Genomic DNA, 57,671 nt, shown 5'->3' on the forward strand with positions numbered 1-57,671 from the left:
GGGGGGGGGTGGGTCGCGCGGGGGGGGGGGGGGGGGCGGCGGGGGGGGGCCCTCCCCGGGGGCCCCCCCCCCGGGCACCCCCGGGCCTGTGCCCACCCACCACCCGTCTCGGTCGGGTGAGGGGTGGGCGTTTGGCGTCTTTGGGCCTGCATGGTCTTCACCTGATCCTTGCAACGGCATGACCCAAGGTAATGCGAACACGTGTTCCTGTAGTCGCTGGTCGGGGTGGTGGTTGCGGGATGGGCGGGTGTGTGTGCGGGTGTCGTACGTATGGTCCTTCGCAGGGTTCGGGACGGCACGGTGTCCTGGTCGCGTTCGTGAAGGGGGCGAGATGTCGCAGGTGGGTGCGAATGAACGGGCCGGGCATGCCCGGTACACCTTCCGGTTGCGGGTGTCGTCCACGGCCCGCGCGTCCCTGGCGGCGGAGTGGGGCCGGTGTCGCTGGCTCTGGAACGAGTGCGTCGCCAGGTCGAGGGCGGTGCATCTGCACAATAGGGCGACCGGTGAGAAGGCCGCGTGCGGCCCGGCTCAGCTGGACAGGATGCTGACCGGGGCCCGCGCCCGTACGCCGTGGCTGCGGGAGGGTTCGTGCGTTCCTCAGCAGCAGATCATCCGCGACTTCGGCCGCTCCCGCGCCAAGGCGCAGCAGGACATCGCAGCGGGCCTGCCGGTGGTGCGCCGGGCCGGGATGCCGACATGGAAGACCAGGCGTGAGGCACTGCTGACGCTCAACTACACCCGGCGTGGGTTTCGGCTGAAGGAGGGTCGGCTGCACCTGGCGGGCGGGATCGTCGTGTCGGTGGTGTGGTCGCGGGAGTTGCCGGCCGAGCCGTCCTCGGTACGCGTGTACCAGGACAGCCTCGGGCACTGGTACTGCTCCTTTGTCGTCCCCGCCCAGGTCCAGCCCCTGCCCAGGACGGGCCGGGTCCTTGGTGTCGACTGGGGTGTGAGGCAGACGGCGACCACGACGTCCGACGCGCACGACCTGCCGCATGCCGGGCACGGCGGGAGGGCGCGGGTGAGGCTGGGCCGGTACGACCGGATGATGGCCCGCCGCAGGCCGAAGAAGGGGACGTCCGGGTCGAGGGGCTATCGCGCGGCGAAGAGGCTGCGGGCGAAGGCGCACAAGAAGGTCGCCAGGCAGCGGCGGGACACCGGTCGCAAGTGGGCCAAGAAGGCCGTTCGCGACCATGATGCTGTCGCCGTCGAGGATTTCCGTCCGAAGTTCCTGGCCAAGTCCACGATGGCCCGCAAGGCCGCGGACGCCGCCATCGGCGCCACCAAGGCCGCTCTGATCGAGATGGGCCGCAAACACGGGCGGGACATCCGCCTGGTCCACCCCGCGTACACCACGATGGACTGCGCGCAGTGCGGAGCGAGAGCCAAGCACGCACTGCCGCTGGGTGAGCGCACCTACACCTGCACCGCCTGCGGAACCGCGTCCCCACGGGACAAGAACTCCGCACGCGTCATGCTCGTCCGGGCTGGTCTCAACCCGGCTGGTGTCGATGGCACAAGACCTCCTGGAGCGCCGCTCCAGGAGGCAGCCTGAGCCAGGAATCCCCTGCTTCCAGGGAGGGGAGGATTCAAGTTGTCGCCGAAGGTCCAGTGGTCCAGTGGTTCTTCGAGCTGTCCAAGTTGAGGGACCACGTCATCAGGCCCTTGAGGGCGCCGTTGTAGTGGTTCCAGGTCTGGGCCATCAGGGAGGGTGCCATATTGGCCGCCGCTCGTGCCGGGGCGTGCGGGCAGGCTCGGGACCTGCTTGGTAGTACTGCATGTTCAGCCACTATGGGCGGCCGGGGGATCATGCGGGCCTCCCGGTGGGTGCGGTGAGGTGGGTTGCGCAGGCGTGACGCCGTCGGGGTGACGCCCGAGGTGCGGGAACGCGGAGTTGTGCGGAAGGTGATGTTCCCAGGGTTTCCCACCGCACGGACAGGGCGAGGACGAACAGTCATGGCTGAGCAGAAGTCGGCGCAGACACTCCCGCGGCCGTTGCACGCGGCCGCTTCCACGGTACGGAAGGTGCCGGGCGCCACGACGGTCGGTAAAGCCGCCGAGGGCGCGCTGGAACGGATCGGCGCGGTGTCGCCGCGCGGGCGGCGCGTGATCGTGTACACGGGTGCGGGGGTGCTGGGCGTCGCCGGACTGGTGGAGTGGCCGGTGGCGCTCACCGGAGCGGCGGTGGCCTGGCTGACGCAGTCACGGCGGCGGCGGAACGGGAACGGGGCCGCCGCGCGGGGCACCGGTGGTACCGAGGCCGCCAAGAAGAGCGCCGCCGCCAGGAAGAGCACCGCCAAGACCGCGGCGGCGAAGTCGACCGCCTCGAAGTCGGCCGCCTCGAAGTCGGCCGCGGCGAAGAAGGCCGCGGCGAAGAAGACCACCGCCACGAAGTCCACCGCCAAGTCGCCCGCCACGAAGGCCGCCGCCACGAAGTCCGCCGCGGCGAAGAAGGCGACCGCGAAGAAGGCGACGGCGAAGAAGGCGACGGCGAAGCAGGCGACCGCCAAGAAGGCGACCGCCAAGAAGGCGACCGCCAAGAAGGCGACGGCGAAGAAGACCGCCGCCAAGAAGACCGCCGCCAGGAAAGCCCCCGCGAAGAAGACCGCGTCACCCGCACGGAGCAGGAGCCGCTCGGGAAAGAAGGCGGCGTCCAGCCGTCCCTCCGCCTCGGGCTCGGCGGGCAGCCGTAAGACGGCCGCCGCCTCGCGCACGCGCAAGACGGGCTGAGCCACGGCCATGGTCGGCGCGCTGCTGACGCGGTCCCAGGACGCCGTCACCGGACTCGTACTGGCCGGCCCCAGGCTGCTCGCGCGCGGCACCGCACCCGCCGTGGGCGCCGCGGCCGGGGCGGTCGCGGGCACCGCGCGGGCCGGTGTGCGGGGCGCCGACTTCGCCGCACGCGCGGCACGGGTCGCCCGGTCCGCGCTGCCCGGCTCCACCCGGGAGTGGCGGGCCGGGCCCCGGGCCCACCTCGCGCTCCGCCCGGCGGCGGCCGACGAGGTGCGCCTGGCGGGCGGCACGGAACGCGTCGCGCGACGGGTGGCCGCGGCGGTGGCCGAACACCCGGACGTGCTGGTCGCCTACTGGGACACCGGCCTCGCCAGGCTGGTGGTGACCGCGACCGAGGAGGAGCTGACCGACTCCGTCGTGGACCACGCCACCGAACTCGCCGAGCGGCACGGACTCACCCGGACGGACCGACGGGACCGGCAGGACGTCGGCGACCAGGTGGACGAACTGGCCCACCCCGGCGACCCGGCCTCGGTCCGCGTCGCCGCGACCGCCCTCGGCGCCGACGTCCTCGGCATCGCCGCCGCCGTGACCGGCGCGCGCCTGCGGCTGCCGCCCTCGCCCCGCCTGATCACCGCCGTGGCGACACTGCTGCGCGAGAACCCGGCCTTCCGCGCCTGGCTGCGCGACCGGATGGGCGACCACCGCATGGACGTGGCGCTGGCCGCCGCCAACGCCGCCGTGCACGGCGCCGGGCAGAGCCCCACCTCGCTGGTGCTCGACGGGGCGCTGCGCGCCTGCCAGTTGACGGAGGCGGTGGCACGGACGGCGGCCTTCGAGGTGGTGCACGACCAGCTCTGCGCCCCCGGCCGCGGCAGCCTGCCCGCCGACCTCACGCTGCGCCCGGCGCCGCGCAGCTCCCCGGCCCAGGACTACGCCGCCCACGCCTCGGCCGGCAGCGTGGCGGGCGCCGCGGCGACGCTGCTGGTCAAGCACGACGTGGCCGAGGCGGCCGAGGCCGTGCTGGCCGGCTCGCCCAAGGCCGCGCGGTACGGTCCCGCCGCCTTCCACGCCGTACTGAGCGCCGCCCTGTCCCGTACCGGTGTGCTGGTGCGCGACCCCGGACGGCTGCGGCAGCTGGAGATGGCCCGCACGGTCGTGCTGCACCCGAGCGCGCTGCGGCTGCCGGACGACGGCGCCGACCCGTGGACCGAGGACGTGCTGGACGCGGCCCGGCGCGCCGGCCTGCGCGTGGTGATGGTCCAGGACCCGGCGCTGGCCGACTTCACCGGCCTCGCGGACCAGGTCGTCGACGCGCGGCGCCCGCTCGCGGACGTCGTGGCCGAACTGCGCCCCGAGGGCGGCGTCGTCACGGTCGTACGGCCCCGGCCCGACGACGACGAATCGGTGCTGGCCGGGCTGCTCGGCGGGGACGTGGCCGTCGCCCTGGCCGACGCGGACTCCCCGGTGGCGTGGGGCGCGGACGTGATCGCTCCGCAGGGGCTCGCCGACGTGTGGCGGCTGCTGCGGGCGGTGCCCGCGGCCCGTGCCATCGGGCGGCGCTCGCAGACACTGGCCCGGTCGGGTGCCGCGCTGTCCGGGCTGCTGGTGGCGGTCGGCGAGGCGCGCGGCCGGCGCGGCGGCAGGCGGAGTTTCATCGCGCTGTCCGGGCTGCGGCACGCGCCGGTCGACGCGAGCGCGGCGGTGGCCCTGCTGTCCGGGACGCGCGCCGCGCTCGGCGTGGCGATGGCCCGCGCCCCGCATCCCCGGGCGCGGGTGGCGTGGCACGCGCTGGCCCCGGACGCCGTACGGGACCGCCTGGAGCGGGAGATCGAGCCCGAGCCGACCGTCGTCGAGCAGGCCGCGGCCCGGCTGCGCGCGGTCGCCGACCGGGCGGGCCGGGTACCGGTGCTGGCCCCGGCGTTCTGGTCGTGGGAGCTGGCCCGGGCGGTCCGCGGGGAGCTGGACGATCCGCTCACCCCGGTGCTCGCGGTCGGCTCGGCGGCCTCCGCGATCCTCGGGTCGGTCGTGGACGCCCTGCTGGTGGTCGGGGCGCTCGACCTGAACGCGCTGGTCGGCGGCTTCCAGCGGCTGCGCGCCGAACGGGCGCTGTCCGGGCTGCTGGCCGAGCAGACGCAGAAGGCCCGGGTCACCGAGGAGCCCGAACGGGAGGGCGAGCCGCGCATCATGGACGCGGCCCGGCTGCACCCGGGGTACGTGATCGAACTGAAGACGGACGACGTCGTCCCGGCCGACGCCCGGCTGCTGTGGGAGGACGGTCTGGAGGTGGACGAGTCCGCGCTGACCGGTGAGTCGCTGCCGGTGGACAAGAGCGTGGACCCGGCGCCCAAGGCCCCGGTGGCCGAGCGGTACTGCATGGTCTTCGAGGGCACGACCGTGGTGGCCGGCCGCGCCCGGGCCGTCGTCGTCGACATCGGCGACCACACCGAGGCGGCGCGGGCGGTGGCGCTCGCCGCCCGGACGCCCGCGGCGGCCGGGGTGCAGGCCAGGCTCCAGGAACTGACCCGCAAGGCGCTGCCGCTCACCCTGGCGGGCGGGGCCGCGGTCACCGGTCTGTCGCTGCTGCGCGGGGCGCCGGTCCGGCGGGCCGTCGCCGGCGGGGTGTCGGTCGCGGTGGCCGCCGTGCCCGAGGGGCTGCCCCTGGTGGCGACGGTGGCACAGCTCGCGGCGGCCCGGCGGCTGAGCCGTCGCGGGGTCCTCGTGCGCACCCCGCGCACGCTGGAGGCGCTGGGCCGGATGGACACCATCTGCTTCGACAAGACCGGCACGCTCACCGAGAACAGACTGCGGCTGACACGCGTCGCGGGCGCCGACGGCACGGTCCGCAAGGTGGGCGACCCGGAAGCGGCCGACGCCGTACGGACCGCCGCGCGCGCCGTCCCCCGGCTGAACGGCGACGGGGCCCGGCCCACCCACGCCACCGACGAGGCGGTCCTGGACGCGGCCGGCGACGACCCGGGGTGGACGCAGGTGGAGGGCCTGCCCTTCGAGACCTCGCGCGGTTACGCCGCCGCCGTCGGACGGGACCGCGCCGGCGGGCCCGCGACGCTGGTGGTCAAGGGCGCCCCGGAGACGGTGCTGCCTGCCTGCGCCGACCTGCCGTCGCGCACCCTGGAGGTGGCGCAGGCCCTGGCCGGCGACGGACTGCGCATCATCGCGGTGGCCGCCCGCCCCCTGCGCCGGGGTGAGAAGGCCGCCGACGTCCTCGAACAGCAGCCGGCGAAGCTGGAGTTCACGGGGCTGCTGGCGCTGGCCGACGTACCCCGCGAGACGTCCCCGGCGCTGGTGCGCGGGCTGCGCGAGGCGGGCGTACGGCCCGTGGTGCTGACCGGCGACCACCCGCAGACCGCCCACGCCATCGCCGTCGACCTGGGCTGGCCCGAGGACGCGGTCGTGGTCACCGGCGACGAACTCGCCGCCGCCGACCGTACGGCGCGCTCCCGGATGCTGCGCGACGCGGACGTCGTGGCCCGGGTGGCGCCGGAGCAGAAGCTCCAGGTCGTCGAGTCGCTGCGGGACGCCGGGCGGGTCGTCGGCATGGTCGGCGACGGTGCCAACGACGCCGCCGCCATCCGCGCCGCCGACATCGGCGTCGGCATCAGCGCCCGCGGCTCGGCCGCCGCCCGCAACGCCGCCGACCTGGTGGTGACGGGGGACGACCTGCTGGTGCTGGTGGAGGCGGTCCGGGAGGGCCGGGCGCTGTGGCACAGCGTCGCCGACGCCATCGCCATCCTGATCGGCGGCAACGCGGGCGAGGTCGGCTTCGGCATCCTCGGCACGGTGCTGAGCGGTTCCGCGCCGCTGTCGACCCGTCAGATGCTGCTGGTGAACCTCTTCACCGACCTGTTCCCGGCGATGGCGGTCGCGGTGACGCGCACGGGGGATCCCGAGCAGGAGGCCGCCGACGCGGGCGCGCCGCTGGGCACCGCGGTGCTGGGCGAGCCCTTGTTGCGGCAGATCCGGCACCGGGCCCTGACCACGGTGCTCGGGGCGACCGCGGCCTGGCTGTTCGGCCGCTTCACGCCGGGCACGGACCGTCGTTCGACGACGATGGCCCTGTGCGCCGTGGTCGGCACCCAGCTCGCCCAGACCCTCGCCGACCGCCGCGACAGCCGTCTGGTCCAGGTCACGTCCCTGGGCTCGGCCGCCGCCCTGGTCGCCCTCGTCCAGACCCCGGGCGTGAGCCGCCTCTTCGGCTGCACCCCGCTGGGCCCGGTCGCGTGGACGGGCGTGGCCGCGGCGATCGTCCTGGCCCTGGCGGGCCAGCGAGCGCTGCCGGAGGTGGAGGAGGCGGTCCTGAAGTACTGGCCGATGGTGGCGGAACGGCTGCCGAATCCGCTGCGCTGAGGCGGGACGCGCAGCTCGCCCCTCTCCGCTTTCAGCCGTCCGCCGGTTCGGCGGCCCGGAGCCGGAAGGTCAGGTAGGTGGCGTCGTCGTCGGCCTCCGCCCCGTCGGCGTCGGTGACCGACACCGGGACCAGCCCGGCCGCCGCGGCGAGCTTCTCGAAGTCGGACCTGCGGTACCAGTGCAGCGGCCAGGTGCGCTCCACGGCCGTGCTCTCCCCGTCCCGGTGGCGCTCGTAACGTAGTACGGCGGTCTGGGTGCGGACGGCCTCTTCCCGTTGCTCGGAGACCATCGAGAAGCGCAGCTCGGCGCCGTCGGCGGCGGTGGCGGTGCGGACCACGCCGATCTGCTCCGCGCGCGTGGGGGAGGGGACGTGGAGGGGGATCAGGGCCGTGCCGCCCTCGGCGAGGTGCTCCCGGACGCGGCGCAGGGCGGCCTCTGCGGTGGCGTCGTCCGGCAGCAGGTTGAAGGTCGGCCCGGCCAGGAAGACCGCCCGGAACCGGCGTTCCAGGTCGAGTTCCTCCATCCGCTGGTGGTGCACGGTGACGGTGACGCCCTCCCGGGCGGCCCGCGCGCGGCAGCGCTCCAGCATGTCCGCGGAGGAGTCAACGCCCTCGACGTCCAGGCCCTGCCGGCGCAGCGCGAGCAGCGGGTCGCCGTCTCCGCAGCCCAGCTCCAGCGCCGGTCCGCCGGCCTCACGCACGAAGGCCGCGTACGGCTCGGGCTCCGGGGAGAAGGACTTCAGCGGGGCGTAGGACTCCGCCACGATGCCGGTGTAGAAGTCGGCCGCGTCCATGTACCCCGCCCCTTTCGGCCGGAGTCCCGGCCGGTCGCCCTGTCTCTGACACCACGGTGTCGCAGGGTAGTTGCGGGGTTATGCGGTGGCCAGGCAATTACGGGGCGCGGGCGTGCGACGCGCTGCCTCCGGACGGAACGTCACGCCCCCGCCCGCGCCGCCTCCCGTACCTCCGTCGACTCCAGGTGCTCGGCGGTTCGTTCCGCCGTGCGACGGGCCCAGCGGCCGGTGGTGGCGGCGCCCAGGACGAGGACCGCGAGGCCGCAGGTGGCCAGGATCCACCAGCCGGGGCGGGACGCCGAGACGAAGGTGTCCCGGTACGACGAGGCGCCCACGCCCGCCGCCAGCACCGCGCCGACCACGGCCACGCCGAGCGTCTGGCCCAGCTGGCGGCTGGTGGAGGCGACGGCCGCGGCCACCCCGGCCTGGGCGCGGGGCATGCCGGAGACGGCCGTGTTGGTGATGGGCGCGTTGACGAAGCCGAAGCCGACGCCGAACAGGACGTAGCCGATGAACAGGGTGACGTCGGAGGTCTCGGCCTCGAAGGCGGCGAACAGCGCCCCGCTCACGGTCAGCGCGCCGCCCGCGATCAGCAGCGGCAGCCGCGGACCCCGGCTGCCGACCAGCCGCCCGGACAGCGGGGCGCACAGGAAGGTCGGGACGGCCATCGGCAGCATCCACAACCCGGCCTCCAGGGCGCTCAGTCCGCGCACGTTCTGGAGGTACAGCGTGGACAGGAACAGGAAACCGCCCAGCGCCGCGAACGCGCTGATCGCTATGACGGTGGCCCCGCTGAACGGCGCCGACCGGAAGAAACGCAGGTCGATGAGGGGTTCGGCGCGCCGGGGCTCGTGCAGGAGCAGGCCGGCCAGCGCGGCCAGCGCGAGCGCGGCGAAGGGCAGCACCGCCGCGAGCCCGGCGTTCGGCGCCTCGATGATCGCGTATGTCAGGGAGCCGAACAGCACGATCACCATCAGCTGGCCCAGCGGGTCGGGCCGGCGGGCCTTCGGCGCCCGGGACTCGGGGACGTAGCGCAGGGTGAGCAGCAGGGCGGCGAGGCCCACCGGCAGGTTGACCCAGAAGATCGAGCGCCAGCCGACCGACTCCACCAGTACGCCGCCCACCAGTGGCCCCGCCGCCATAGAGATGCCGACCACCGCGCCCCACACCCCGATCGCGCGGGCCCGCTCGCGCGGGTCGGTGAAGGTGTTGGTGATGATCGACATGGCGACCGGGTTGAGCATCGAACCGCCCACCGCCTGAATCATCCGGAAGACGACCAGCGAGGACAGGTCGGGCGCCAGCGAGCACAGCAGCGAGCCCAGTGTGAAGACCACCAGGCCGGTCATGAAGACTCGCTTGCGGCCGATCCGGTCGGCCGTGGAGCCGGCCAGCATCAGCAGCGCGGCCAGCACCAGCGTGTACGCGTCGACCGCCCACTGGAGCCCCGACGTGCTCGCGCCGAAATCGCGCTGCATGGAGGGCAGGGCCACGTTGAGGATCGTGTTGTCGATGCTCACGATCAGCAGACTCATGCAGCAGATGGCCAGGACGAGCATGCGTCGGCGGTGGGTGAGCTGCGGCATGGGCGCCATCGTACGCCCATTTCGATAGTGCGGCTAACTAATGACCAATACATGATCTTCGGCCCCGCGGCCCGGCGAGCACTGCCCCGCGTACGTGACAATGGAGGAATGTCCACGCTCACCACGCCCGCCCCCGGCACCACCGCCGCACCCCTGCGGATCGGCCCGCACACCGTCGCGCCCCCCGTCGTGCTGGCCCCGATGGCCGGGATCACCAACGCGCCGTTCCGCACCCTGTGCAGGGAGTTCAGCGGGGGCAAGGGCCTGTTCGTGAGCGAGATGATCACGACCCGGGCGCTGGTCGAGCGCAACGAGAAGACCATGCAGCTGATCCACTTCGACGCGACCGAGACACCGCGCTCGATCCAGCTGTACGGCGTCGACCCGGTGACCGTCGGCAAGGCCGTCCGCATGATCGCGGAGGAGGGCCTCGCCGACCACATCGACCTGAACTTCGGCTGCCCCGTGCCCAAGGTGACCCGCAAGGGCGGCGGCTCGGCCCTCCCGTACAAGCGGAACCTGCTGCGCGCCATCGTCCGCGAGGCCGTCACCGGCGCCGGTGACCTGCCCGTCACCATGAAGATGCGCAAGGGCATCGACGACGACCACCTCACCTTCCTCGACGCCGGCCGGATCGCCGTCGAGGAGGGCGTGACCGCCATCGCCCTGCACGGCCGCACCACCGCCCAGCACTACGGCGGCACCGCCGACTGGGACGCCATCGCCCGCCTCAAGGAGCACGTCCCGGAGATCCCGGTGCTCGGCAACGGCGACATCTGGTCCGCCGAGGACGCGCTGCGCATGGTCCGCGAGACCGGCTGCGACGGCGTGGTCGTCGGGCGCGGCTGCCTGGGGCGGCCGTGGCTCTTCGCCGACCTGGTCGCCGCCTTCGAGGGCCGCACCGACGCCTTCGCCCGGCCCACCCTGCGCGAGGTCGCCGACGTGATGGTCCGGCACGCCACGCTGCTGGGGGAGTGGATCGAAAATGGAGGGACGGCCCGGAGGGCCACCGTTGAGGGTGGTGGTGGGCGACGGGCGGGAGAGGCGCGCGGCGTCATCGACTTCCGCAAGCACGTCGCCTGGTACCTCAAGGGCTTCGCGGTCGGCTCCGAGATGCGCAAGCGTCTCGCGATCACCTCATCCCTGGAGGCGCTGCGCGCGGGCCTCGACGAACTCGACCTGGACCAGCCCTGGCCCACCGGCGCCGACGGCCCGCGCGGCCGCACCTCCGGCAACAACCGGGTGGTCCTGCCGGACGGCTGGCTGAAGGACCCGTACGACTGCGCGGGCGTCGGCGCGGACGCGGAGCTGGACACCTCCGGCGGCTGATCAGCCCGTGGTGGGGTGCGGGGTGGAGCCGTACGCGGTCAGGAAGCGGTCGCGGAAGGAACTCATCCGCCACACCGGCGCGTCCTCGGCGGGCTTCAGCCCCTCCGTCCAGTTCCAGTCGTCGATCGCGTCGAGCACCTTCGGGTCCTTGGCCACGACCGACACCGGGACGTCCCGGCTCGCCTTGTCCCCGCTGACCCGGGTGAGCGGCTGGTGGTCGCCGAGGAAGACGAGGACCGTGTCGTCGGTGCCGTAGCGCTCCAGCCACTGGGTGAGGCTGGTCACCGAGTACTCGATCGACTTGCCGTACTCCTCCTTGGAGCGGGTGGAGTCGGCGATGATGTCCGACGCCTCCACCCCCGACGCCTCGATGCCGTCGTACACCGACCCGTCGCCGACCTCGTCCCAGCCGACCATCCTCGGCAGCGGCGCCCAGGGCTGGTGGCTGGAGGTCAGGATGATCTCCGCCATCAGCGGCTTGTCCCGCTCCCTGCCGTGCTCCAGGCGCTGGAACGCCTCCAGCGCGTACTGGTCCGGCATGGTGGACCAGCTGAACTTCGGCCCCCGGTAGCCCACGTCGAACGCGTCGTAGACCTTGTCGAGGCCGTACCACTCCGACTCCGGCCACGCCTTCTGCACCCCCGGCATCACGCCGACCGTGTCCCAGTCGCCGGTCTTCTGGAACGCCTTGGTGAGGGTGAGGTGGTCGCCGGCGGTGACGGTGCGGTACCGCTGCTGGTTGTCCACCCACAGCCCCGACAGGAACGTGGAGTGGCCGAGCCAGCTGCTGCCGCCGAACGTCGCCGACGTCAGCCAGCCGCTCTTCGCCCGGAAGCCCTTCTCGGCGAGCGCCTTCGTGCCCGCGTCCAGGGTCCGGCCGACGCCGGGCGCCGTCACCGGGTCCTCGATGGCGCTGCGGCCGTAGCTCTCGATGAACGTGAAGATCATGTCCTTGCCGCGCAGGTCGGGCACCAGCTGCGCGCCGGGCGTGGCGCCGAACCGGTCCGCCTTCGCCTCCTTCGCGAACGCCGCCTCGTCGCGCAGCGTGTCCACCACCCGGTGGGCCTGCGCCTCCAGCACCCCGGAGGCGCTCCGGGTGGCGACCGGCACGCCGAAGGTCTGCACGCCCAGCGCCACGCAGGTCATCCACACGGTGGCCGCCATCAGCGCGCCCCTGGCCGCCCGCTCCCGGTGCGCGGCGAGCAGTTCCCCGAGCCGGACCGCCGCCAGGGCCATCACCACCAGCACCAGCACCACGAGCAGCACCGCGCCCACGGCCGCCCAGGCCGCCGCCGCCCCGCCCATCGAGTCCGCCACGTACGACTGGGCGTCGTCCAGCAGACCCCAGTCGAGGACGACGTTGAAGCCCCGCCCCAGGTACTCGGTGAAGCCCATGTCGAGCAGGTTCAGCACGGTCAGCACGCCCAGGCCGACACCGAAGAGCGCCGCCGCCACCCGGCGCGCGGCACGCGGCAGGCAGAGCAGCAGCACCGCCGCGATGACCGCCTCCGCCGGAATCCGCGCGAACCGGTTGGGCTCCAGCGCGACGAAGGTGTTCGGCAGCAGCAGCGCCCCGAGCACCAGCACGGCGGCGAGGACGGTCGTCGTCCGGCGCAGGACGAGGGCGGCACGGGGGTGCCGGGTGCGCCAGGCCCGCCAGTGGGCGCGGCGGGACGCGGCGGGCTGGGGCTCGGCGGCGGGGTCGGGCTCCGTCTCGGTTTCGGTTTCGGTTTCGGTTTCGGCGGCAGGGTCGCGCTCGATGGCCTCCCCGGGGTCGTCGGGCTCGACCACATCGGGCTCGTGCGGTTCGTCGGGTTCGTCCGGCGTGCTCGGCTCGTCCGGTGCGCCCGCCTCGTCGGTCTCGCCGGACCCACCGGGTTCGTGCGGCTCCCCGGCCGGGGTCGGTGGCTGGCGAAAGCGCGTGAAGACAGGCACCCGGAGGTCCTTCCGTACGAATCCCGGTGGACGGCGGGCCCGGCGAGGGGGCCGGACCCGCCGCAGTGACGTACGTCCCTGGCGGGTGGTCCGTTCACCCGTCCGCATGGTGAAAACCCGCGGCCTGTGGCAGCGTGATTCTCGCCACCTCTGATAGCAGAGGCGCTCAGATGAGCGGATCTTGAGCGACTCCACTTCTCCAAGGTGTGGCACTCAGTGCCACACCTTGATCGTTCATCGATCGAACTCAAACGTAGCGAATGCCGCTCACATGAGCGCTCAACGGGATGTCTGGGAGTTCATTCGTTCAAGAAGTGAAAACATACTCGGTCGGTCGCTTGCCAAGCCTTGACTTTCGATCCGCTGGCGGACGGGTGGTTACAGGCGCATGACGCACAAGTGGACGTACCCAGGGGCCTTTGATCTGGGTAGATTCCTCGCCGTCAGGGCAGCCACCGCGTCTTCGAGGAGTCGAGACCCGTGTCGGAAAACAAAGATCCCCAGGTAACGAACGCGGCGAAGTTCGTTTACGACTTCACCGAGGGCAACAAGGACCTCAAGGACCTCCTCGGTGGCAAGGGCGCGAACCTCGCCGAGATGACCAACCTGGGCCTTCCGGTCCCTCCCGGCTTCACGATCACCACCGAGGCGTGCAAGACCTACCTCGACAGCGGCGAGGAACCGGCGGCACTGCGTGACGAGGTGAGTGCGCACCTCGACGCCCTCGAAGCGAAGATGGGCAAGAAGCTCGGCCAGGCCGACGACCCGCTCCTCGTGTCGGTCCGCTCCGGAGCCAAGTTCTCCATGCCCGGCATGATGGACACGGTCCTCAACATCGGCCTCTCCGACAAGTCGGTGCAGGGCCTGGCCCAGCAGGCCGGCGACGACCGGTTCGCCTGGGACTCCTACCGCCGCCTGATCCAGATGTTCGGCAAGACCGTCCTCGGCGTCGACGGCGACCTCTTCGAGGAGGCGCTGGAGGCGGCGAAGGCGGCCAAGAAGGTCGCGGTCGACACCGAGCTGGAGGCCGCCGACCTCAAGAAGCTCGTCACCAAGTTCAAGAAGATCGTCAAGGCCGAGGCGGGCCGGGACTTCCCGCAGGACCCGCGCGAGCAGATGGACCTCGCCATCAAGGCCGTCTTCGACTCCTGGAACGGCGAGCGCGCCAAGCTCTACCGCCGCCAGGAGCGCATCCCGCACGACCTGGGCACCGCCGTCAACGTCTGCTCCATGGTCTTCGGCAACCTCGGCCCCACTGCGACATCCAGAGGCGGCGGCACCGGCGTCGCCTTCACCCGCGACCCCGCCTCCGGCCACCAGGGCGTCTACGGCGACTACCTGGAGAACGCCCAGGGCGAGGACGTCGTCGCGGGCATCCGCAACACCGTCGCCCTCGCCGAGCTGGAGTCGATCGACAAGAAGTCGTACGACCAGCTGATGCGGATCATGGAGACGCTGGAGAACCACTACCTGGACCTCTGCGACATCGAGTTCACCATCGAGCGCGGCCAGCTGTGGATGCTCCAGACCCGCGTAGGCAAGCGCACCGCGGGCGCGGCCTTCCGCATCGCCACCCAGCTCGTGGACCAGGGCCTCATCGACGAGGCGGAGGCCCTTCAGCGCGTCAACGGCGCCCAGCTGGCCCAGCTGATGTTCCCCCGCTTCGACGACGAGGCGAAGGTCGAGAAGGTCGGCCGGGGCATCGCGGCCTCGCCGGGCGCGGCGGTCGGCAAGGCGGTCTTCGACTCGTACACCGCCGTCAAGTGGTCCCGGTCCGGCGAGAAGGTCATCCTGGTGCGCCGCGAGACCAACCCCGACGACCTGGACGGCATGATCGCCGCCGAGGGCATCCTGACCTCGCGCGGCGGCAAGACCTCCCACGCGGCCGTGGTCGCGCGCGGCATGGGCAAGACCTGTGTCTGCGGCGCCGAGGAGCTGGAGGTCGACACCAAGCGCCGCCGGATGACCGTGCCCGGCGGGCACGTCGTCGAGGAGGGCGACGTCATCTCCATCGACGGCTCCTCCGGCAAGGTCTACCTGGGCGAGGTCCCGGTCGTGCCGTCCCCGGTCGTGGAGTACTTCGAGGGCCGCATGCACGCGGGCGCCGAGGACGCCGACGAGCTGGTCGAGGCCGTGCACCGGATCATGGCCTTCGCCGACCGCAAGCGCCGGCTGCGGGTGCGCGCCAACGCCGACAACGCCGAGGACGCACTGCGCGCCCGCCGCTTCGGCGCCCAGGGCATCGGCCTGTGCCGCACCGAGCACATGTTCCTCGGCGACCGGCGCGAGCTGGTGGAGCGGCTGATCCTGGCCGACACCGAGGCTGTACGCGAGGAGTCCCTGAAGGAGCTGCTGCCGCTCCAGAAGCAGGACTTCGTCCAGCTCTTCGAGTCGATGGACGGACTCCCGGTCACCGTCCGCCTCCTGGACCCGCCGCTGCACGAGTTCCTGCCCGACATCACCGAGCTGTCGGTCCGCGTGGCGCTCGCCGAGTCCCGGCAGGAGCCGCACGAGAACGAGCTGCGCCTGCTCCAGGCCGTGCACCGCCTGCACGAGCAGAACCCGATGCTGGGTCTGCGCGGCGTCCGCCTGGGCCTGGTCATCCCCGGCCTGTTCACCATGCAGGTCCGGGCGATCGCCGAGGCCGCGGCCGAGCGCAAGGCGGCCAAGGGCGACCCGCGCGCCGAGATCATGATCCCGCTGGTCGGCACCGTCCAGGAGCTGGAGATCGTCCGCGACGAGGCAGACCAGGTCATCGCCGAGGTCGAGGCGGCCACCGGCGCGAAGCTGAAGCTGTCCATCGGCACGATGATCGAGCTGCCGCGCGCCGCGCTGACCGCCGGTCAGATCGCCGAGGCCGCCCAGTTCTTCTCCTTCGGCACCAACGACCTGACCCAGACCGTGTGGGGCTTCAGCCGCGACGACGTGGAGGCCAGCTTCTTCACGGCCTACCTGGAGAAGGGCATCTTCGGCGTCTCCCCGTTCGAGACCATCGACAAGGACGGCGTCGGCTCCCTGGTCGCCGCCGCCGCGAAGGCCGGCCGCGCCACCCGCCCCGACCTGAAGCTCGGCGTCTGCGGCGAACACGGCGGCGACCCGGAGTCGGTCCACTTCTTCCACGAGGTGGGTCTGGACTACGTCTCCTGCTCCCCGTTCCGGATCCCGGTCGCCCGCCTGGAGGCCGGCCGCGCGGCATCGCGCTCGAGGGGCAGCGACCACCGTTAGACCCGGGCGGAGCGAAGACCCCGGAGCCGCCGTCTGTCACCCGACCACCCTCACCGATCGGCGGCGGCTCCGGTCCACGCGAGGAGGCGGCACCCTGTGCGGAGGGTGCCGCCTCTCCGCGTTCACCCGCTGTTTGTGACGAGTTCCATGGTGTGAATCCCTGTGAGTTGAGCAGCAGCAAGCTGTCAGTGAAGTTTGAGAGCCCTGGCAGCGGACAGCGGCCCACACCGGAACGGTGGTTGGATGACCTCGACGGATCACAGGGAACCGGCCGGCACGACCGCCACGCGAGGCGGCGAGGGGGCGACCGCCTCCGGAGTACCGGGTCCCCGGACCGCCGCCGAGGCGAGAGTGCCCGAGGCCGGTCCCCCCGTCCGCAGGGACCGGCTCGCGGCACTGGACGGACTGCGGTTCCTGGCCGCCCTGGCCGTGGTCATCTTCCACTTCGTCGGCCAGGCTCCCTCCACGATGCAGACCATCTGGGGCCGTCCCGTCGAGGACGTGTTCCCGGTGGCGCACGGCTACTTCGCCTTCGGCCGGCTCGGGGTCGAGCTGTTCTTCCTGATCAGCGGCTTCGTCATCTGCATGAGCGCGTGGGGCCGCACCCCGCGTGACTTCTTCATCTCGCGGGTCACCCGGCTGTACCCGATGTACTGGGCGGCCGTCGCGATCACCGCGTGCGTGATCTTCTTCGCCGACAACCCGTTCGGGCACCCGTCACCGCGCGTGCTGTTCGCCAACCTGACGATGCTCCAGACCCCGCTCGGGGTGGAGCACCTCGACTCGGTCTACTGGACGCTCTGGCCGGAGATGTGCTTCTACCTCACCTTCGCGGTCGTGGTGTGGAAGGGCCTGACCTACCAGCGCGTGGTGATCTACTGCGGCCTGTGGACGGTCGCCGCCGTGCTGGCACCCAGTGCCGACATCCGGTTGCTGACGCTGCTGGTCAACCCGCCCTCCGCGCCGTACTTCATCGCGGGCATGGCCTTCTACCTCATGTACCGCTACCGGCCGACGCCGCTGCTCTGGGGCATCGTCGCCATGTCGTGGCTGGTGGCGCTGCACTACCTGCTGACGCCCGACGGGGGCCGCCTGAACTGGGACTCCTGGTCGCCGTGGCGCGGCTGGCTGGTCCTGGTCATCACGGTCTTCTTCCTGCTGATCGCCGCCGTCGCGCTCGGCTGGACCAGGTGGATCCGCTGGCGCGGGCTGACCGTCGCGGGCACGCTGACCTTCCCGCTCTACCTGCTGCACGACGCCATCGGCGTGAACATTCTGCACCGCTTCGGCGACCGGGCCGACCCGTGGGTCGTGGTCGGGATCACCGTCGCCGTTCTGGTCGCGCTGTCGTACGTCGTGCAGCGGTTCGTGGAGCGCCCGGTGGCCCGGGCCGCGCGGCGCTGGCTGAGCAGCGCCGCCTTCAGCCTGAAGACGCCGGAGCCCCGCCGCTGAACGGGCGGGGGCTCCGGCTCCGGTACGCGGGTCAGGCGGCGCCGTTGCCGCGCCGCTTGCCGACGGCCAGCAGCAGTCCGCCGCCGGCCAGGACGACGATCGCGCCGCCCGCCGCGAGGTAGGGCGTGCTGTCGTCGCCGCCGGTCTCGGCCAGGTCGGTGCCCTGCTGCCCGGCGGCCTTGTCGCCGCCGCCCGTGCCGGAGTCCTTCCCGCTGCCGGTGCCCGCGTCGTCGGTGTCGTCGGCGGGCTCGAAGTCCGCGGGCGGCTTGTCGCAGCCGACGCCGTCGTTGTCGCGGTCCAGGTGCTTGCCGTAGTGCTCGTCGGTCGACGGGATGTTGGAGTGCCCGTTCTCGTATGCCTCGGTGCAGTTCTTGAACGGGTGGGTGCCGTCGTGTGCCTGGGCGGCGGTCGGCAGGGCGGCCAGGGCCAGCGCGGCGACGGCCACGGCGGCGGGCTTGCGGAGCAGGTTCATCGAGAGTCCCGGAATGGTGTGGATGAGGAATGGTTTGGATGAGGAATGGTGTGGATGAGCGGCTATGAGGTGACGAAGCTATTGAGGTACCGGATATGTGGTGGCGATATGAAGGACTCGTGACGCGAACGTGACGTGACTGGACGGTAGCTCTCCGCTCGGGGCGGTGGGGCGCGTACGGTGAGACGGGTCCGGACCAGGGAAGGAGCCGCTGATGACCGGCTGGAACACGGGCGACATCCCCGGCCTGGACGGGCGGGTCGCCGTCGTCACCGGAGCCAACAGCGGCCTCGGCTACGTGATCGCCCGGGAGCTGGCGCGCAAGGGGGCGCGCGTGGTGCTCGCCTGCCGCAGCGAGGAGCGGGGGAGCGCGGCCGTGGAGCGCCTGCGCGCGGAGGTGCCGGAGGCCGCGGTGGAGCCGGGGCGGCTGGACCTCGGGGACCTGGCGGGCATCCGCGAGTTCGCGTACGGATTGCCGTACGAGCGGCTCGACCTGCTCGTCAACAACGCCGGTGTGATGGCGCTGCCGCACGGGACGACGACGGACGGCTTCGAGACCCAGTTCGGCGTCAACCACCTGGGCCACTTCGCCCTCACCGGGCTGCTGCTGCCCACCCTGCTCGCCACCCCGGGCGCCCGGGTCGTGACCGTCTCCAGCTTCCTGCACGCGCTGGGCAACGTCGATCCGCGCGACCTGAACAGCGTGCGGCGGTACGGCCGCTGGACCGCCTACGGCCGCTCGAAATCGGCCAACCTGCTCTTCACCCACGAACTGGCCCGCCGGCTCGCGGCCCGCGACGACGCCTGGGACGTGCGCGCGGTCGCCGCCCACCCGGGATACGCGCGGACCAACCTCCAGACCGCGGGACCGCGCGCCGAGGGGCGCCGGCTGGCGACCCGGCTGATCGGTATCGCCAACCGGGTCGTCGCCCAGCCCGCCGAGGCGGGCGCGCTGCCCGTCCTGTACGCGGCGACCGCCCCCGGGGTCCCGTCCGACTCCTTCACCGGCCCGTCCTTCGCGATGTGGCGCGGGGCGCCCGCACCGTCCCGGCGGGCGCCCTGGACCCTCGACGACGCGATGGGGGAGCGGCTGTGGGCCGCCTCCGAGCGGCTGACGGGGGTCACCTACGAGGCGCTGCGGAGCTGACCGCTCAGCGGCGCACCGCCACCGCCGTGAACGTCGTCTCCGGTGTCTGCGGGCTGGTGAAGCGCGCGTTGACCGACAGCCGCCCGCCCCTTCCCGGTAACGGCTTCAGGCCGTCTGTCCGCCGTCCACCACCAGGTCCGTGCCCACCACCGACGCCGCGTCGTCCGACGCCAGGTACAGCACGGCCGCCGCGACCTCCGCCACCGACGAGACCCGGCCGAGCGGTGTCTCGCCCCGCATGCGCTCGGCCCTGCCCTCCTCCGTCTCCCCGGGGCGCAGGGACATCGAGGTCGCCGTGGCGCCGGGGCTGACGGCGTTGATGCGGACGCCGTCCGCGATGTGGTCGATGGCGGCGCCCCGGGTCAGTACCGAGACGGCCGCCTTCGTGGCGGCGTAGGCCGTGGCTCCCGGGCTGCGCTTGTGCGCGCCGAAGGTGGAGGCGATGTTCACGATCGCCCCGCCGCGCGGCTGGGTGCGCATCCGGCGGACCTCGGCCGCGAGGGCGAGGAAGACGCCGGTGACGTTGATGTCGAGCTGCGCGTGCCAGTCCGCCTCGGCCAGGTCGGCCAGGGGGACTCCGCCGCGGAAGACGCCCGCGTTGTTGACCGCCACGTCCAGGGAGCCGAAGTGTTCAATGGCGGCGTCCACGACGGCCCGTACGCCGTCGGGGCGGGAGACGTCGGCGGTGACGGCCAGCGCCTTGCCGCCCGCCGCCTCGATCAGGGCCGCCGTCTCGTCGAGCGGTTCCCGCCCGCGTCCGGCGACGACGACGTGCGCGCCCTCGGCGGCGAGGGCGAGGGCGACGGCCCGGCCGATGCCGGAGCCCGCACCGGTGACGAGGGCGGTCTTGTCGGTGAAGCGCTGGGTGGTCATGAATCTCCCCTTTTTCTTGACCGTTCGGTTCAGTATGAGGTCGTGAAGTCGTGAAAGACCGGGGCAGCGCCCCTCCGTGGAGGGAGGTGCCACGGGCTATCGGTCGAGCAGCGCGAGTGCCTGTTCCGCCGCGTCCCGCAGCCTGGCCGGGTCCGCCGACGCCTTCCCCACCACCCGCATCCCCTGCAGCAGCACCAGCAGCATGCGGGCGAGGGCGAGCGGATCGCGGCCGGCCGGCAGTTCGCCCTGGGCCCCGGCCCGGGTCAGCGCCGAGTGCAGCACGGTCTCCAGCTGGTCCCAGTTGCGCTCGACCCGCCGCGCGGCGACCGGGTCGTGCGGGGCCAGTTCGGCGGCGGTGTTGGTGACGAAGCAGCCGCGCAGGCGCAGTTCCTCGGCGGTCGCCTCGGCGGCGTAGCGCCGCACCAGGGACCGGACGCCCGGCAGGGCGGCGCCCGGCCGGGACAGGTCCGCCAGCAGGTCCGGCAGCAGCCCCTCCTCGTAACGCGCCAGCGCCTTCAGGTACAGCTCGCGCTTGTTGCCGAAGGTCGCGTAGATGCTGGCGCGTCCGACGCCGAGACGCTCCACGAGGTCGGACATCGACGTCCCCTCGTAGCCGCGCTCCCAGAACAGCTCCAGGGCTGCCCGCAGCGCGGCGTCCGGATCGAACTCCTTGGTCCTGGCCACGCGTTGCAGCCTAGATCCAGCTGGAACGAACGGTCAAGAAAGTTGAGGACTCAGGCCGCCTTGACCTCGTACACCGCCACCCGTACCGCCTCGTCGTCCAGGCACTCCCCGGTGCTGAGGTCGAAGCGCTGCTTGAGCAGCGGGGAGGCGACGAACGGGCGGCCCTGGTGGGTGCCGGTCAGGCCGCGGGAGAGGACCGCGGCGCCGGTGAACGGGTCCCGGTTGTCGATGGCGTACAGCCCGCCCTCCCGGTCGCGGAAGAGGGCCACCTGGCCGCCGTCCGGCAGCAGGGCCGCCACGCCGCGGCCGGGGAGCAGGGCGCCGAGGTCGCAGGCCGTGAACCAGTCGTCGGTCAGCCGCAGCAGGACCTTGAGGTCGGTGGTCTCGGGGGCCAGGGTCATCGCCGGGTGCTTCCTTCCAGGAGGTCTTCCTCGGTACGCCGCACACCGATGTCCAGCAGCGGCAGGTCGGGCTTCATCTGGTCGCGCTCGGGCACGAAGCCCACGACCGGGTCGGGGGTGTCGGGCGCGTTCACGAAGGACACGAACCGGGCCAGCTTCTCGGGGTCGTTGATGGTCGCGGCCCACTCGTCGCGGTAGTGCGAGACGTGGGCGCGCATCAGGGACTCCAGCTCGTCGCAGATGCCGAGCGAGTCGTGCACGACGACGTCCCGTACGTGGTCCAGGCCGCCGGGGATCCGCTCCAGCCAGGTGGAGGTGCGCTCCAGCTTGTCGGCGGTGCGGATGTAGAACATCAGGAACCGGTCGATGAGGCGGACCAGTTCGGCGTCCGAGAGGTCCTGCGCGAGCAGGTCCGCGTGGCGCGGGGTGGCGCCGCCGTTGCCGCCGACGTAGAGGTTCCAGCCGTTGGAGGTGGCGATCACGCCGAAGTCCTTGGACTGGGCCTCGGCGCACTCGCGGGCGCACCCGGAGACCGCCGACTTGAGCTTGTGCGGGGACCTGAGCCCCCGGTAGCGCAGCTCCAGGTCGATCGCCATCCGCACCGAGTCCTGGACGCCGTACCGGCACCAGGTCTGCCCCACGCAGGACTTCACGGTGCGCAGCGACTTCCCGTACGCGTGCCCGGACTCGAAGCCGGCGTCCACCAGCCGCGCCCAGATCACCGGCAGCTGCTCGACGCGGGCGCCGAACATGTCGATGCGCTGACCGCCGGTGATCTTCGTGTAGAGCCCGAAGTCCCGGGCGATCTCGCCGATGACGATCAGCTTCTCCGGGGCGATCTCGCCGCCGGGGATGCGCGGGACGACGGAGTACGAGCCGTTCTTCTGGAGGTTGGCCAGGAAGTGGTCGTTGGTGTCCTGGAGCGCGGCCTGCTCGCCCTCCAGGACGTAGCCGCTCGCGCCGATCGCCGGGGCCAGGGAGGCGATGATCGAGCCGACCGCCGGCTTGCAGACCTCGCAGCCGTCGCCGCCCCGGGCGCCCTCACGGCCGTGCCGGTCGAGCAGCTCGCGGTAGGAGGTGACCCGCAGGGCGAGGACGATCTCGTACAGCTCCTCGCGGGTCTGGGCGAAGCAGCCGCACAGGCCCTTGTCGACCTCGACGCCGCTCGCCTCCAGCTCGGCGGTGACGAGCTGGCCGAGCACCTTGACGCAGGAGCCGCAGCCGGTACCGGCCTTGGTGCACTTCTTCACCTCGGGCACGGTCGTGCAGGAGTGCTCCGTCACCGCGCCGCGGATGCTGCCCTTGGTGACGTTGTGGCAGGAGCAGATCACCGCGTCGTCGGGAAGCGCGGACGGGCCCAGCTGGACCGGGGCCCCGGCACCGGCGGGCAGCACGAGCGACTCGGGGGAGACCGGCGGGACCGAGCCGGTGAAGGCCCGCAGCGTGCCGTACGCCTCCGCGTCGCCGACCAGGATGCCGCCGAGCAGCGTGCCGTCGCGGCCGACGACCAGCTTCTTGTAGAGCCCCGCGCGGGAGTCGGAGTAGACCACGTCCAGGCAGTCCTCGGCGGTGCCGTGCGCGTCGCCGAAGGACGCCACGTCCACGCCGAGCAGCTTCAGTTTGGTGGACAGGTCGGCGCCGGTGAAGGACGCCTCCTCGGCCGCGATCGTCGCGGCGACGGTCTCGGCCTGCTCGTAACCGGGGGCCACCAGCCCGTAGACCCGCCCGTCGGACGCCAGCGCGCACTCGCCGATCGCGAACACGTGCTCGTCGGTGACCGTGCGGCACCGCTCGTCGACGCTGATGCCGCCGCGCTCGCCGACCGCGAGACCACAGTCCCGGGCCAGCTGGTCGCGGGGGCGGACGCCGGCGCTGAACACCACCAGGTCGGTGGCGAGTTCGGAGCCGTCGGACAGCTTCATGCCGGTGACGGCGCCCGACGCCTCGTCGACCACGATCTCCTGGGTGCCGACCCCCGTGTGGACCGACAGGCCCATGCCCTCGATGGTGCGCAGCAGCGCCGCGCCGCCGCCCTCGTCGACCTGGACCGGCATCAGACGGGGCGCGAACTCCACGATGTGCGAGGTGAGTCCGAGCCCCTTCAGCGCGCCGGCCGCCTCCAGGCCGAGCAGGCCGCCGCCGACCACCGCGCCGGTCGTCGCGGTCCTCGCGTACTCCTCGATGGCGAGCAGGTCCTCGATCGTCCGGTAGACGAAGCAGCCCTCGGCGTCCTTGCCGGGGACCGGCGGGACGAACGGGTAGGAGCCGGTCGCCAGGACGAGGACGTCGTACTCGACGACCAGACCCGACCGGGCGGTCACCTTGCGCGCGTCCCGGTCGATCGTCTCCGCCGCGTCACCGACGCGCAGTTCGATGCCGTGCTCCTCGATGAAGGCGAGGTCCGTCATCGACAGGTCCTCGGGGGTCTTGCCCGAGAAATACGAGGTGAGCTGAACGCGGTCGTAGGCGGGGCGCGGCTCCTCGCACAGCACGACCACGCGGTGCGTGGCGGTCAGGCCGCGCCCGGCGAGTGCTTCGAGGAAGCGCTGGCCGACCATGCCGTGGCCGACAAGCACGATCGTCGGGGTGTGCCCCGGGGTGGCGGTCATCAGGAGCCTCCGTCATGGGTGAGCAGGTGGAGCAGGGGGCCGCCGTCGGAGGGGAGCGGCTCTGCTCCCTCCCAGGCGCGCGCGAGCGCGCCGACGGTGCCGAGTTCGCCGACCAGGACCCCGCCGACCAGCCGGTCGTCACGGACGACGACCTTGCGGTAGGTGCCCCGGGTGGCGTCGGCGAGCTGCACGACGTCGTCGCCGGGGAGGGGGTCGGTCTCGCCGAACGCGGCGAGGTCGAAAGAGCCGTCCGGCCCGGCGAAGGGGCTGTCGGGCCCGGTGAGGGTGAGCCGGGTCAGGGAGCGGGTGCCGGTGTAGCGGGCGGTGCCGTTCCCGGCGAGCAGTCCGGCCAGCGCGCCGGCCTGTTCGAGGGCGGGCGCGGCCAGTCCGTACACGCGTCCGTCGTGCTGGGCGCAGTCGCCGACGGCGCGGATGTGCGGGTCGGAGGTGCGCAGCTCGTCGTCGACGAGGACGCCCTTGCCGACCTCCAGCCCCGCGTCCCGCGCGAGGCCGACACGGGGGCGGACCCCGCAGGCGAGGACCACGAGATCGGCGCCGAGGGCGTACCCGTCGGCCATCTCCACCGACCGCACGGCCCCGCCGACGCTGCGCACGTCGCGCACCCGGCACTCGGTGTGCACCTCGACGCCGAGGTCCTCCAGGTGCCGCCGCACGAGCACGGAGGCCGCCGGGTCGAGCTGGCGTTCCATGAGCCGCTCGGACTGCTGGGCGAGCACGACCTGGGCGCCGCGCACGGCCAGCGCGCGAGCGGCGGAGACGCCGAGCAGCCCGCCCCCGATGACGACCGCCCGCACCCCCGGCCGCACCGACTTGGACAGCCCCAGGCAGTCGTCCATCGTCCGGAACGCGTGCACGCCCTCGGGCAGCGCGCGGTCCGGGGTGAACAGGCCGCGCAGCGGCGGCAGCACGGCGTTGGAGCCGCTGGCCAGGACCAGCGTGTCGTACGCGATCACGGAGCCGTCGGCGCACCGCACGGTCCGCCCGGCCCGGTCGATGCCGGTGACCCGGCCGCGCAGCAGCCCGGCGGGCGCCGGCAGGGCGATCACGTCGGGGCCGTACCGTCCGGCCAGCACCTCGGCGAGCAGCACCCGGTTGTACGGGCGGTGCTCCTCGTCGCCGACCAGCAGCGCGGGCGTGCCCAGCTCACCGAGGAGCCGGGCGAGCGTCACACCCGCGAGTCCGGCGCCGATCACCACCACACGCGTATTCGAGGTCATGGCATTGAGCGTGCGGTGCCGGTGTTACCCGGTCGCATCGCGTCTGTTTCCCGCGGGGAACGCTGCCCTCAGCGGGTGCGGGGGGTGGGTGTGAGGGGCGCGTCGGCGGGTGCGGGTGCCGGAGGCGGTCGTCCGCGACGAACCTCAGATGTCCCTAATCTGTCCCTCATCTCGATGGACGGCACACCGATCCCGTCCATAAGGTCGCGATCATGCCCGACATATCGCTGACCACGGTGATTCTCCTCTGCCTCGCCGCCCTCGCGGCCGGCTGGATCGACGCCGTGGTCGGCGGCGGTGGACTCCTGCTGCTCCCCGCCCTGCTGCTCGGGCTGCCCGCCGGGACCCCCGCCGCGCACGCGCTGGGCACCAACAAGGCGGTCGCCATCGTCGGCACCACGGGCGCGGCGGTGACGTACGCCCGCAAGGCCCCGGTGGACGTCCGTATGGCCATCCGCATCGGGCTGGCGGCGCTGGCCGGCTCGTCCGGCGGGGCCTTCTTCGCGGCCGGGATGAGCACCGAGGTGCTCAAGCCGGTGATCATGGTGGTGCTGCTCGCCGTCGCCGCCTTCGTGATCTTCCGCCCGGCCTTCGGCACGGCCCCCGCGACCGGCCCGGCCACCCGCCGCCGGATCCTCGCCGCGATCGGCCTCGCCGGCCTCGGCATCGGCTCCTACGACGGCCTCGTCGGCCCCGGCACCGGCACGTTCCTCGTCCTCGGGCTCACCGCCCTGCTCCACCTGGACCTGGTCACCGCCTCGGCCACCGCCAAGATCGTCAACTGCTGCACCAACGCGGGCGCCCTCGCCACGTTCGCTTGGCAGGGCACCGTCCTGTGGCAACTGGCCGCCCTGATGGCCCTCTTCAACCTGGCCGGCGGCATGTTCGGCGCACACACGGCCCTGAAGAAGGGCAGCGGCTTCGTGCGGGTGGTGCTGCTGACGGTGGTGTTCGCGCTGGTGGCGAATCTGGCGTATGAGCAGTGGCTGGCCTGAACCCTGTCCGGCGGATGGGGTGACTGCCAGGCCGGTCGCTCCAGGTCGGCCTGCGCCGACAACGATGCCAAAGCGTGATCATCTTCCGTACAACCCTGCTCAAACGTCGGGTTCCTCACATGCCCTTCCGGAACTTGGCGCATGTTGTCCGCTTCCTTCCTGTTGACCTGGCGTTCTGTTGGGGCGTTAGTTACTTCCGGCTACTTTTGAAAATCTTGTGGGCGGGGTGTGACGGGGATGTGGACTCGGTTGCAGGGCGGGAGCCTTGCCTTCTTCTGGCGGAGTGAGAGATCGGCGGCTGCCGGTCGTGGGCCCGGCGGGGGGAGGAGTGCAGGTCTGGCTGTCGTGGCGTGTGCCGCGTTGGCGGCCTCGCTTGTGCCCGGACCGGTGGCCTTGGCCGCCGGGGACGATCTGCCCGCCGCCGCCCCGTTGTCGGAGGGGCGGAAGGCTCTCGACCAGGCGGAGGAGTCCGGTCAGCGGGTGGAGGTGACCGGGGAGCGCACGGCGCGGACGACGGTGTTCGCCAACCCGGATGGCCACACGTTCACGCTGGAGGAGTCGTCCACGCCGGTGCGCGCTCCGGCAGCGGACGGTGGATGGCAGGCGCCGGATCCGACGCTGGTGAAGCGGGCGGACGGCACGGTGGGCCCGAGGGGCGCGGCCGTGCAGATGGCGTTCTCCGGGGGTGGGGACGCCGGGCCGCTGGCGCGGATCGAGGACGAGGGCCGGTCGCTGGCGTTGGACTGGCCCGGTGAGCTTCCCGCCCCGCGTCTGGACGGGGCCAGTGCCGTGTACCCGGAAGTACTTGACGACGTCGACCTGAAGGTCACCGCCACGACCGAGAGCTTCAAGTACGTGCTGGTGGTAAAGACACCAGAGGCGGCGGCGAGCGACGAGTTCGAGAAGCTCACCTTCGGCCTCGACACACGGAACCTGACGGTGCGTGAGGGGGCGGCGGGCAATCTGGCCGCCGTCGACGGCAATGGCGTCACGGTGTTCAAGTCGCCGCCGGCCCGCATGTGGGACTCGGCCGGCCAGGGCGCCACCGAGGGCACGCAGCCGCAGCTTGTGACCGTGCAGGCCGCCGACCTCCCGGGCGGGATGCAGGAGGGCGAACCCTCGGACCCGGCGGAAAGCGCACCGTCCGGCTCCGGTCTTGAGCCTGGCCAAGGCGACACAGTGACCCGCCTGGACGTCGAGGTGACCCAGGACTCCCTGTCGGTGATCCCGGACGCGGACATGCTGACCTCGACGGCGGAGTCGGCCTTCCCCGTGTTCATCGACCCCCCAGTGACGTGGGACGAGTCGGAACGCACCCTGCTGCGCAGTGACGGATACGAGTCCTACGGCTGGGGCAACGGGGACGACGGCCTGGGCAAGGGCGCGGGCAAGTGCGGCTCCTGGGCCGGCTACTACTGCGGCCCCGGCTACGTGCAGAAGCTGTACTTCGAGTTCTCCCCGAACAACCTCAAGGGCAAGCACATCCTGGACGCGACCTTCCGGGTGACGGAGCCGTGGGCGTTCCAGTGCGACCCGCGCTGGGTGGACCTGGTCCGCACCAACAACATCTCCTCGTCCACCACTTGGTCGTCGCGGCCGAAGGAACTGGACTGGATGGGCGACCGGTGGGTGTCGGCCGGCCGCGGATCGCTGTGCGACCCGGACTCACCGGACGCACCGATCGAGTTCAACGACAACCCCGAGGAAACGAACGAGAACCTCACCCCGACCGTGAGGAGCTTCGCCGCCGGCAAGTTCTCCCGACTCACCTTGGAGATCCGGGCGCACGACGAGTCCGACGCCTCGGCGTGGAAGCGGTTCAAGAACGACGCCGTCCTTTCGGTCGACTTCGTCGGTCTGCCGGACAAGCCCACGAGTGTCGGCTTTCAGCCTCCCAAAGCGGGCGTGACGCCGGTCTGCGAGAAGAGTGAAAGCAACCCGGCGATCACTTCCTATCCTGCACCGACGCTGAGGGCCACGCCGCAGACCAAGTCGGGGGGAGAAGCCCAGGCACAACTGCGCGTGTACTTCGATGTCGACGTACAGAGCGCCGACAAGACCTGGACCGACGTCGCTCCGCCATCGTCCGGCTCACTCTCCCCCACCACGGGATACGTCGGGGACAACAAGGCGGTGTCCCTCAAGTGGTCCAACCTGTCCGAGGGCAAGGTGTACCGCTACCACGCCTGGACCTGGTCCTACTACAACAACGGTTCCCACCTGAGCAGTGACGCCTCCAACGGATTCTGCTACTTCAAGGTCGACCCCACCGCGCCCAAAGCACCGACGGTCACCGTCGGCGAACCCTATTCCGAGTGCGTAACCAACAGCTGCCAGCCCGGCGGGGGGCCGGGAGAAGCGGCCACCTTCACGTTCGCACCCGCTCAGGGCGACACCATCGACTTCTACATGTATCGCCTCTCCTCCGACGAGACGTGGTCCACCGTTCAGGGGAACACGGCGTCGGTTGAGGTCAGGCCGCCCGGCGCAGGCTTCTTCAGTTTGTACGTGATGCCCAGGGACAACGTCGGTATGGGCAGGTTCGGCGAACGGTCGGTGGTTGACTTCCTGGTCGATGACGGCGGCGCCAAGGTCGGCCAATGGCACTTCGGCGAAGACGGCGCCACTGCAGCCGACACAGCCACCGACGAAGACGACGCCGATAACGCAACCCTCGGCGGGGGAGCGGAACGCGACGACCACGGCCGCCGCGGCGTCATCACCCATGACTCCGACGACGCCCCCCAGGCTCCCATCACCGACAAGGCCTTGGCCCTGAACGGAACCAGCGGCTACGCGGCTACGGACGGCCAGGTCCTGGAAACGCGCGCCTCGTACACCATCTCCACGTGGGCACGGCTGACCGAGGCGCCGACGCACAACTCCACCGTGCTCAGCCAGGACGGCGACCACCGCAGCCTCTTCGCGCTCGGCTACGAGCACGAGGCCGGCAAATGGGCTTTGCGGGCGGTCAACAAGGACGCCCCGGTCACGGATACCTGGTCGTACCAGAAGGTGGCTTCCTCCGACGCACCGACCATCGGAGCCTGGACCCTTCTGACCGGCGTCTACGACGCGGAGAAGAAGGAGATCCGGCTGTACGTCAACGGCAAGCTGCAGGGCACATCGCCGTACACGACAGCCTGGGCGGCGACCGGTCCACTGCAGATCGGCCGCATGCACTGGTCGGACACGTACAGCGATTACTTCAAGGGCAATGTGGACGAGCCCACGGTCTGGCAGCGGGCACTGGTGCCACAGGAGATCGCGGATCTGGCGCAGCCCATGAACTCACCGGGCCGCGCGGCGGTGGAGCTGGTGGCGGACTGGTCGGCCGAACGCGGCAGCGGCACCACCATCCCCGACACCCTCCCCGGCTACGGCAAGTCGCTGACCCTCGAAGGCGGGACGTCGCTGGACGAGGAGGAGCCCCAGGACGGTGAGGAGCCGCGGGACGGCCCGGCCGTCGTTCTTGACGGCGTGGACGACGCGGCCACCGCGGACGGGCCTGTGGTGGATGACACGGGTTCGTTCACCGTCACCACACGGGTGGCTTTGGACTCGGACGAGCTCATGTCCAAGCCGGTGGGCTACACCGGTCAGGTCCTGGGCCAGCGCACCAGTGACGGATCGGCGTGGGGCATCTGGTACAAGCGGACCGGCAGCATGACCGAGCTAGATGAGAAGACGGGGGAGCCAAGAACGGTCGCGGAGGGCTTCTGGTACTTCGGCCGGCTCAACGCGGACGGCACTCTCGATGCCGTCGCCTCGGAATCGATCGCAGCGATGGGCGACATGGTCCGCCTGACCGGTGTCTTCAACGCCGGCGAAAACACCGTCACCCTCTACGTCGGCCACATTGCCAACGGTGAGCCCCGCGTCTTCACTGCGAAGGCCGGAACGGGTGACTTCGCGCTCGGCAAGGGCTTCACCAAGGGGAAGTGGCAGCACTACCTGCCCGCCCGGCTGGAAGAGGCACGCGTGTGGGCCGGTGCGATGGCGACTACCAGACAGGTCAGCGAGACCGTGGGCGACTGACGGTCGAACGGTGGGGACGGACGTCAACGCGTCCTGTCCCCACCGCATCAGGCGACGGCTCACGCGGCGGTGCTCTCCACGCACCGGGCGACCGACTTCTTTCGTAGGAACTGGGTGGGGCAAGAATCATGGTCTTTGGCATAGGCACCTCAAGACGACGAGGTGAGGCAGACCGTCCTGGCACAGGCCGCCTGCTGGCGCAGGCACTGGCGCTGGCGCTGATCGTGCCCACTGGGCTGGCGCAGGTGGCGCTGGCCGCAGAGCAGGAGGGCCTGGGACGGCCCGATGCCCCCAAGTCCCCGGTGACGAAGGTCAAAGCCTTCGACGCACCCGAGGCGAAGAAGGCACAGGCCAAGGTCGCCAAGGAGCGCAAGGCCAATGCCGAGCAGGCCAAGCAGGCGACAGCGGAACGGAATGCTGTTGCCTGGCCGAAGCCGGACAGGGCAACGTTCACTCTGAAGCGCGGCACCAACGCCAAGAGCACTCCGGGCGGTCTGCCCATCACCGTGAGCCCTGCCGCCGCCACCGACAAGCGCTCCGCCTCCGCCCACGCGGCAGGCAAGGCACACATCAACGTCCTGGACCAGAAGACGGCCCGCAACGCCGGCGTCACCGGCGTCCTGTTGACAGCCACGGCCGAAACACCCGGGACGGCGGACGTCCGCGTCGACTATGGCCGTTTCGCCTCGGCCATCGGCGGTGGCTGGTCCCAGCGGCTGCGCCTTGTTCAACTGCCGGCCTGCGCACTGACGACCCCGGACAAGCCCGGGTGCCGGACACAGACTCCGCTGGCCTCCGACAACAACCTCGGCGACCACACGGTCTCGGCGCAGGCCCGGCTGAGCCGAGCCTCGGACGGTCCCACCACACAGCTGCGGGGCGAGGCAAGCGGCACCGCCACCGGGGCGACCATCTTGGCGGTGACGGCGGCATCGGCGGGCGCCGGACAGTCCCCCAAGGGCACAGGCGACTATTCGGCAACGAAGCTGTCGGAGTCCTCGTCCTGGCAGGCAGGCGGCAGCTCCGGCGCGTTCACCTGGTCCTACGACTTCACGATGCCGCCCGCCGCCGCCGGACCGGTACCGCCCCTGTCCCTGTCCTACGACTCCGGAAGCGTCGACGGCCGCACCGCGACGACGAACAACCAGACCACGACGGTGGGCGAGGGCTTCACCCTCACCGAGTCCTACATCACCCGCACCTACGGCTCCTGTGACGACGACGGTCATGACGACGTCTTCGACCAGTGCTGGAAGTACGACAACGCGAGCCTGATCCTGAACGGCAAGTCGACCCGCCTGATCAAGGACAACGACAGCGGCAAGTGGCACCTGGAGAATGACGACGCCTCCACGGTGACCCGCTCCACCGGCGCCGACAACGACGACGACAACGGCGAGTACTGGACCGTCACCACCGGCGACGGCACCAAGTACGTCTTCGGCAAGAACAAACTCGACGGCGCCGGCACCCAGCGTACGAACTCGACCTGGAACGTTCCGGTCTTCGGTGACGACTCCGGCGAACCCGGCTACAGCGGCGGCGACGCCTTCGCCGACCGTGCGCTGACCCAGGCGTGGCGCTGGAATCTCGACTACGTCGAGGACACCCGTGGTAACGCGTCCACGTACTGGTACACCGCGGAGTCGAACCACTACAAGAAGAACAAGGCCACCAAGGCCAGCGAACCCTACAACCGCGGCGGCTACCTCAACCGCATTGAGTACGGCCTGCGCAAGGATGCCCTGTTCACCGACAAGGCCGACGCCAAGGTCACCTTCACCTACGCGGAACGCTGCACCGTCTCCGTAGCCGAGTGTGAGAGCGACAAGCTCACCAAGGACACCGCGGAGAACTGGCCCGACGTCCCCTTCGACGCGATCTGCTCCCTGAACGACGACGAGTGCGACGCGGCCGGCCCGTCCTTCTTCACCCGCAAGCGGCTGACCGCAATCAACACCTCCTCCTACAACGCCACCAGCAGCGCCTACGACCCGGTGGATGCCTGGGCGCTGACCGAGGAGTACCTCGACGGCGGCGACATCGGCGACAGCTCGGACCAGGTCCTTACCCTCACGGAACTCCGTCGCACCGCAAAGGCCGGGGACACGGAGATCAAGGTCGACCCCGTCAGCTTCACCTATCAGACGCGGCCGAATCGAGTCGACGCCACCGACGACATCCTGCCCCTGACCCGCCCCCGCATCTCCACCATCACGTCCGAGACCGGCGCCACGACCCAGGTGACCCTGTCCACCCCCGAGTGCAAGCGCAGCGAGGTCCTGGGCGCCGCGCCGGACACCAACACCCGCTCCTGCTACCCGCAGTACTGGCACATCAACGGGGCCGAGAACGCGGCGATCGACTGGTTCCACAAGTACCGCGTCACCGCCGTCGGCGTGCACGACGCCGCCGTCACCAACCCGGCCGTGGAGTACGCCTACTCCTATAGCGGCGCCGCCTGGCACCACAACGACGACCCGTTCATCCCGAAGGAAGAGCGGACCTGGTCCGACTGGCGCGGCTACCGCCAGGTCACCTCCTACACCGGCGCTGCCGGCGGCACCCGGTCCAAGACCGTCTCGCTCTACCTGCAGGGCATGCACGGCGACAAGAAGAAGGACGGCACCACCAAGTCCGTCACCGTGGCCCCGCTGCTCGACACGGACGTCGACTTCTCCCCAGTCACCGACAGCGACCGGTACAAGGGCAGCCTGCGCCAGCAGGTCACCTACAACGGCACCCAGCCCATCAGCAGCGTTTTCAAGAACTACGCCTACAAGAACACCGCCACCCAGACGGTCCCGGACGCCGCCGACCACACCGCCCTGTGGATCCGCAACTCCTCTACCTACACCAGCACCTACCTCACCGGCTCCAAGACCTGGCGCACCCACACCACCGGCCAGAAATACGACGACCTCGGCATGGTCTACGCCGCCGACGACTGGGGCCAGGCCGGCCTGGGCGGCGACGAAACGTGCACCCGCACCTGGTACGCCCGCAACCCAGACGCGGGCATCAACAGCCTGGTCTCCCGCACCCGCACCGTCGCCAAGACGTGCACCGTCACCGACGCCAGCCTGAACCTGCCCGTCACCAGCACCACTTCCGGCGACGTCCTCGCCGACACCGCGATCGTCTACGACAAGACGGACGCCACGACCTGGCTGGCCACCCAGAAGCCCACCAAGGGGCAAGCCACCTGGACCGGCCGCGCCACCGGCTACACGGCCACCGCGGGCAGCGACGGACAGCGACTGCCCTCCGGCTGGCAGACCGTCGCGACCACCACCTACGACGCCCTGGGCCGCCCCCTGGCGGTCACCGACACCGCGAACCGCACCTCGTCCACCGCTTACACACCCGCCGACGCCGGCCCCCTGACCAAGACGATCTCCACGGACCCCAAGGGCTACCGCTCGTACAACTTCCTCGAACCCCGCCGCGGCCTGACGAAGATGAGCTTCGACATCAACGCCAAGCTGACGGAGCAGAAGTACGACGCGCTCGGCCGGGTCACCGAGGTACGGCTGCCCAACCGCAGCAGCAGCCAGAATCCGAACGTAAAGTTCGACTACCACCTCGACAACGCCAACCCGTCGTGGGTGTCCACCTCGACCCTGACCAACGGGGACACGTACACCACCAGCTACGCCGTCTACGACTCCCTGCTGAGGCCCCTGCAGAGCCAGACTCCGACCCCCGAGGGCGGACGGCTGCTGACCGACACGCACTACGACACCCGCGGGCTCGCCTACGAGTCGTTCGCCGACATCTTCGACAACACCAGCACCCCCAACGGCACCTACACCCGAGCCGAATACGGCGGCGCCCCCAAACAGACCGAGACGGTCTTCGACGGCGCAGGCCGGCCCACCATCAGCGCCTTCTACGTCGGCGGCGTCAAGAAGTGGGCCACCACCACCAGCTACACCGGCAACTCCACCGCCACCACCGCGCTCGACGGCGGCTCCGCCCAGCGCACCATCACCGACATCCGAGGCAAGACCACCGAGACTCGCAGCTACGCCGGTGAAAGCCCCGCCGACGCCGACTTCGGCACCGGCCCCGGCACTGACTACACCTCCACGAAGTTCACCTACGGCCTCGACGGCCGACAGGAGGCGATCAGCGGGCCGGACGGTGCAAACTGGTCCTACGCCTACGACCTGTTCGGCCGCCAGACCGGCACCGACGACCCGGACAAGGGCAAGGCCACCACCCAGTTCAACGCCCTCGACCAGGTCGTCAAAGCCACCGACTCGCGCGGCAAGTCGATCCTGAGTGCCTACGACGAACTCGGCCGCCCCACCGGCACGTGGGCCGGCTCCAAAACCGACGCGAACCAGCTCACCGGGTACACCTACGACACCCTGCTCAAGGGCCAGCCGACCGCATCCACCCGCTACATCGGCGGCAAGAGCGGCAGCGCGTACACCCAGACCGTCACCGCCTACGACAGCATGGGGCGCGCCACCGCCACCGAACTGCAGCTGCCCGCCAGCGACCCGTTCGTGAAAGCCGGCCAGCCCGCCACCGTCGCCACGGAAACGCACTACAACATCGACGGCACCCTGAAGCAGACCGAAGACCCGGCCCTGGGCGGTCTCCCCTCAGAGTGGGTCGACTACAAGCACGACCACCTCGGCAATCTCACCGCCATCGGCACCTACCTGCCCGACATCGACTACACGGCCCTGGCCCAACCACAGACCCTGACCATGGGCACCGGCGAAGACGAGGTCTACGTCGCCAACCGCTTCGAAGCCGGCACCGGCCGCCTCACCCAGACCTTCACCCAGGACCTCACCCACCCCTACCACCTGCAAGAACTGAACTACACCTACGACCAGACCGGCAACGTCACCTCCATCAGCGACCCCACCACAGTCGGCGGCGCCAGCAGCCCCGAGACCCAGTGCTTCACCTACGACGCCCACCAGCGCCTCACCGAAGCCTGGACCCCCGCCTCCCAGAAGTGCACCGACCCCCGCAGCGCCACGACGTTGTCGGGCCCGGCCCCCTACTGGACCAGCTACACCTACAACACCGCGGGTCAGCGCACCACCGAAACCGACCACACCAGCACCGCCACCACCAAGACCACCTACTGCTACACCAACACCGACCAGCCCCACACCCTGACCGGCACCACCACCAAGACCGACTGCACCAAGCCCGAACGCACGTACAGCTACGACACCGCCGGCAACACAACCAAACGCCCCGGCACCGCCGCCAGCACCGCCCAGGACCTGACCTGGTCGGAAGAAGGCAAGCTCACCCGCCTCACCGAGGACGACGAGTCCACCGACTACCTGTACGGCGCCGACGGCACCCTCCTCATCCGCACGACCGAAGACGGCGAACGCGTCCTCTACACCGGTACCACCGAACTCCATCTCCGCGCCAACGGCACTTCATGGGCACAGCGTTATTACGCAGTAGACGGCATGACAGCCGCCATGCGGTCCAATCAGACCGGTACCAACAAAGTCACCTTCCTCATCAGCGACCAGCACGGCACCTCCAGCCTGGCCATTGATCGACTCGATCAAAAGTTCACCAAGCGCTACACCACGCCCTTCGGCGAGGACCGTGGCAGCCCTCTGTTCGGACCGTGGCCCGACGACAAGGGTTTCCTTGGGAAGACACACGACGCCACCACTGGGCTCACTCACATCGGAGCGCGTGAGTACGATCCTGATCTTGGCCAGTTCATCAGCGTAGATCCCCTCCTGGAAGCGGACGAGCCTCAAACGCTCAACGGCTACAGCTACGGGGCGCAGAATCCTCTCGTCTTCTCTGACCCCACTGGCATGGGTCTCGCCTGCGGCGGATCAGGTGGAGCCGAGGAAGCGTGTCCCACACGCCCGGACGGCTCACAAGGAAACGGGCGACCTAACGAAGCTGTAGAGGGACCCCCGCAGGAAAAGCATCCCTGCAATAGCAACTGTGGAACCGCCACCACTAAGGATGACGGTGAAACACAGGAGCCGTTGAAATTGGGTCCCGATCCGCTGAACGATATAGCTCCTGCTGTTATCACGTACATCGCGATGAGCCTGCAGTTCCAAGGGGACCAGACTCAGTTTCAGTACGGCCTTGACACCCTCCAGAAATTCTGCCTGAAGAATCCGGCAAAATGCCGAGGAAACTTCGCGCTGACTCTTGCTCAGGTGCAGGTCAAAGGAAAGGGGTGGGGCTCTACTGATCCTACGAGAGTAGTTGGATTCGTTAGCAAGGGCGGTCTTCCCAAGAGTTTGCTTGATGAGTATACGCGACTGGGAATACCAGTTTATCGGGCTAGTGCAGCGGACGGTAAGGGGCATTCCGAAGATGCAGCTGCTCGGTATCGTAGTAGCGTAAATCAGCAAACCAAGGATCTCGGAGGTAGGATCCTTCGAGTCAATAGTGCGTACGTGAACGTTCGAGTGTGCTCCGAACACTGTGCGAGGCAGCTCACAAAATTCATCGGTCGCGATGATGTGCAAATTTCAAAGCGAAGTAATGGAATGATCAATGGGCGCATAGTCGACGGACCCCTCCTGAAGAGCATGCGGCAGTCGAGTGGGAGCGGCAAGGCGCTTGACGTAGTTCTAAGAAACCTCAAGTCCGGATTCTTCGGGGGGCGCGCTTCCCGAGGGCGCTAGGCAGCAAGATATGATGAGGCAGGGCATGCATCGTGTGCCCTGCCTCATCGGTTATGGCAGGACGCTAGATCAAGTTCCGAGGAAGGTAAGAATGACTGAAGATGAAATCATTCGCAAAGTAGTCGAAGTCGCTCATCAGCAAGATCTGCCTGTGCCAGCGGAGCCAGGTGTCGTAGACGCTGCAGAAAGGGCCATCGGTTTTCCTCTGCCAGTACTGTTGAGGCGCCTCTACTTGGAGGCCGCGAACGGTGGGTTTGGCCCGGAAGATGGTGTGCTTGGTGTTCCAGGTGGCGAATGGAACGGTGACTGGTCCGACATCGTTCACATTCATGAAGCTGTTCAGAGTGACGAGGAAGACGACACGCCGGCGTACTTCGTGTGGCTATACGAATGGGGCTGTGGAGTGTGGTCATTGATCGATTGTCGTGATTCTTCCGGGGTGATGTGGGCATGGGATCCGAATGACGGAATCGAGAACGCACTATTTTCTACTGAAATGAATTTTTCTGAATGGGTGTCGCGGGCATTGTGTGGCAACCTCGAAATGCCGGAAAAGTCTAATTAGTGCCATAAATCCTGTAGATTTGTTCGAAGTGAGCAGGGTGAGATGATGTCCTCCCAGGTGCAGTTTTCTGTCCGTAATCTCATAGAATCCATGGAGTCGGGCTCGGCTCCCGCCTACCAGGCTGCACTTTATGAGTTGGCGGAGGTAGCCAAGGCGGAGGGTGTAGAGGGGCTGACCGCCGCCGTCACGGCTCTTGCACCTTTGCTGCCGGGGTTGGGAGGAGAATTTGCCATGACCGCCGTCCTGGCAGGGGCTTGCGTAGAGTGGGGTGGATCGCCGATGCCGCTCGTCGACATACTGCCTTCCCGGACCGCTGAAGCCATGATGCTTAACGCCGCGGTACCAGAACTCTGGGAGGCGGCAACCGGAGGGCGGCCTCTACCCGAGCCGGAGAGCGCCAGCACGCAAGAACTCGTGCGCGAATTGACGCGACGGCCCTGGTGGCGTCGAAGTGCGGACAGTGCGAGGCATGAAGCGCTGACCCGGATTGCCATGGCATGGTTTGACATGGAGGACTGGATCAAGGCCCTGAATACCGTCATGGTGGATTACCAATTCCGCATTGCGGTGCCCGAAAGAGTCAAGGTTGAACTGGGTGAACGAGCTGCCGTTGTCGCCGACCGCTCCCAACGCGCCGTTTGGGTAGCGATGCTTGCGGCGGTCCTTGATGACGAGCCTATCGTGGTGATCGACCCTTGTGCTCATCGTGGGTATGCCTTGACGATGAGTGGCATAGGAAGCAACGGGCAGCTTCACATCCTCCTGGCTGACCGGCTTATCGGGGACCGGGAACACGGACGGGTTGTTAACACGCCCCCCGTCCAACGGTGGGTCGAAGCGGCGACCAGTGGAGATCCTTACTTGGGGGCCAGCGCCCCAGCGAAGACGTCATTTGAACTGCTCGACGGCTGCGGAAGAGTCATCAGTCCTGATGGGGTGCCGGCCGACATTGGAGCTCTTGATGGTGTGCGCGTCCTAGTCCTGCAGTCCGTGAAGCAGGAATACACCATGAACGTCGGGCGTATGTTCGAACGCATGACGCCGACATTGAATTTTGTCCGTGTCCTGCAGCAAGTGGAAACCGAACGTTGGATTGCCCGACTGCCTCCGGGGATCGCGAACGATAGTTGAGTAATCTGTGCACGAATGATCTCGTCCCGAGTCGAGCGCGCTCTCCCGGATGGGGAGCTGGACAGGAGTAGACCGTACGTTGTCTTCGAGCCCCGGACTAGTGAACAAGTACAAGAAACCGGGGTATATATGACAGGCCAGCCTTTGAGGGAAGTCGAGTCGTACTTGCAGGCCCTCTCCCGGGTGCGCAGCGCTGTCCAGCGCTGTCACCCGGGTAGTCAGGGGCTGGCTAGCATCCTCCACCTGTATAGGTCGCGAGCCCTGGAGAAGGCCGGGCGTATCCAGGAAGGTATTGAATACAACGTCCACGGTTCTGGATGCCTTTTCATTGAGGAAAGCGGAGTCGAGGTTGACGTGGACTTTCTAGAAGAAGGGACGGAAGTCTTTGATGCCTGGAGGGTCAGGAAGCTTTCGGTAAGTCTCGGCGAAGAATCCTCGGAAAGCCTGGACGAAATCGTTGCCGCGTGCAGAAAACTGGTTTCGCTCGGACGCTTGTCTGAGCCGCGCAGCGGATGGTTTTCGGCAGTTGAGTAGCGCCATCCCCTGGTTGGCCTGAAGGCCGGCTCCATTCCTGTCCGGTGTCGAAGTGAAATGACGAGGCCCCTCTTCCTGTAGCTCTTGGAGAGGGCGCCTCGCGATGCCTTGACGGCAACGCTGACGGCAACGTCAGCGGACGACGGTTCTCGCAGGTGGATCGGCAGGGTCGTCCTGGCCGCCGAGGGCGTGGCCCAGGGCGTCGATGGCGTCACGTCGGAGTCGGAGTCGGACGTGGGCGTAGATGCCGGCGGTGACGCCGATGTGAGCATGGCTGAGGAGTTCTTTGATGACGACGAGGTCGACGCCCTGTTCCAGGAGCAGGGCGGCGGTTGAGTGGCGTAGGTCGTGGAAACGGATGCGCCGGAGTCCGGCCCGATTGAGGAAGCGGCGGGTGAAGTTGGCGGGGGCGAGAGGCCGTCCTGTGGGCGTGGTGAAGGCGAGGCTGTTGTCTCTCCAGTCCGGCCCTGCGGTCTCGCGCTCCTTGTCCCGCTGATCCTGGTACTTCTTGAGACCATCCGCCGCCTCACCCTCCACCTGCCCGAACACTGGCGCTGGGCCGAAGACCTCACCGAACTGTGGACAGCCACCGGCCGGCGCATGCTCACCTGAACCACGCGCTCGACCCGACCGACTACGACGCGGAGAGAACTCGGAGACTCGGCACCGGACGGCCACCCGGCACCCACCGCTGCCCGCGCTCCGAGAGATCAACCCGAACCCGACCGAAGGCGACGCTCAGAATTCACGCGGTGGATCGAGGCTGAGGTGCTCCGAGGTGAGGAATCCCCGGAGTGGCCGTAGCCTCCCGGGGCTCCTGGTGTGCGACCCGCCACCCGTCGGGATGCAGCAGGCATCCGGCTGGCACAGGGGCTCGCGAGGGGCAGGTCAGCCGAGCTGGATTGGCTGCGTCGCGTCTTGCTCATCGTGCTCGTCGTCGGACTTGTCGAGGGCATCGAGGTCCTCGTAGGCGGTTGCGGGCAGGCGTGCTCCCCGGCTCACCGCGATCCGGCGCACGTTCGTCAGTGCTTCGGTCAACTGGACTGCCAAAAGGTGTAGTTCGCCAGCGGTCCATTGGCGCCTGTCCAGAACGCGCTGTGCCTCCTGAACGAGTTCACCGGCCAGGCCGAGCTGGGCCGACTCCATGTTGTCCGCGAGGCGTGACAGGTATCCGGTCCCGTCGCCCGCGAGGTAACACGGTTTTCCTTCCGGCCCGGCCCAGGGCAGCAGACGGGCTTGGTTCGTGAGGCTCATCGAGCCCCCACTTCCATGCTGCGGGTTAGCAGGGGGCCGGTGTCGATACCGCGGACAGCCAGCCACAGTGTGCGCCGCCGTGTCCGTCTGCGCTGCTGCTCTCGCCGCTCGTGTGCGAGCAGATACGGGCGGACCAGTCCGGTGTTCTCACCGTTCAGCACTGAGGCGGCGGGTACACGAGGTGGGCATTGAGTCGACGCCTCCGCATCGAGACTGGTGGAACGGCGAGCTGGTACGCGGTGGCGGCCTGGTGCGGGCCGCAGCAGCCGTAGCAGTGGTTCGAAGATGTGGGCGATACAGTGCGGCATGTCGAAGCTCCTTGTCAGCGTTGGCCATGCCCCCGGACCGTTCGCGCGGTTGCGGGGGTCCTGACGAGACGTCAGCCTGCCGACCGTCGATGCACCGCAGTTGCACCGTAGGGTGCAACTCCTGCTGCCAGGAATCCGCTATATCCCGACCCACTCCGCGTACTGTGCCAACGAGCTGTTACGCGCCCGCTCCCGCCGCTTCAGCGCCAGCACGGTCTCCCGTACGGTCGGGTGGTAGCGGGTCTGCTGCGGAGCGATGCGCCGAGCCTGGTTCAGGCAGTCCAGCGCCTCGTCCGGGTGGCCCGCCCACGCGTGGGCCCGGCCGAGGTCCATCCAGTGGTGCCCAGCCCGGGAACGGGTCCAGCCGCGCGGGATGCGCACATTGTCCGCGAGTTCGATCGCACGCCCGAAGTCGTCAGCCTCCGAGGCGATGGCCACGGCATGCACGCCGACGTTTACCGGTCCCCAGGTGACGCCGAAGTCCGGCACCTCGCCCGTTGCCTGGGCAAGGACACGGGCCTCGGCCAGGCGAGCGTCGGCGTGGTCCCGGTCCTTCATCCGGCCCGCGATGGTTGCAGCACGCAAGTGCAGCATGCCCCGCATCGCATCAATACCCGCCGGACGGCGTGACTCCTGGCCATCAAGGTCCCGCAGCGCTCGGTCAACCACCCGCAGACCCACGTCGTACCGACCCGACGACAACGTCGTCTGCGCACGCAGAAAGGCATGCATCGCGGCCAGCCCCGGCTCGTCAGCGCTCGGCGCGGTCCACGCCAGCCGGTCCAGCGCCACGGTCGCCAGATCGAGGAAGCCGAGCTTCCACGCCACGGTGAACACACACCGAAACGTCTCCGCCAGACACTCGTAGGCCAGCCGCTGCTCCGCCCCGGTACTGGTGTGCACCGCCTGCACCGACTCGTCGATCAGCACGGGCAGGTCGCGCACCATGTTCGTGTACTGCGCCTGACGGCGCTGTTCCAGAGCCCGCTGGACATCCGCCCAGATCAACGCGGCCGGACGCGGGGCCGTCTCCCAGCCCAGAGAGATGTCCCAGTTCTCCAGACCCTCACGGATCGGCTGGATCAGGGCGTCCATGCGGTCGCGCCGCAGTTCGTCGGCGTACGGCTGTCCCAGCAGGTCGGATGTGGAAACACCCAGTGCACGGGCACAGGCGGCGACAAGAGCCGGGGAGGCGGGCTTCTGGCCGCACTCGACCTTCGACAACAGCGACTTCGACAGGTGCGCCCGCATCGCCAGCCCCTGCTGTGTCAGACCGCGCTGCTTCCGTATCCGGGCGATCCGAGTGCCGGTGTGCTCCTCGATGCTCTGCGACACGGCGAACTCCGTTCTGCTGCAACACTCAGACGGTACCCCTGCAACACCGCCCCGGACCGGCCGAACAACGATCAACCCGGCTGCCCGCAGAACCCGACGGCGGCGTCGCCACTCTTCAGCGTCGAACACTGCCTACGCGCTCGCTCCACCCCTCCCCAAATCCAGCAGCTCCACCATCCCCGTAGCGTCCTCCTCCCCATGCCCCTCCGCCAGCCACCGCTCCATCAACCCCATGTACGGCGTCAGCAGCTCCGCGCTCACCCCCTGCTCCTCCGCCGTGCGCAGCAGCGTCGCGTTGCCCGCCACCTGCATCGCGAGGTTGGAGACGACGTCCTTGCCGTAGTCGCCGGTCTCCAGTTGGGCGGCGGCCAGGTGGACGGACGGGGCCATCGCGGTGAGCCAGGACGCCAGGAGCGGGGCGAAGTCCCCCGGTGCGATGGCCTCGCGCCGGATCAGTGCGAAGGCGTGTGAGACGCCCGCGAACATGCCGGTCATCGCGCTCAGCAGCGCCACGTCGTGCAGGGCCGCGAAGCCCGCGTCCTCACCGACGTACCGGGTGCCGGCGGGGACGGCGAGGGTGTCGCGGTGCTCGTCGAAGAGGGTGCGTGAGCCGCTGTAGAAGACGTACGCGCCGGAGCCGGCGGCCCCGATCATCGGCGGTACGGCCATGATGCCGCCGTCCAGGAAGCGTGCTCCGCGCGCCGTCGCCCACGCGGCGCGGGCCCGGCCGTCGGCGGGTGTGCCGGTGGTCAGGTTGACCAGGTCGCGGCCGGTCAGGTCGACGCCGTCGAGGGCCGCGCCGACCGACGCGTCGTCGAGCAGGCAGACGATCACCAGGCGGTTCCCGGCCACCGCCTCGGCGGCGGTCCGGGCGACGGCGGCGCCCTCGGCGGCCAGGGCCTCGGCGCGGGCGGGGGTGCGGTTCCAGACGGTCACGGGGTGCCCGGCGGCCAGCCAGGCGCGGACGAGGGCGGTGCCCATCGCGCCGGCGCCGAGGACGGTGAGCGGAGTGTGCGGAGTGAGTGGAATACGGGGAGCGGATGTCTTGTCTGTCATGGTGACAGCCTCTTCCGGGGGGCACGGCCGCTCAAGTACGTACTTTCGAGTGGGTGGTTACCCCGGAGGAAGCACGCGGGCGGTGGACGAACGGGGTGACGGGGATGGGTACGGCACGGCGGCCGGGGGCGTACGTGTGCGGGGTCGACGCGGCGATGGACGTGATCGGCGGAAAGTGGAAGGTATTGATCCTTTGGGCGCTCGGCGAGCGGATCCGCCGCTTCGGCGCCCTGCGCCGGGAGCTGCCCGGCGTGACGGAGAAGGTGCTCACCGCACAGCTGCGGGAGCTGGAGGCCGACGGCATCGTGCACCGCGAGGAGTACGCCGAGGTGCCGCCGCGCGTCGAGTACTCGCTGACCGCGCGGGGCGTCGCCCTCAACGAGGCGCTGGCGCCGCTCGGCCTGTGGGGCAGGGCGCACGTCCTGGACGGCTCACAGGCTGCCGGTCAGGTGCGCGAAGACGACCACGTTCCCCTGGTAGCCGGTACTGCGTGAGTAGTCGCCGCCGCAGGTGATGACCCGCAGCTCGGGCCGGAGCGCCGCGCCGTACACCTTGGCGTCGGGGAAGTCGTCGGCGGCGTAGACCTCCACCGCGTCCACCGTGAAGACCGCGACGCCGCCGTCGCGCCGGTCGACTTCGATCGTGGCGCCCTTCTCCAGCGCGCCGAGCCGGTAGAAGACGGCGGGGCCCTGGGCGTTGTCGACGTGCCCGGCGACGATCGCGGTGCCCCTCTCGCCGGGGGTGGTGCCCGCCTCGTACCAGCCGGCGAGGTTCTTCCTGCCGGCGGGCGGCACGTCCAGGCTGCCGGAGGGCGTCAGACCGAGCCCCGTCAGGGGGGCGTCCACGTCGATCGCCGGGACGCGGATCCGGTCGGGCGGCGAGGGCGGCAGCGCCGGTGCGGCGGGCGTCTGCCCGGCCCGCCCGGTGCCGGAGGCGGCCTGCGCGGCCGACGGCTGCGGCGGGGTCTCGGTCTCCGTGCCGCCGACGAGCAGCCACGCCCCGGAGCAGAGAGCGATCGCGGTGACCGCGGCTATCGCGGTGTTGCCGACCCTGCGCATGACATCCCCTCTCCAGACGGGCCCTTGTGGTCTCCCCTGCCCCCTCCGGGCCGCGAGGGGCGTCGGACCCGGAGGGGGTGGGGGAGTGCGGTACCGGCGGACGGGCAGCGGAGGGTGCCCGTCAGATCCCGTCGCCTCTCGCCCGGCGATGCAGGAGCCAGGTACCGCCCGCGGCGGCGACGGCGAGAGCCGTCACACCGGCCGCGGTCTGCACGGGGTCGGGGCCAAGAGCGCCGCCGACCCCCGTCTTCACGCTTCCTCTGGGGTACACCGGCTCGTCGGCCGGGGTCAGCGTGACCACCAGGTCGCCCGTCACCCGCCGCTCGTCGTCCCCACAGGTCGCGACGATCTCGTACGTTCCCGGGTGCGCGCTCGGCGGCACATCGAAGTGGCCGGCCGCCTCCCCGTCGTCCGTGCCCGGCGCCAGCGGGAACGGGCCGGCGCCGACCGCGCTGGCGTCACCCGCCGCCGAACCGCCCTCACCGCACCACGCCGTGGTCACCATGGCCCGCTCGCCCGGCACGACCGAGGACGGGTACACCTCCAGACCACCGGTCGGTGCGGCGTCCCCGGCGTACACGGTCGCCGGGGAGGCGAGGCCGACGGCCGCGACGGCGAGCGCGGTACCGGTCAGCAGGCGGGCGGTACGTCGCATCGGTGCTCCTTTGAGCTCTTTCGGTGGCCCCTGCCCTACCGAGGAAAGTGGCAGCGGACCCGGCCCGCTCCCCGAGCGCGCGGCGCGGATTGGGATGAACGGGTGTCGCCGGTGCGCCGGACGGAACCGCGCGGGACTCCGTTTCAGCAGGTCACGGGGGCGTGCCGGGTGGGGGCGGGAAAAGATCCCGAAGGGTGCGGGACGCGGGTGTGAACGGGTGACCGGCGCCGCCGAACGGGCCCGCCGCCACCACGGCTTGACCTCAAGTTTGGTCGAGGTATCAGGCTGTTCCGCATGAACACCACGACCGCCCCGCTGCGGGTGACCCTCCTTGTCGGCAGCAACCGCCACGGCCGCTTCGGCCCGGTCGTCGCCGACTGGCTCCTGGACCACCTCCGGGCCCACGACGACCTGATCCCGGAGGTGGTCGACGTGGCCGAGGTCGACCTCCCCACGACGTTCGCCCCGACGCCGGAGGCGACCGCCGCGCTGGCCGGGGTCACGCCCGGACTCGCGGGCGCCGACGCGTTCGTCGTGCTCACGCCCGAGTACAACCACTCGTTCCCGGCGGGTCTGAAGAACGTCATCGACTGGCACTTCACCGAGTGGCGGGCCAAGCCCGTCGGCCTGGTCTCGTACGGCGGTCTGGCCGGCGGTCTGCGCGCCGCGGAGCACCTGCGCCAGGTCTTCGCCGAACTGCACGCCGTCACCGTCCGCGACACCGTCTCCTTCCACAACGCGGGCGCGTCCTTCGACGACGAGGGCATGCTGAGGGACCCGTCGGGGCCGGACGCCGCGGCGAAGACGATGCTCGACCAGCTGGTGTGGTGGGGACGCGCGCTGCGCGACGCGAAGGAGAAGCGGCCCTACGGCGACGTGTGAGAACGCTCGGGGCCGCCCCGGGTTCGTCCCCGGGGCGGCCCCGCGTCCACTGCGCGGCGGGCTCAGCCCACGTTCACCGCGCTCCACGCCGCGCCGACCGCGGCGTACTCGGCGCTGTCGTCGCCGTACAGGTCACCGGCCGCGCTCAGGGTGGCGGTGCGGGCGCCCGCGTAGTCCGTGGACGACGTCATGTACACCGTCAGCGCCCGGTACCAGACGTCACCGAGCTTGTCCCGGCCGATCCCGGAGACCGAGGAGCCGTCGCAGGTGGGGGAGTCGTAGCGGACCCCGCCCACGGTCCGCGCGCCGCTGCCCTCGGCCAGCAGGTAGGCGAAGTGGTTGGCGATCCCGGAGGAGTAGTGGACGTCCAGGTCGCCCACCGCGGTGCTCCAGCAGTCGGCCGAACTGCCGTCCCTGCTGGGCTTGTCCATGTAGCGCAGCGCGTCCCGGCCGAACCCGTCCCGGACGACCTTCTCGCCGATCAGGTAGTCCCCGGCGTCGGCGGAGTTGCCCGCGTGCCACTCCACCAGGGTGCCGAAGACGTCGGAGGTCGCCTCGTTGAGGCCGCCGGACTCGCCCGAGTAGGTCAGCGCCGCCGTCGACGAGGTCACCCCGTGCGTCATCTCGTGCCCGGCGACGTCCAGCGAGACCAGCGGCCCGAAGGTGCTCCCGTCACCGTCGCCGTACGTCATGCAGAAGCAACTGTCGTCCCAGAAGGCGTTGTTGTACTTGTTGCCGTAGTGCACCCGGTTGTACGACCCCTTGCCGTCGCCCGCGATGCCGCTGCGCCCGTGCACGTCCTTGTAGTAGTCCCACGTGACGTCGGTGCCGTACTGCGCGTCCACGGCGGCGGAGGCGCGGTCGCCGGCGCTCCCCGTCCCCCAGTGGTTGTCGGCGTCGGTGAACGGCGTCGAGGGGGCCCGGACCAGGCACTTGCCGAGGAAGCAGAGGTCGGTCTGGTTCTCCGCGTCACCGGTGTACGTGCCGCCGCGCGTGGGGTCCTTGAGCTGGTACGACGACCCCGAGGACGTCGTTTCCAGCGGCACCTTGCCGCCGTACAGCGACTCGCCGTCGCCCGCGGCCGTCTCGATGGTGTCCCAGGCGTCGATGCGGGCGCCGGTGCCGGCGTCGGTCAGCACGGTGCGCGCGACGGGGTTGCCGAGGGGGTCCATCGCCGCCGCGTTGGTCCGCCAGGCCAGTTTCGGGGCCCCGTGCAGGGCGTCGACCACCAACTGCGGTTTTGCGGTGAGCTTCTTCAGCAGCTCGCCCGGGTTGGCGGCGCGCAGCGCGTTCGCGGCCAGGTCTGCGGCCTTGGGTGCCGACAGTTTCGGGGTGACGGTCGGCAGGGAGACCCGGGCCTCCGTCGCGCGGTCCGCGCCGCGGAAGTCGCCGTCGGGGGCGAGGTGGAGGACGAAGTCACCGCCCAGGACGGGGAGTTCGCGGTAGGTGCGGTCGTAGCGGACGTGCTGGGTGCCGTCGTCGTCGACGATGACGTCGCGGACCTCGGTGTCCTGCGCCGCGGTCAGGCCGAGGGCGTCGGCCCGGTCGGCGAGGACGGCGGCCGCGTGTCCGAGGGCGTCGGCGGAGGTGGGTCCGTCGGCGGCGCGGGAGGTGGGGGAGAGGACGGTGGTGAGCAGCGCGGCGGTGGTTGCGGCGATGCCGGCCGTGGCGAGACGGGAACCTCGGACGTGCCGTATTCGGCTCATCGGACTCCTTGGGGAGGAGCGCTACGGGGCGCGTGGGGGTGCGGGGGCGTGGGGAAGTGGGGGTGCGGGGGACGATGATGTTGACTCAGATTTAAAGGACCCCCGGCATGTCATGTCCATAGCCCGTCGGTGAAGATCATGAGGGGCTTGAGGCGAGAGAATGACCTCTCGTGGACACCACGCGACTGCCGTTCTTCGTCTACGGGACCCTGCGCCCCGGCGGCCCGAACCACGACGCCTTCCTGCGCGGGCGCACCCGCGCCGAGGAACCCGCCCGCCTGTACGGCGCCCTGCTCTACCCGGGCCCCGGCTACCCCTACGCCGTGGAGGCGCCCGAGGGGACCGTGCGCGGGGAGGTCGTCACCGCGCTGCCCGAGGAGTACGACGCGCTGCTCGCCGTACTGGACCGGCTGGAGGAGTACGTGCCGGGTGACCCGCGCAACCTGTACGACCGGGTGGCCAGAACCGTCGTACGGGACGCCGACGGGACGACCCTGCGGGCCTGGGTGTACGTCGCCGCCCCCGCGGTCGCGGTCCGGCTGCGGGCCACGGTCAGGCCGATCGCGGACGGCGACTGGTCCGTGCGATGACGGCCGCGGCCCCCGCCGGTCCCTACCGCGCCACCTCCACCCGCACCGCGCACACCTTGAACTCCGGCATCCGCGAGGTCGGGTCGAGGGCCGGGTTGGTCAGCGTGTTGGCGCGGCCCTCGCCCGGCCAGTGGAAGGGCATGAACACGGTGTCCGGCCGGATGCCGGTGGTGATCCGGGCCGGCGCCACCGCCCGCCCCCGCCGGGACACCACCGCCAGCGGGTCCCCCTCGGCCGCCCCGAGCCGCGCCGCCAGCCGGGGGTGCAGCTCCACGAACGGGCCGGGCGCGGCGGCGTTCAGCTCGGCCACGCGCCGGGTCTGCGCCCCGGACTGGTACTGCGCCACGACCCGCCCCGTGGTCAGCAGCACCGGATACGCGTCGTCCGGCTCCTCGGCGCTCGGCCGGTGCGCGACGGGCACGAACCTGGCCCGGCCGTCGTCGGTGGCGAAGCGGTCCAGGAAGAGACGCGGGGTACCCGGGTGCGGGGGAGTGTCCTCCCGCGGCGCCGGGCACGGCCAGAACACGCCGTTCTCCTCCGCGAGCCGCCGGTAGTCGATCCCCGAGTAGTCCGCCGGACCGCCGGCGCCGGCCCGGCGCAGTTCCTCGAAGACCTCCTCGGGTTCGGTCGGGAACCCCTTCTCCACACCCAGCCGGTAGGCCAGGCCGTGGAGCACCTCCAGGTCGCTGCGGACCCCGTCCGGCGGCGTGATCGCACGCCGCCGCAGCAGCACCCGCCCCTCCAGACTCGTCGTCGTCCCCGTCTCCTCCGCCCACTGCGTCACCGGCAGCACCACGTCCGCCAGCGCCGCCGTCTCGGAGAGCACCACGTCGCACACCGCCAGGAAGTCCAGCGACCGCAGCCGCCCCTCGATGTGCGCGGCCCGGGGCGCCGACACCACCGGGTTGGACCCCATGACCATCAGCGACCCGATGTCCGTCCCCAGCGCGTCCAGCAACTCGTACGCACTGCGCCCCGGCCCCGGCAGCGAGTCCGGGTCCACGCCCCACACCTGGGCCACATGCCGCCGCGCCGCCGGGTCGGTCAGCTTGCGGTAGCCCGGCAACTGGTCGGCCTTCTGCCCGTGTTCGCGCCCGCCCTGCCCGTTGCCCTGCCCGGTCAGACAGCCGTACCCGGACAGCGGCCGCCCGGCCCGCCCGGTCGCCAGGCACAGGTTGATCCACGCGCCCACCGTGTCCGTGCCCTTGGCCTGCTGCTCCGGTCCGCGCGCGGTGAGCACCATGGCCGCCTCCGGCGCGCAGAACAGCCGCACCGCCTCCCGCAGTTCCGGAACGGACACCCCCGTGATCCGCTCCACGTACTCCGGCCAGTGCGCCATCGCCGCCGCCCGCGCCTCCTCCCAGCCGGCCGTGCGGTCCTCGACGTACCGCTCGTCCACCCGCCCCTCGGCGACGACCAGGTGCAGCATGCCCAGCGCGAGCGCCAGGTCGGTGCCGGGCCTCGGCGCCAGGTGCAGGTCGGCCTGCTCGGCGGTCTTCGTGCGGCGCGGGTCGACGACGATCAGGGTGCCGCCGTTCTCCCGCAGCTCGGTGAAGTACCGCAGTGACGGCGGCATCGTCTCCGCCGGGTTCGACCCCACGAGGATCACGCACCCGGTCTTCGGGATGTCCTCCAGCGGGAACGGCAGCCCCCGGTCGAGCCCGAACGCCTTCGTCCCCGCCGCGGCGGCCGACGACATGCAGAACCGGCCGTTGTAGTCGATCTGCGAGGTGCCCAGCACCACCCGGGCGAACTTGCCCAGCGTGTACGCCTTCTCGTTGGTCAGCCCGCCCCCGCCGAACACCCCGACCGCGTCCGCGCCGCGCTCCGCCCGCGTGCGGGCCAGGTTCCCGGCGATCCGGTCCAGCGCCTCGTCCCAGCCGGCCGGCACCAGCTCACCGTCGGCGGAACGCACCAGCGGCGAGGTCAGCCGCGCCCCCGACGCGAGCACTTCCGGCGCCGTACGCCCCTTGCCGCACAGCGCGCCCCGGTTCACCGGGAAGTCCGCGCGCTCGCTCACCTCGACGGTCCCGTCGGCGGCGGGCGTCAGATTCATCCCGCACTGCAGGGCGCAGTACGGGCAGTGCGTGGGCGTGGCGGTGTTCTGCATGCCGCCCAGCCTGCGGCTTCCGTGTTACGCGACCGGGCGGCGGTCTGTTACACCGCCGGGACGGCGACCTCCCCGCCGCCCTCGGGCCACGGTGAGGGGCGGCTCCTCCAGCGCCGCTGATCCGCGCCGCTCATCCGGCGCCGTCTCCTCCGGTGTCGTCTCGTCCGGCGTCGGCCAGGGCCCGCACCACCCCCGGCTCCTTCGGCCCGAGGAAGTGCGGGTCCGGCTCGAAGGCCGCGTCCAGCGCCGCCTTGCCCGCCGCGAGGATCTCCCGGGCGCCCCCGTAGTACCAGGTCACGTCGTGCCGCTCGTCGACCCCGACGCCGTACGACGCCACCCCCGCCTCCTGACACAGCGCGACCGCCCGCCGGATGTGGAAGCCCTGGCTGATCAGCACGGCCCGGTCCACCCCGAAGATCTTCTTCGCGCGGACGCAGGAGTCCCAGGTGTCGAAGCCCGCGTAATCGCTGACGATCCGCCCGTCGGGCACACCGTGCCGCACGAGGTAGGCGCGCATGGCGTCCGGCTCGTCGTACTCCTCCCGGCTGTTGTCCCCGGTGACAAGCACCACCTCGATCCGCCCCGCACGGTACAGCTCGGCCGCCGCGTCCAGCCGGTGCGCCAGGTACGGCGACGGCTCGCCCTCCCACAGCCCGGCGCCGAAGACGACGGCGACCTCGGTGCGGGGCACGCCGGCCGTGGTGCGCAGCCGGTCGCCGGTGACCAGATGCATCCACGTCGCGGGCAGCAGCGCCAGCACGCACCCCGCCACCACCGCCCGGATCAGCCGCCGCTGCCCCGTGCGGGTGCGCGGCAGGCGTGGTCTGCGAAGTGTCGGGCGGCGCATCGGACGGTTCCCTCCCCGGTCGGTTCCTGCCCTCAGGGACGTACCGGAGCGCCGCCCGGTTCGCCGGCCGCTCACACGCGGTGGGCGGCGGCGTGTGAACCGACGGAAAATAGTCGTGACGCCCACGCAACGGGAAGGCAACGTCACCCGGTCACGATCGGTGCATGACGGTGATGACAGTGACGGGCAGCACGAGCACGCGGGCCACCGGCGGAGCACCCGCCCTGGTGGTCGTCGCCCACGGCAGCCGCGACCCGCGCGCCCTACGCACCGTGAACGCCCTCCTCGACCGGGTCCGAGCCCTGCGCCCCGGCCTCCCGGTGCACCTCGGCCACATCGAGCTGAACGAACCCCTGCTGCCCGACACGCTGGCCGCCCTCGGTGACGGGTCGGCGGTCCTCGTCCCGCTCCTGCTCAGCCGCGGCCACCACGTCAAACGGGACATCCCCGACATGGCCGCGGCCTCCCCGGCCCGCACGCGCGTCGCCGCCCCACTCGGCCCGCACCCTCTGCTCGTGGACGCCCTGCACGGCCGCCTGCTGGAGGCCGGCTGGCCCACCCGCGCCCCCCGGGACGCCGCCGTCGTCCTCGCCTCCGCGGGCTCCCGCGACCCGGACTCCAGGACCGACACGACCCGCACCGCGGCCCTCCTCGCCGCCCGCCTGGGCGTCCCGGTCCTCCCCGCGTACGCCTCGGCGTCCTCCCCGACGGTCCCGGAAGCCATCCGCACCCTGACGGCCCGAGGCCACCGCCGGGTGGCCATCGCCTCCTACTTCACAGCCCCGGGCCGCTTCGCGACGGAGTCCACGACAGCGGCCCGCTGGATCACCTCACGCCCCCTGGGCACCCACCCGGCCATGGCCCGCCTACTCCTCCACCGCTACGACCGGACGCTGTCGGCATGGGATGACGACAGCGCGCCCCGAAGGGGCGCGGGACTGTATCGATTGCGGCTCCGCCGCGCGGGCGCGACCAGCCACATCCGGCCCGCAGCCACGCGACCACAGAACCCGGCACACGCATCCGTCCCCACCGCTTAATGTTCATCGCATGGAAGGCACAGACACCCCACCCCCCTACGACCCGACGTCAGTCGCCCGCTGGGCCCCCGAGCCGGACAAACGCCCCGGCCGCACCGCCTTCCAACGCGACCGCGCCCGCATCCTGCACTCCGCCGCCCTGCGCCGCCTCGCCGGCAAGACCCAGGTCGTCACGCCGGGCGAGGGCAGCCCCATGTGGGACGCCAGCCCCCGCACCCGCCTCACACACTCCCTGGAGTGCGCCCAGGTCGGCCGCGAACTCGGCGCCGCCCTCGGCTGCGACCCCGACCTCGTGGAGGCCGCCTGCCTCTCCCACGACCTCGGCCACCCGCCCTTCGGGCACAACGGCGAACTGGCGCTCAACACGTTCGCCGAGGACTGCGGCGGCTTCGAGGGCAACGCCCAGTCCCTGCGGCTGCTCACCCGCATCGAGCCCAAGCGGTTCACCGAGGACGGCTCCGTCGGCCTCAACCTCACCCGCGCCACCCTCGACGCCGCCACCAAGTACCCCTGGCCGCGCGGCGCCCACCCCACCGACCCGGCCTCGCGCAAGTTCGGCGTCTACGACGAGGACCGGCCCGTCTTCGAGTGGCTCCGCAAGGACGCCCCCGGCGCCCGCACCTGCTTCGAGGCCCAGGTCATGGACTGGGCGGACGACGTGGCGTACTCCGTGCACGACGTCGAGGACGGCCTGCACGCCGGTCACATCGACCCGAACTGCCTGCTCGCCGACCCCGAGCGGGAGGCGGTCTTCGAGGCCGCCGTCGGCCGCTACGTCCCCGCCGGCACCGACCACGCCGAACTCGCCGCCGCCCTCGACCGCCTGCTCGCCCAGGACTGGTGGCCGCACGGCTACGACGGCTCGGCCGTCGCCCAGGCCCGCCTGAAGGACGCCACCAGCCAGCTCATCGGCCGGTTCTGCCTGGCCGCCGAGACCGCCACCCGGGCCGCGTACGGCGGCGGCCGGCTCACCCGGTACACCGCCGAGCTGGTCGTCCCCCGGGAGACCCAGCTGGAGTGCGCCGTCCTCAAGGCGGTCGCCGTCCGGTACGTCATGCAGCGCACCGAGCAGGAGGCGCTCCGCGCCGACCAGCGGATCGTCGTCGCCGAACTGGCCGAGGCGCTCACCGCCCGCGCCCCCGACGGCCTGGACCCGCAGTTCCGCGCCCTTTTCGACGGGGCGGCCGACGACCGGGCCCGCAAACGGGTGATCGTCGACCAGATCGCCTCCCTCACCGATGCTTCGGCCCGCTCGCTTCACGCCCGGCTGACGGGGCATCCATGAGACTGGCGGGACAGGTGTGACCCGACAGACCGCGAGGCTCCGGAAACCGGACGCTCCGTGGCCTGATCGGGTCGCTCCCTCTTCCCGCACCACGCCGCGTGCGGGACGCTCGCATGTGGCGGCACCCTGACGAGGAGGCAGACAAGTGGTCGACGCGGATCAGACATTCGTCATCGTCGGAGGCGGCCTGGCGGGCGCGAAGGCGGCCGAGACACTCCGCACGGAGGGTTTCACCGGCCGGGTGATCCTCATCTGCGACGAACGCGACCACCCCTACGAGCGTCCCCCGCTGTCCAAGGGCTACCTCCTCGGCAAGGAGGAGCGCGACAGCGTCTTCGTGCACGAGCCCGCCTGGTACGCGCGGCACGACATCGAGCTGCACCTCGGCCAGACCGTCGTCGCGATCGACCGCGCCGCCAAGACCGTCCACTACGGCGACGACGGCACCCACGCCGGGTACGACAAGCTGCTCCTCGCGACCGGCGCCGAGCCCCGCCGCCTCGACGTCCCGGGCACCGGCCTCGCGGGCGTCCACCACCTGCGCCGCCTCGCCCACGCCGAGCGCCTCAAGGGCGTCCTCGCCTCCCTCGGCCGGGACAACGGCCACCTCGTGATCGCCGGCGCCGGCTGGATCGGCCTGGAGGTCGCTGCGGCGGCCCGCGAGTACGGGGCGGAGGTCACCGTCGTCGAGCCCGGCCCGACCCCGCTGCACGGCGTCCTCGGCCCCGAGCTGGGCGCCGTCTTCGCCGAGCTGCACGAGAGCCACGGGGTGCGCTTCCGCTTCGGCGTGGAGCTGACCGAGATCGTCGGCCAGGACGGCGTGGTGCTGGCCGCCCGTACCGACGACGGCGAGGAGCACCCGGCGCACGACGTGCTCGCCGCGATCGGCGCCGCCCCGCGCACCGCGCTCGCGCAGGCGGCCGGCCTGGAGATCGCCGACCGGGCGCACGGCGGCGGCATCGTCGTCGACGAGCACCTGCGCACCTCCGACCCCGACATCTACGCGGCCGGCGACGTGGCCTCCTTCCACCACGCCCTCTTCGACACCAGCCTGCGTGTGGAGCACTGGGCCAACGCCCTGAACGGCGGCCCGGCCGCGGCCCGCGCGATGCTCGGCAAGGGCCCCGCCCACGACCGCGTGCCCTACTTCTTCACCGACCAGTACGACCTGGGCATGGAGTACTCCGGCTGGGCGCCCGCGGGGTCGTACGACCAGGTGGTGATCCGCGGGGACGCGGCGAAGCGCGAGTTCATCGCCTTCTGGGTGAAGGAGGGCCGCGTGCTGGCCGGGATGAACGTCAACGTGTGGGACGTCACGGAGCCGATCCAGCAGCTGATCCGCTCGAAGGCCCAGGTGGACACGGAGGCACTGGCGAACCCGCACGTCTCCCTCGAAAGCCTCGTCGCATAGCTGTCAGTCTCCCGCCGTAGACTTCACGCGTGGCAGGACGGATCAACGACGAGGACGTGAAGGCGGTACGGGACGCGGTCCCGATCGACGCCGTCGTCTCGGAGTACCTCCAGCTGCGCAACGCGGGCGGCGGCAATCTGAAGGGCCTGTGTCCCTTCCACGACGAGAAGTCCCCGTCCTTCCAGGTCAGTCCGAGCAAGGGGTTCTTCCACTGCTTCGGCTGCCAGGAGGGCGGCGACACCATCACGTTCGTGATGAAGATCGACCACCTCACCTTCTCCGAGGCGGTCGAGCGCCTGGCCGGCCAGGCCGGCATCACCCTGCGCTACGAGGAGGGCGGGTACAACCCCACCCACCAGCGCGGCGAGCGCATCCGCCTGGTCGACGCCCACAAGATCGCCGCGCAGTGGTACGCGGAACAGCTGGCCACCAGCCCCGAGGCGGATACCGGCCGGGCCTTCCTCGCGGAGCGCGGCTTCGACCAGGCGGCCGCCCAGCACTTCGGCGTCGGCTACAGCCCCCAGGGCTGGGACCACCTCACCCGCTTCCTGCGCGGCAAGGGCTTCAGCGACAAGGAGCTGATCCTCTCCGGCATCTCCCAGGAGGGCCGCCGCGGCCCCATCGACCGGTTCCGCGGCCGGCTGATGTGGCCCATCCGCGACATCGGCGGCGACGTCGTCGGCTTCGGCGCCCGCAAGCTCTACGAGGCGGACAACGGCCCGAAGTACCTGAACACCCCCGAGACCGCGATCTACAAGAAGTCCCAGGTCCTCTACGGCATCGACCTGGCGAAGAAGGACATCGCGAAGGCGTCCCGGGCGGTCGTCGTCGAGGGCTACACGGACGTCATGGCCTGCCACCTCGCCGGGGTGACCACCGCGATCGCGACCTGCGGCACGGCGTTCGGCGGCGACCACATCAAGATCCTCCGCCGGCTCCTCATGGACAACGGCTCGGCCCGCGTGATCTTCACCTTCGACGGCGACGCGGCCGGTCAGAAGGCAGCCCTGCGCGCCTTCGAGGACGATCAGAAGTTCGCCGCCGAGACCTACATCGCCATCGCCCCCGACGGCATGGACCCCTGCGACCTGCGCCTCGCCAAGGGCGACGACGCCGTCGCCGACCTGGCCGAGCCGCGCACCCCGCTCTTCGAGTTCGCGCTCCGCCAGATCGTCGCCCGCTACGACCTGGACACCCCGGCCGGCCGCGCGTCCGCGCTGGACGAGGCCGCCCCGGTCGTCGCCCGTATCAAGAACAGCGGCGCCCAGCACGAGGTCGCGGTCCAGCTCGCCGGCATGCTCGGCATCCTGGACACCCAGTTCGTCGTCAAGCGCATCGCCCAGCTGGCCCGCTGGTCCCGCGACCGAGGCGGCAGAGGCGCCGCCCCCGGACCCGACCGGCACCAGCACGGCGGCACCCCCCAGCACCAGACCGCCCCCACCCGCCCCGGCCCCCGCGGCCCGGCCCTCAACCTCCGCAACCCCGTCTTCGCCACCGAACGCGAACTGCTCAAGCTCGCTCTCCAGCGCCCGGACCTGGTCTCCCCGGCCTTCGACGCGTACGGCGTCGACGAGTTCACCGCCCCGCCCTACGCCGCCGTACGCGAGGCGATCCTGGAGGCGGGCGGCGTCGAGTTCGGCGTCCAGGACCCGCAGGACTACCTGGTCCGGGTGCGTGAGGTGGCCCCCGACGACACCGTCCGCGCCATGGTCACCGAACTCGCGGTCGAGGCGATCATGCTGCACCGCGGCGTCAAGGACGTCGACGACGTCTACGCCGGCGCCCAGCTGGTCACGGTCCGCCGCCGCGCCGTAGAACGCCGCATCCGCGACATCACCGGCCGCCTCACCCGCCTCTCCACCCACGGCGACCCCGCCGAACAGGCCGCCGTGGCGAACGAACTCTGGATCCTCCAGCAGTACGACCAGAACCTCCGCGTCCAGGGCTCCGCCGCGCTCTGAACCGACCCCGGGTCATCACGCGGTCACGGCCCGGACGCAAAAAGTCACCGCACGCCCCTCGTGGCGGTGATGTGCCGTACGCCACACTGGGGGCGGTGCCTGAGTCCTCGGAGTGTGGCCGATCCGTTTCGGCGGGTCCCCGGTTCCCGCGGTTCCGTTTCACGGCGTACGGGACGGACGGCGGCGAGCGAGCCGACTCCGCCCCCCGAAGTACCGCCGCCGGCCCCCGCCGGCCGCGTCCACCCTGGAGGTCGCCCCCGTGCAGACCCAGACCCTCACCCAGACCGACGCCAGTACCGACGGCGCGGAGCCGAACGCAAAGCGCGGGGTCCTCGTCGCGATGCCCCCGGAGAACGAGCCCGCCGAGCCCGCCGAACCGCCGCCGCCCACCCGCACCGAGTCCGGTGGGCCCTCCGCCGACCTGTTCCGGCAGTACCTCCGCGAGATCGGGCGGATCCCGCTGCTCAGCGCGGCCGAGGAGGTCGACCTGGCGCGGCGCGTGGAGGCCGGGCTGTTCGCCGAGGAGAGGCTGCGGCTCACCCCCGACCTGGACAACAGCCTCGCCCTCGACCTGGACCGGATCGTCGTCCTGGGCCGGGTCGCCAAGCGCCGCCTGATCGAGGCGAACCTGCGGCTCGTCGTGTCGGTGGCGAAGCGGTACGTCGGGCGCGGGCTGACCATGCTCGACCTGGTGCAGGAGGGGAACCTGGGGCTGATCCGGGCCGTGGAGAAGTTCGACTACGCCCGCGGCTACAAGTTCTCCACCTACGCCACCTGGTGGATCCGGCAGGCCATGTCCCGTGCCCTGGCCGACCAGGCCCGCACCATCCGCGTCCCGGTCCACGTCGTGGAGCTGATCAACCGCGTCGTCCGCGCCCAGCGCCGGATGCTCCAGGAGCGCGGCTACGAGCCGACGTCGCAGGAGGTCGCCGACCACCTGGACCTCGCGCCCGAGCGGGTCGGCGAGGTGCTGCGCCTCGCCCAGGAGCCGGTCTCGCTGCACGCCCCGGTCGGCGAGGAGGACGACGTCGCCCTCGGTGACCTGATCGAGGACGGCGACGCCGCCAGCCCCGTCGAGTCGGCCGCCTTCCTGCTGCTGCGCGAGCACCTGGAGGCGGTCCTCTCCACCCTCGGCGAACGCGAGCGCAAGGTCGTCCAGCTCCGCTACGGCCTGGTCGACGGCCGGCCCCGCACGCTGGAGGAGATAGGCCGCATCTTCGGCGTGACCCGGGAGCGGATACGCCAGATCGAGTCCAAGACCCTCAACAAACTCCGCGACCACGCGTACGCGGACCAGCTGCGCGGCTACCTGGACTGAGCCGGGCCGCCGAAGGTCCTCACTCCTCCGTCGGCACGCACAGCACCGGGACCGTGGACAGGTGCAGCAGCTTGTGCGGGGTGGAGCCCAGCAG

General features: G+C 70.9%; 40 protein-coding genes and 1 pseudogene (1 of these 41 cut by a window edge). 21 read left to right on the forward strand and 20 right to left on the reverse strand.

The features are described 5' to 3' along the window. The first annotated feature begins 331 nt into the window (after positions 1–331). Positions 332–1,552, forward strand: a complete 1,221-nt coding sequence (locus tag ACFWR9_RS00630; RefSeq protein ID WP_383833287.1) for an RNA-guided endonuclease InsQ/TnpB family protein — start codon at positions 332–334, stop codon at positions 1,550–1,552. Between the two features lie 34 nt (positions 1,553–1,586). Here the strand turns inward: ACFWR9_RS00630 and ACFWR9_RS00635 are convergent, their stop codons facing one another. Next, positions 1,587–1,715, reverse strand: a complete 129-nt coding sequence (locus tag ACFWR9_RS00635) for a hypothetical protein (RefSeq protein ID WP_383833290.1) — start codon at positions 1,713–1,715, stop codon at positions 1,587–1,589. A 238-nt stretch (positions 1,716–1,953) separates the two neighbouring features. Here ACFWR9_RS00635 and ACFWR9_RS00640 point away from each other — a divergent pair, with 238 nt between their 5' ends. Further along, the gene (locus ACFWR9_RS00640; RefSeq protein WP_383833293.1) at positions 1,954–2,727 is read left to right on the forward strand and encodes a histone H1-like repetitive region-containing protein; all 774 of its coding nucleotides are present in this window, start codon (positions 1,954–1,956) and stop codon (positions 2,725–2,727) included. A 9-nt stretch (positions 2,728–2,736) separates the two neighbouring features. Next, a complete protein-coding gene (locus tag ACFWR9_RS00645) occupies positions 2,737–7,098 on the forward strand; it encodes an HAD-IC family P-type ATPase (protein ID WP_383833296.1) in 4,362 nt (1,453 codons plus the stop codon). A 31-nt stretch (positions 7,099–7,129) separates the two neighbouring features. On the opposite strand, the gene ACFWR9_RS00650 is transcribed toward ACFWR9_RS00645, so the two are convergent. Together ACFWR9_RS00650 and ACFWR9_RS00655 are read right to left on the reverse strand one after the other, a co-directional pair. Further along, positions 7,130–7,891 (reverse strand): class I SAM-dependent methyltransferase, encoded by a 762-nt coding sequence (locus ACFWR9_RS00650; protein WP_383833299.1) that lies wholly within the window; start codon positions 7,889–7,891, stop codon positions 7,130–7,132. Between the two features lie 140 nt (positions 7,892–8,031). Next, the gene (locus tag ACFWR9_RS00655) at positions 8,032–9,477 is read right to left on the reverse strand and encodes an MFS transporter (protein ID WP_383833302.1); all 1,446 of its coding nucleotides are present in this window, start codon (positions 9,475–9,477) and stop codon (positions 8,032–8,034) included. A 108-nt stretch (positions 9,478–9,585) separates the two neighbouring features. Between ACFWR9_RS00655 and dusB the strand changes: the two genes are divergently transcribed. Then, on the forward strand, positions 9,586–10,806 hold the full coding sequence (dusB, locus tag ACFWR9_RS00660; protein ID WP_383833305.1) for a tRNA dihydrouridine synthase DusB: 1,221 nt from the start codon (positions 9,586–9,588) through the stop codon (positions 10,804–10,806). Here dusB and ACFWR9_RS00665 read toward each other — a convergent pair whose 3' ends face one another. Further along, positions 10,807–12,741, reverse strand: coding sequence for a CDP-alcohol phosphatidyltransferase (locus tag ACFWR9_RS00665; RefSeq protein ID WP_383833308.1), 1,935 nt, complete (start codon positions 12,739–12,741; stop codon positions 10,807–10,809). A gap of 480 nt (positions 12,742–13,221) precedes the next feature. On the opposite strand from ACFWR9_RS00665, the gene ppdK reads away from it, so the two are divergent. Both ppdK and ACFWR9_RS00675 read left to right on the forward strand, forming a co-directional pair. Then, on the forward strand, positions 13,222–15,966 hold the full coding sequence (gene ppdK / locus ACFWR9_RS00670) for a pyruvate, phosphate dikinase (protein ID WP_383833311.1): 2,745 nt from the start codon (positions 13,222–13,224) through the stop codon (positions 15,964–15,966). A 243-nt stretch (positions 15,967–16,209) separates the two neighbouring features. Then, on the forward strand, positions 16,210–17,418 hold the full coding sequence (locus ACFWR9_RS00675; protein WP_383833314.1) for an acyltransferase family protein: 1,209 nt from the start codon (positions 16,210–16,212) through the stop codon (positions 17,416–17,418). A 31-nt stretch (positions 17,419–17,449) separates the two neighbouring features. Here the strand turns inward: ACFWR9_RS00675 and ACFWR9_RS00680 are convergent, their stop codons facing one another. After that, on the reverse strand, positions 17,450–17,890 hold the full coding sequence (locus ACFWR9_RS00680) for an LAETG motif-containing sortase-dependent surface protein (protein ID WP_383833317.1): 441 nt from the start codon (positions 17,888–17,890) through the stop codon (positions 17,450–17,452). A 214-nt stretch (positions 17,891–18,104) separates the two neighbouring features. Here ACFWR9_RS00680 and ACFWR9_RS00685 point away from each other — a divergent pair, with 214 nt between their 5' ends. Next, positions 18,105–19,037 (forward strand): oxidoreductase, encoded by a 933-nt coding sequence (locus tag ACFWR9_RS00685; protein ID WP_383833320.1) that lies wholly within the window; start codon positions 18,105–18,107, stop codon positions 19,035–19,037. Positions 19,038–19,142: 105 nt separating this feature from the next. Here the strand turns inward: ACFWR9_RS00685 and ACFWR9_RS00690 are convergent, their stop codons facing one another. From ACFWR9_RS00690 to ACFWR9_RS00710, 5 genes are all read right to left on the reverse strand, one after another. After that, complete coding sequence (locus ACFWR9_RS00690) at positions 19,143–19,910, reverse strand: SDR family NAD(P)-dependent oxidoreductase (protein WP_383833323.1); 768 nt, start codon at positions 19,908–19,910, stop codon at positions 19,143–19,145. A gap of 96 nt (positions 19,911–20,006) precedes the next feature. Continuing rightward, positions 20,007–20,594 carry a TetR/AcrR family transcriptional regulator gene (locus tag ACFWR9_RS00695; RefSeq protein ID WP_383833326.1) on the reverse strand — a complete coding sequence of 196 codons (588 nt, stop codon included), beginning with the start codon at positions 20,592–20,594 and terminating at the stop codon, positions 20,007–20,009. Between the two features lie 50 nt (positions 20,595–20,644). Continuing rightward, positions 20,645–20,995: a nitrite reductase small subunit NirD gene (nirD, locus tag ACFWR9_RS00700; RefSeq protein ID WP_122620232.1), complete on the reverse strand. Its 351-nt coding sequence runs from the start codon at positions 20,993–20,995 to the stop codon at positions 20,645–20,647. Further along, a complete protein-coding gene (gene nirB / locus ACFWR9_RS00705; RefSeq protein WP_383833329.1) occupies positions 20,992–23,604 on the reverse strand; it encodes a nitrite reductase large subunit NirB in 2,613 nt (870 codons plus the stop codon). Before nirB ends, nirD begins: the two co-directional genes overlap by 4 nt. Further along, positions 23,604–24,842 carry an NAD(P)/FAD-dependent oxidoreductase gene (locus ACFWR9_RS00710; RefSeq protein WP_383833333.1) on the reverse strand — a complete coding sequence of 413 codons (1,239 nt, stop codon included), beginning with the start codon at positions 24,840–24,842 and terminating at the stop codon, positions 23,604–23,606. The genes nirB and ACFWR9_RS00710 overlap by 1 nt, the downstream gene beginning before the upstream one ends. A gap of 212 nt (positions 24,843–25,054) precedes the next feature. Between ACFWR9_RS00710 and ACFWR9_RS00715 the strand changes: the two genes are divergently transcribed. The 6 genes from ACFWR9_RS00715 to ACFWR9_RS00740 all read left to right on the forward strand — a co-directional run bounded on the left by ACFWR9_RS00715 (position 25,055) and on the right by ACFWR9_RS00740 (position 38,761). Then, positions 25,055–25,837 (forward strand): sulfite exporter TauE/SafE family protein, encoded by a 783-nt coding sequence (locus ACFWR9_RS00715; RefSeq protein WP_383833335.1) that lies wholly within the window; start codon positions 25,055–25,057, stop codon positions 25,835–25,837. 387 nt (positions 25,838–26,224) lie between these two features. Beyond that, positions 26,225–29,875 carry a LamG domain-containing protein gene (locus ACFWR9_RS00720; protein ID WP_383833338.1) on the forward strand — a complete coding sequence of 1,217 codons (3,651 nt, stop codon included), beginning with the start codon at positions 26,225–26,227 and terminating at the stop codon, positions 29,873–29,875. Positions 29,876–30,003: 128 nt separating this feature from the next. Next, complete coding sequence (locus ACFWR9_RS00725) at positions 30,004–36,531, forward strand: RHS repeat-associated core domain-containing protein (RefSeq protein ID WP_383833341.1); 6,528 nt, start codon at positions 30,004–30,006, stop codon at positions 36,529–36,531. Positions 36,532–36,622: 91 nt separating this feature from the next. Further along, positions 36,623–37,096: an SMI1/KNR4 family protein gene (locus ACFWR9_RS00730; RefSeq protein ID WP_383833344.1), complete on the forward strand. Its 474-nt coding sequence runs from the start codon at positions 36,623–36,625 to the stop codon at positions 37,094–37,096. Between the two features lie 42 nt (positions 37,097–37,138). After that, complete coding sequence (locus ACFWR9_RS00735) at positions 37,139–38,227, forward strand: hypothetical protein (RefSeq protein WP_383833347.1); 1,089 nt, start codon at positions 37,139–37,141, stop codon at positions 38,225–38,227. A gap of 129 nt (positions 38,228–38,356) precedes the next feature. Then, on the forward strand, positions 38,357–38,761 hold the full coding sequence (locus tag ACFWR9_RS00740; RefSeq protein ID WP_383833350.1) for a DUF6896 domain-containing protein: 405 nt from the start codon (positions 38,357–38,359) through the stop codon (positions 38,759–38,761). A gap of 132 nt (positions 38,762–38,893) precedes the next feature. Here the strand turns inward: ACFWR9_RS00740 and ACFWR9_RS00745 are convergent. From ACFWR9_RS00745 to ACFWR9_RS00760, 4 genes and pseudogenes are all read right to left on the reverse strand, one after another. Then, positions 38,894–39,274, reverse strand: a pseudogene (locus ACFWR9_RS00745) (tyrosine-type recombinase/integrase); the annotation flags it as partial. A gap of 375 nt (positions 39,275–39,649) precedes the next feature. Next, complete coding sequence (locus tag ACFWR9_RS00750; RefSeq protein ID WP_383833352.1) at positions 39,650–40,015, reverse strand: hypothetical protein; 366 nt, start codon at positions 40,013–40,015, stop codon at positions 39,650–39,652. A gap of 446 nt (positions 40,016–40,461) precedes the next feature. Further along, the gene (locus ACFWR9_RS00755; protein WP_383833355.1) at positions 40,462–41,658 is read right to left on the reverse strand and encodes a helix-turn-helix domain-containing protein; all 1,197 of its coding nucleotides are present in this window, start codon (positions 41,656–41,658) and stop codon (positions 40,462–40,464) included. A gap of 132 nt (positions 41,659–41,790) precedes the next feature. After that, on the reverse strand, positions 41,791–42,714 hold the full coding sequence (locus ACFWR9_RS00760; RefSeq protein ID WP_383833358.1) for an NAD(P)-dependent oxidoreductase: 924 nt from the start codon (positions 42,712–42,714) through the stop codon (positions 41,791–41,793). Between the two features lie 104 nt (positions 42,715–42,818). Between ACFWR9_RS00760 and ACFWR9_RS00765 the strand changes: the two genes are divergently transcribed. Continuing rightward, positions 42,819–43,208, forward strand: a complete 390-nt coding sequence (locus tag ACFWR9_RS00765) for a winged helix-turn-helix transcriptional regulator (RefSeq protein WP_383833361.1) — start codon at positions 42,819–42,821, stop codon at positions 43,206–43,208. Here the strand turns inward: ACFWR9_RS00765 and ACFWR9_RS00770 are convergent. Both ACFWR9_RS00770 and ACFWR9_RS00775 read right to left on the reverse strand, forming a co-directional pair. Further along, on the reverse strand, positions 43,146–43,772 hold the full coding sequence (locus ACFWR9_RS00770) for a class F sortase (RefSeq protein ID WP_383833364.1): 627 nt from the start codon (positions 43,770–43,772) through the stop codon (positions 43,146–43,148). The two genes, ACFWR9_RS00765 and ACFWR9_RS00770, sit on opposite strands and share 63 nt — an antisense overlap. Positions 43,773–43,893: 121 nt before the next feature. Further along, entirely contained in the window at positions 43,894–44,427 is a 534-nt protein-coding gene (locus tag ACFWR9_RS00775; RefSeq protein WP_383833367.1) for a hypothetical protein, read from the reverse strand. Positions 44,428–44,721: 294 nt separating this feature from the next. Between ACFWR9_RS00775 and ACFWR9_RS00780 the strand changes: the two genes are divergently transcribed. Then, a complete protein-coding gene (locus ACFWR9_RS00780) occupies positions 44,722–45,309 on the forward strand; it encodes an NADPH-dependent FMN reductase (RefSeq protein WP_383833370.1) in 588 nt (195 codons plus the stop codon). Between the two features lie 62 nt (positions 45,310–45,371). Here the strand turns inward: ACFWR9_RS00780 and ACFWR9_RS00785 are convergent, their stop codons facing one another. Further along, the gene (locus tag ACFWR9_RS00785; protein WP_383833373.1) at positions 45,372–47,015 is read right to left on the reverse strand and encodes a M4 family metallopeptidase; all 1,644 of its coding nucleotides are present in this window, start codon (positions 47,013–47,015) and stop codon (positions 45,372–45,374) included. Between the two features lie 170 nt (positions 47,016–47,185). Here ACFWR9_RS00785 and ACFWR9_RS00790 point away from each other — a divergent pair, with 170 nt between their 5' ends. Next, positions 47,186–47,605: a gamma-glutamylcyclotransferase family protein gene (locus tag ACFWR9_RS00790; RefSeq protein WP_383833376.1), complete on the forward strand. Its 420-nt coding sequence runs from the start codon at positions 47,186–47,188 to the stop codon at positions 47,603–47,605. Positions 47,606–47,627: 22 nt separating this feature from the next. Here the strand turns inward: ACFWR9_RS00790 and ACFWR9_RS00795 are convergent, their stop codons facing one another. Both ACFWR9_RS00795 and ACFWR9_RS00800 read right to left on the reverse strand, forming a co-directional pair. Beyond that, positions 47,628–49,715 (reverse strand): molybdopterin oxidoreductase family protein, encoded by a 2,088-nt coding sequence (locus tag ACFWR9_RS00795; protein ID WP_383833379.1) that lies wholly within the window; start codon positions 49,713–49,715, stop codon positions 47,628–47,630. A gap of 130 nt (positions 49,716–49,845) precedes the next feature. After that, a complete protein-coding gene (locus ACFWR9_RS00800; RefSeq protein ID WP_383833382.1) occupies positions 49,846–50,562 on the reverse strand; it encodes a vancomycin high temperature exclusion protein in 717 nt (238 codons plus the stop codon). Positions 50,563–50,726: 164 nt separating this feature from the next. On the opposite strand from ACFWR9_RS00800, the gene ACFWR9_RS00805 reads away from it, so the two are divergent. The 5 genes from ACFWR9_RS00805 to ACFWR9_RS00825 all read left to right on the forward strand — a co-directional run bounded on the left by ACFWR9_RS00805 (position 50,727) and on the right by ACFWR9_RS00825 (position 57,577). Continuing rightward, entirely contained in the window at positions 50,727–51,602 is an 876-nt protein-coding gene (locus tag ACFWR9_RS00805) for a sirohydrochlorin chelatase (protein WP_383833384.1), read from the forward strand. A gap of 10 nt (positions 51,603–51,612) precedes the next feature. Beyond that, positions 51,613–52,887 carry a deoxyguanosinetriphosphate triphosphohydrolase gene (locus tag ACFWR9_RS00810; RefSeq protein ID WP_383833387.1) on the forward strand — a complete coding sequence of 425 codons (1,275 nt, stop codon included), beginning with the start codon at positions 51,613–51,615 and terminating at the stop codon, positions 52,885–52,887. A 145-nt stretch (positions 52,888–53,032) separates the two neighbouring features. Next, positions 53,033–54,298, forward strand: coding sequence for an NAD(P)/FAD-dependent oxidoreductase (locus ACFWR9_RS00815; protein WP_383833390.1), 1,266 nt, complete (start codon positions 53,033–53,035; stop codon positions 54,296–54,298). Between the two features lie 29 nt (positions 54,299–54,327). Then, the gene (gene dnaG, locus ACFWR9_RS00820) at positions 54,328–56,259 is read left to right on the forward strand and encodes a DNA primase (RefSeq protein WP_383833393.1); all 1,932 of its coding nucleotides are present in this window, start codon (positions 54,328–54,330) and stop codon (positions 56,257–56,259) included. Between the two features lie 121 nt (positions 56,260–56,380). Further along, positions 56,381–57,577 (forward strand): RNA polymerase sigma factor, encoded by a 1,197-nt coding sequence (locus ACFWR9_RS00825; RefSeq protein WP_383833544.1) that lies wholly within the window; start codon positions 56,381–56,383, stop codon positions 57,575–57,577. A gap of 19 nt (positions 57,578–57,596) precedes the next feature. Here ACFWR9_RS00825 and ACFWR9_RS00830 read toward each other — a convergent pair whose 3' ends face one another. Then, on the reverse strand, positions 57,597–57,671 hold the final stretch of the coding sequence (locus tag ACFWR9_RS00830) for a universal stress protein (RefSeq protein WP_383833396.1). It continues 342 nt past the right edge of the window; only the last 75 of its 417 coding nucleotides appear in the window; the start codon falls outside the window, past its right edge — the gene reads right to left on this strand; it ends in the stop codon at positions 57,597–57,599.

The organism is Streptomyces sp. NPDC058534 (genome assembly GCF_042717365.1).
Taxonomy (GTDB): domain Bacteria; phylum Actinomycetota; class Actinomycetes; order Streptomycetales; family Streptomycetaceae; genus Streptomyces.

What these genes read in the sequence shown, in the direction of transcription:
- ACFWR9_RS00630 (WP_383833287.1), top strand. Translation starts at nt 332, where the DNA reads ATGTCGCAGGTGGGTGCGAATGAACGGGCCGGGCATGCCCGGTACACC.
- ACFWR9_RS00635 (WP_383833290.1), bottom strand. Translation starts at nt 1,715, where the DNA reads ATGGCACCCTCCCTGATGGCCCAGACCTGGAACCACTACAACGGCGCC.
- ACFWR9_RS00640 (WP_383833293.1), top strand. Translation starts at nt 1,954, where the DNA reads ATGGCTGAGCAGAAGTCGGCGCAGACACTCCCGCGGCCGTTGCACGCG.
- ACFWR9_RS00645 (WP_383833296.1), top strand. Translation starts at nt 2,737, where the DNA reads ATGGTCGGCGCGCTGCTGACGCGGTCCCAGGACGCCGTCACCGGACTC.
- ACFWR9_RS00650 (WP_383833299.1), bottom strand. Translation starts at nt 7,891, where the DNA reads ATGGACGCGGCCGACTTCTACACCGGCATCGTGGCGGAGTCCTACGCC.
- ACFWR9_RS00655 (WP_383833302.1), bottom strand. Translation starts at nt 9,477, where the DNA reads ATGCCGCAGCTCACCCACCGCCGACGCATGCTCGTCCTGGCCATCTGC.
- dusB (WP_383833305.1), top strand. Translation starts at nt 9,586, where the DNA reads ATGTCCACGCTCACCACGCCCGCCCCCGGCACCACCGCCGCACCCCTG.
- ACFWR9_RS00675 (WP_383833314.1), top strand. Translation starts at nt 16,210, where the DNA reads ATGACCTCGACGGATCACAGGGAACCGGCCGGCACGACCGCCACGCGA.
- ACFWR9_RS00680 (WP_383833317.1), bottom strand. Translation starts at nt 17,890, where the DNA reads ATGAACCTGCTCCGCAAGCCCGCCGCCGTGGCCGTCGCCGCGCTGGCC.
- ACFWR9_RS00685 (WP_383833320.1), top strand. Translation starts at nt 18,105, where the DNA reads ATGACCGGCTGGAACACGGGCGACATCCCCGGCCTGGACGGGCGGGTC.
- ACFWR9_RS00690 (WP_383833323.1), bottom strand. Translation starts at nt 19,910, where the DNA reads ATGACCACCCAGCGCTTCACCGACAAGACCGCCCTCGTCACCGGTGCG.
- nirD (WP_122620232.1), bottom strand. Translation starts at nt 20,995, where the DNA reads ATGACCCTGGCCCCCGAGACCACCGACCTCAAGGTCCTGCTGCGGCTG.
- nirB (WP_383833329.1), bottom strand. Translation starts at nt 23,604, where the DNA reads ATGACCGCCACCCCGGGGCACACCCCGACGATCGTGCTTGTCGGCCAC.
- ACFWR9_RS00710 (WP_383833333.1), bottom strand. Translation starts at nt 24,842, where the DNA reads ATGACCTCGAATACGCGTGTGGTGGTGATCGGCGCCGGACTCGCGGGT.
- ACFWR9_RS00715 (WP_383833335.1), top strand. Translation starts at nt 25,055, where the DNA reads ATGCCCGACATATCGCTGACCACGGTGATTCTCCTCTGCCTCGCCGCC.
- ACFWR9_RS00725 (WP_383833341.1), top strand. Translation starts at nt 30,004, where the DNA reads ATGGTCTTTGGCATAGGCACCTCAAGACGACGAGGTGAGGCAGACCGT.
- ACFWR9_RS00730 (WP_383833344.1), top strand. Translation starts at nt 36,623, where the DNA reads ATGACTGAAGATGAAATCATTCGCAAAGTAGTCGAAGTCGCTCATCAG.
- ACFWR9_RS00735 (WP_383833347.1), top strand. Translation starts at nt 37,139, where the DNA reads ATGATGTCCTCCCAGGTGCAGTTTTCTGTCCGTAATCTCATAGAATCC.
- ACFWR9_RS00740 (WP_383833350.1), top strand. Translation starts at nt 38,357, where the DNA reads ATGACAGGCCAGCCTTTGAGGGAAGTCGAGTCGTACTTGCAGGCCCTC.
- ACFWR9_RS00750 (WP_383833352.1), bottom strand. Translation starts at nt 40,015, where the DNA reads ATGAGCCTCACGAACCAAGCCCGTCTGCTGCCCTGGGCCGGGCCGGAA.
- ACFWR9_RS00760 (WP_383833358.1), bottom strand. Translation starts at nt 42,714, where the DNA reads ATGACAGACAAGACATCCGCTCCCCGTATTCCACTCACTCCGCACACT.
- ACFWR9_RS00765 (WP_383833361.1), top strand. Translation starts at nt 42,819, where the DNA reads ATGGGTACGGCACGGCGGCCGGGGGCGTACGTGTGCGGGGTCGACGCG.
- ACFWR9_RS00770 (WP_383833364.1), bottom strand. Translation starts at nt 43,772, where the DNA reads ATGCGCAGGGTCGGCAACACCGCGATAGCCGCGGTCACCGCGATCGCT.
- ACFWR9_RS00775 (WP_383833367.1), bottom strand. Translation starts at nt 44,427, where the DNA reads ATGCGACGTACCGCCCGCCTGCTGACCGGTACCGCGCTCGCCGTCGCG.
- ACFWR9_RS00780 (WP_383833370.1), top strand. Translation starts at nt 44,722, where the DNA reads ATGAACACCACGACCGCCCCGCTGCGGGTGACCCTCCTTGTCGGCAGC.
- ACFWR9_RS00785 (WP_383833373.1), bottom strand. Translation starts at nt 47,015, where the DNA reads ATGAGCCGAATACGGCACGTCCGAGGTTCCCGTCTCGCCACGGCCGGC.
- ACFWR9_RS00795 (WP_383833379.1), bottom strand. Translation starts at nt 49,715, where the DNA reads ATGCAGAACACCGCCACGCCCACGCACTGCCCGTACTGCGCCCTGCAG.
- ACFWR9_RS00800 (WP_383833382.1), bottom strand. Translation starts at nt 50,562, where the DNA reads ATGCGCCGCCCGACACTTCGCAGACCACGCCTGCCGCGCACCCGCACG.
- ACFWR9_RS00805 (WP_383833384.1), top strand. Translation starts at nt 50,727, where the DNA reads ATGACGGTGATGACAGTGACGGGCAGCACGAGCACGCGGGCCACCGGC.
- ACFWR9_RS00810 (WP_383833387.1), top strand. Translation starts at nt 51,613, where the DNA reads ATGGAAGGCACAGACACCCCACCCCCCTACGACCCGACGTCAGTCGCC.